The organism is Corallococcus sp. AB011P (assembly GCF_003611605.1).
In the GTDB taxonomy this organism is placed as follows: Bacteria; Myxococcota; Myxococcia; order Myxococcales; family Myxococcaceae; genus Corallococcus; species Corallococcus coralloides.
Genome location: NZ_RAVX01000001.1, coordinates 228,244 through 285,282, shown reverse-complemented (window position 1 = coordinate 285,282; position 57,039 = coordinate 228,244). Strand labels below are relative to the sequence as shown.

Here is a 57,039-nt window from a genome sequence, read left to right as displayed (position 1 = left end):
GTCACCTTCGGCCCCACCGCGCTCACGAAGCTCGGGCTCGTCATCGAACACCTCCAGTGACGGACTGAATCGCACCGGGAATTATTGCAACAAAGTTGCATTTACGACATGAGTGGGTCACCGGACGCACCGGCGGCTTCCTGGCCGCCTGGCACCCCGCCGCGCCCGGCATCCCGAAAGGAAACACCCATGTTGAAGATGAAGCGCATCGCGCTGGGCGCGTTGTTGTCGCTCGGCCTGACGGCCTGCGGACCGATGGAGGAGGCGAAGGAGGCCTCCTTCGAGGCGCAGGATTCGCAGGAGTTGGAGGCCGGTTGCACGTCGCTGGGCACGGGCATCACCACGCACGCGTGCGCCCACGCCGGCAACCCCACGGACCACGTGTCCGTCACGGCGAGCGCCACGCGCGTCACCAGCGCGCCCGCCATCAGCACGAAGCACAAGGCCTATGACCTGGCGCTGCCGTCCGGCGCCGAGGGCTCCGTGACGTACGTGCCGGCCACCACCGGCTCCTACGCATTCTACCGGACGCAGAACGTGGCCTTCACCGTCGTCAACGGCGCCACCAGCGCCACGGTGCCCTCCGCGCTGACGCACAGCGTGTCGTCCTCGGGGTGCTCGTTCACGCACGTGTCCGTCTATGACCTGACGGCGGGCACGACGTACATCCTCGCGGCGGGGCCGGCGTCCGGCAACGCGCTCACCGTGGTGCCGGAGTTCCTCAACGACACGCGCACGCGCTACTACCAGGACGCGGACGGTGACGGGTACGGCAACAACGCCACGTCCGTGCTCACCGCGTGCACGCCGCCCTCCGGCTACACGACGCAGCGCTTCGACTGCAACGACACGCCGGGCTCCGGCGCCAGCATCAACCCGGGCGCCGCTGAAATCTGTGGCAACGGCATCGATGACAACTGCGACGGGTCGCAGTGCTGACCGCCGTCCCCTGACGCGGGCCTGAAGCGGTCCGCTCCCGCGCTGGAGCACCTCGCTCGGAAGGGTGCTTCGGCGCGGGCCTTTCCCCGCATGCATGAAGGACTCCCGTCGATGCGTCTCTCCTCCGCCACCTTCCTGTTCACCACCTGTGCCGCCCTCGCGCTGACCGGCTGCGATGACGACGACCCCATCGTCACGCCAGACGCTGGCCTCCCGACGGACGCGGGCTCCGATGCGGGCACCAGCACCGACGCCGGCACGACCGCGTCCACCGCCACCGTCACCACCTCCCGCCCCTCCGAGGGCGAGACGGATGTCTACCCGCTGGAGATGTACCTGGACGCGTCCGGACAGACGCCGGTCATCGCCTTCCGCAAGGTGCTGACGCTCACCTTCAGCGAGCCCATGGATCCGTCCATTGCCCAGGTCACGCTGCACGACCGCACGGACACCACCGTGCCCGCCCGCGTCCTCACCGGCACCTGGTCCGAGGACGCGCGCACGCTCACCGTCACCGTGCCGCGCACCGAGGAGAGCACCCGGCCGCTGGAGGTCTCCACGCACCACGCCCTGGCGCTGGACGCGCTGAGGGACGCGGCCGGACTCGCGCTTTCAGCGGCCACCGTGGGACTGGGCGGTGACACCGCGCTGGACTTCACCACCGGCGAGCGCGACCCGGAGCTGGAGCACGCGTGCACGCACACGCTCGTCAACACGCCGGAGGCGGTCACCGCGGGCCGCACGCCCTTCGACTTCCCGCCCGACACACACACCGGCCACGCGCTCTACGACGTCACCCTGCGCTCGGGTGAGGCGGGCTTCGGTGGCTACACGGGCTTCATCTCCGACCCGGAGAACGCCGAGCACGTCACGCTCTACCTGAACCAGCAGGTCCCCACGAAGGTCACCAACGACACTGCGGGGACGGACGTGGCGTCGGTGCTCGCCCCCGCGCGGTTCATCTGCGCCGGCATCACGCACACGGTGACGTTCACGTCGGAGCCGGGGGATCAGCTCCACCTGTTCCAGTTCGGCCCCGTGGCCTCGGAGCACCTCCAGTTCGTACTGGAGCGCGAATAGCAATCCCCCACAGCCCTCGGGGAGGGCGTACGTCCACCAGGACAAGGTGGGCCGCCCCGCCGGTCAAATGCCGCGTGAAGGGCTGCCCGCTACGGTGACGGTATCTCTCGGACCCGGAGGCCTACCGCATGCGCCACGCCGCTCCCCGAAGGACGCTCGCCCCTTACGAGGAAGTGCAGACGTTGCCCCACTATCTGGTGGGCGAAGCACTGGATGGCGTCCTCTACGTCTCGTCGCCGCCCATCGCGCGCAAGCAGGGCATGACGCCGCTCCTGGGACGCGCGCCGGAGGGCTGGTGGTGGACCTCCGAGCCCCGGCTGCTGTTGGGCGAGGACGTGCTCGTCCCGGACCTGGCGGGCTGGATGAGCGGACGGCCGCCGACACTGCCGGATGGCTCGTTCATCGACCGCGTGCCGGATTGGGTCTGCGAGGTGCTGACGCCCGCCACCGCGAAGCTGGACCTGGCCATCAAGCTGCCGCGCTACGCCCGCGCGGGCATCCGCAACGCGTGGATCATCAACCCCGTGCACCGCGTGGTGGAGGTGTTCCGCCAGGACCACGAGCGCTGGGTGCTGCTGAACACCTTCGTGAGCGAGGACCGCGTGCGCGCCGAACCCTTCGGCAAGGCGGACCTGGTGCTGGCGCCGTTCTGGACGCAGGTGTGAATCACGCCGCGGGCTCCCACGCGCCCGTGAACGCGTCGAAGCGGCGCACGTTGACGCTCAGCGCGCGGTACACCTGAGCGTCCGTCCCCACGTCCACCGGTGTCCCATCCGAGGGCACCGTCAGCCGGTCGAAGCGCGCGCCGGTGAACCAGCGGTGTGGCTGCGGCTCCAGGACGAAGAGGCCCTCGTCGTCCAGGTCCGCATCGATGGGCACGAAGTCCACGCGCTGGAGCTCCACGGGCGGAGGGAAGTCCATCGCGACGCGGAAGGGCACGCGCGCCGAGTCCCGGGTCGCGACGCCCTCCAGGAACAGGGAGCGCCCCTCCATCACGTCCGCCTCCGCTCCCAGGGCGATCGACGGTGGCTGGAGCAGCAGCGACAGCGACCGCGCCATGCCCGCGATGCCAGGGGAGCGCCCCAACACGCGAGCCTGTCCCGCGTCCGCGAGCAGGTCGAAGAGCACCTCGCGGTCCCACTCGCCCAGCACGCGGCCCCCGGAGAAGAAGTCCCCTTCGTGCGCGTGCGCGGTGGGCAGCAGCACGTCTCCCAGGCGGCGCAGCAGGGCCTGGGGCTGGAGGGGCGAGGCCTTCTCGAACAGATAGATGGGCCCCAGCACCAGGCGCGCGGCGGTGAGCGTCACGCGCCAGCCGGTGTCGGTGGTGAATTCACCGACGGTGGTCTCACCGGACGCGAGCGCCGTGCGCAGGCCCATGCGGAAGGTGATGCTCCGGCCGCCGGTGCCGGACAGGCCGCAGCCCGCCGCGAGCGCTCCGCCCAACATCCACGTGAAGGCACGACGCGAGTAATGCTTCATGGCCGGTCCTCCTGGAGGTCCAGGTACACGGTGAGGGTGCCGCGCACGGTGCGAGGGGCACCGGCGGAGAAGTGGCGCGTGGCCAGCAGGGACGCGGGCGCGTCGGGGCCGCGGAAGTTGGACACGTAGTTGAACTCGGACTCGCGCCAGCGCGCGTCCAGCAGGTTCTCCACGGACAGGCCCAGCTCCACGGCGCGCCAGCGCGCGCGGGCCGCCACGTCGAAGAGGAAGATGGACTCGCTGTAGCGATCCAACGGCAGGGGCTTGGGCCCGATGGCGCTGTGCCCCAGCGCCACGCTCCACCCCACCGGCTGCCGGGCCACGGTGGCCGAGCCCCGCCACGACGCGTCCACGCGGCCCAGCACCTGCGGGATGTACGGCAGCACCGCTCCGCCCCACAGCTTCCATGGCGAGGCCCCGGGCAACGGCTGCGTCGCGCGGGCCCACGCGAGGCTCGCCTGCACGTCCAGGTGATGCTCCCACTGGAAGCGCGCGCTGCCGAACGCGCCCAGCCGCTGCGACGGACCAATGGGCTGGTTGCGCCCCGGCGTCTCGCTGAACACCAGGTCCTGCGACACGCGCGTGGCGAACACGGCGCTCCGCAGCTCCAGCGAGGACGGACCGTCGCCCCACCGCCAGCCCAGGCCCGTCTCCCCGGATGTCACTCGCGCGTAGGGCGCGAACTCCGCGTCGGACAGGCCGGCCGCGTCGCTGGAGCGCGCCCCCAGGCCCGCGCTGGTCAACCACGTGAGGCGCGGCGTCAGGCGCACCTCCGCGCTGGCACGAGGGCTGGCGAAGAAGCCGTAGGCCTCCACGGACTCCTCCGGGATGCGAGCCCCCTGCCGGTCCTCGGTCGGCCGGTTCAGGTCCTCCACGCCGAACAGGAACGTGTCCACGCGCACGCCGCCCCGCAGCGTGAGCCACTCCAGCGGCGCGCCGCGCAGGGACAGGTGCGCGCCCAGGTTCGTCACGCGCACCTGGTTGTCGAACACGGTGGCGTAGGGCGCGCCGCCCTTGTCGCGCAGGCGCCGCGCGCGGGTGTGCACGTTGTCGTAGCGGGCCACGTAACCCAGCTCCACCGGCTGCGGCTGGCCCCACCAGGTGAGGCCCGGCGTGTAGCGGCCGCGCAGGCCCACGGTGGTGCCCTGATAGGACTGCTCCGTGTTGTCGCCGCGCTGGGCCTCGCCGATGGGGGGCGTGTCCTGGAGGAAGCCGGTGAAGTTCTCGCGGCTGCGCATCTGCCGGGCGATGGCGAAGGCCTGCTGCACGAAGCGGCCTCCGCGCTCCAGCCGGGACGTCAGCTCCACGGAGGCGATGTGGCGCTGGCTCGCGCCGCCCTGGTTCGGGTCGTAGAGGCAGAAGAACTGCGAGTCCGCGTCCGGCTCGCACGGCAGCCGCGCGTCCACGACGTCCGTCTCCCGCACCACGCCCGCGGAGGCGTAGCGCGCGCCGTAGCTCGCGCCGAACAGACGCAGCTTCGTCTCCGGTCCCAGGCGCAGCTCCGTCTGGGCCATCAGCCCCGCGTTCGCGTACGCGCGGTTGGGGCCGAAGCCGTGCCCCTGGCGCAGCAGCACGCCGACGAAGGTGGCGGCGGTGGACTCGGGCGGGCCCCACACCAAGGACAGCCGGCGCGACGCGAAGCTGCCGTAGCTGGCGGACGCGGTGATGCCCCGCCGATCCAGCCCCAGCTGGTACTCCACGGTGCCCGCCACGCCGAAGTCGCCCTGGGATGGATCATAGGGACCCTCCGTCACACGCAGGGACTGCACCAGCTCCGGGATGATGAAGTACGTGTCCGCGTAGCCGTGACCGTGGGCGTTGGAGACCTCGTTGAGAGGCACCCCGTCCAGGCGCATCTCCACATCCTTGCCCTCGCCCGCGTCGAAGCCGCGCAGGTAGACGGTCTCCGCGTGCCCCTCCCCGCCGTGGTTGGCGAGCATCACGCCCGGCGCCAGCAACATCAGGTCCGTGGCCGAGTTGCGAGGCACATCCGCCAGCTGCCCCACCGTGATGTGGAAGTCCCCCACGGCGACCGGAGGCGGAGCGGCGGACTGCCCCCGCACCGTGGTGGAGAACGCGGGCGGCTCCGGCTTCGCGGGCGCCGCGGGCAGCTCCGTCTCCGCGAGCCCTGGCGGCTCCGAGCCCGTGGACGCCGGAGGCACGGACGGAGAGCGCTCCTCCGCGAGCGGCATGGCCTCCGCCACCGGCTCGAACGTCACCGGCACGTCCACGCGCACCTCCAGCGGCTCCGCTCCCTGGCGCGCGGGCTCGAAGCGCCAGCGCAGGGCCGCCGCCATCGCGGCCCGGTCGAACGCGGTGCCCCCGGACTCCTGGACCTCCACCTGGGACACCTCTCCCCCGCTGTCGATGGTCAGGCGCAGCAGCACCCGCACGGCCTCCGTCAACGGTGGGACGTCCGCCGGCATCACGGGCGGCGGTGCCTCCACGGGAACAGGCGGCGTCACGGGCGCTTCGGGCGACGCGCTCAACAGCCAGAGCACCAGCGTCGGGATGAACACGGGCAACGACCTCTGCCTTCGGGGCCCACCCGGCACGGGCAGCCTCTCCAACGGCCGTCCGTGGATATCGCAACCCAGACTTGACTTGCAACATAGCTACAAATACCAACCGAATGCATGAACCGACGAAGCAAGTGGACCCGGGGCCTGCTGCTGGCCTCGTTGGGCCTCGCGGCCTCCGGCTGCGGCGACGCAGTGGCTCGGGGTGACGTGCGGGTGTCGTTGAGCGGCGGGGACGGCACGCAGCGCGGCTACGCGGACCACCTCTTCCAGGACGGCTGGTCCGTGCAGTTCACCAAGTACCTGGTGGCCCTGGGGGACTTCACCCTCACCTCCGCGGCCGGCGACGTGCACGCCACGACGGAGCACCTGCTGGTGGACGTGCAGAAGGGGGACGTGCCCCTCACCGGCGTCACGGGCCTGGAGACGGGGCGCTACGGCGTGGCCTTCCGCGTGAGCCCTCCGGAGGCGCGCACCGTGGCGGGCACTTCCGTGTCAGCGGACGACCTGGCGATGATGCGCGAGCGCGGCTTCAGCTACTTCGTGGAGGGCCGCGCGCAGAACCGCGACCCCACGCTGGGCGTCTACACCTTCCGCATGGGCTTCCCCGTCGACGCGCGGATGGTGGACTGCATCAACGGCGTGGACGGCACCCAGGGCATCGTCGTGCCGGAGAGCTCCGTGGCGGAGGCGGAGGTCACCATCCACGCCGAGCACATGTTCTACGACCGGCTGGGCACCCACCGCGGCGTGCAGCTGCGCTTCGAGGCCATCTCCGCCACCGCGGACGCGAACCACGCCATCACGCCGGAGGGGCTGGCCTCCCAGGACCTGCTCGACCTGCGCGGGCTGGACGGCGGCGAGCTGCGAGACGCCCAGGGCCAGCCTGTCGTCTACCAGCCCGGCGCCTACGCCCTGCGCACGCTCCAGGAGTTCGTCACCCAGAGCATCGTGGATCAGGCGCACCTCAACGGCGGCGGCGTCTGCACCGTCGCCGCGCCGTAGGGCCTCCCCGTCACGCGGGAAGGCCCCGGCGGGACCTCAGGCCTTGGGTGCTTCCTTCGCGGCTCGCTGCGCTTCGACCTCGCGCCGCACGTCATCCATGTTCAGCGCGCGGACCTGCCGGAGCAGGTCCTCCAGCGCCGCCGCCGGCATCGCGCCCGGCTGCTCGAACAGGAGGATGCCATCCCGGAACACCATCAGCGTGGGGATGGAGCGGATCTCGAAAGCACCGGACAGCTCCGGCTGCGCGTCGGTGTCGATCTTCCCGAACACGATGTCCGCGTGCTTGGTGGAGGTGCTCTCGAAGATGGGCGCGAACGCGCGGCAGGGGCCACACCAGGTCGCCCACCAGTCCAGGATGACGATACCGCTCTTGCCCACCGTCTCCTTGAAGTTGTCCTTCGTGATTTCGAGCGTCGCCATGAAGTCCTCCTACCGAACGTCCAACAGCTCCACCTCGAACAAGAGGGTGGCGTTGGGGGGAATCACACCGGCCGCGCCGCGCGAGCCGTAGCCCAGCTCCGGCGGGATGGTGAGCTTGCGGACGCCGCCCACCTTCATGCCCGCGACGCCTTGGTCCCAGCCCTGGATGACCTGGCCCGCGCCCAGCCCGAAGGTGAAGCCCTGACCCCGGTCCCGGCTGCTGTCGAACTTCTTGCCGTCCGTGAGCGTGCCCACGTAGTGCACCGTCACCCGCTTGCCAGCGACCGCTTCCGCCCCGGTCCCGACCTTCACGTCTTCTACTCCCAAGCTCATGCCAGGCTCCTCAGGCGGGAATCCGCCATGGAAAAGTGCGCACTCTAATGCCGGGCGCAGCCTCCCGCCTCCCTGAATGCCCCTCCCCGTACCGGAATAAAAAGTGACGGCGGGGCTCCGGATGATTCCGGACACCCCGCCGTCAGTTCCTGTCAGGGACTTCAGGTCAGAACGTGCCACCCACGTTCAGCGTGGTCGTGTAGCTGCCACCGCCACCCAGGTCCTCGCCACCGGGGGAGATGTCCGGAGCGAACTGCTTGTCGAACAGGAAGTTGTAGTAACCACGCAGGTCCGCGGTGAAGTGGCCGAAGTGGCCGCGCACGCCCACGCCCGCCGGGATGTTGCCCACGGTGTCGTCGCTGTAGCCAAGCGACTCACCGCCGCGGAAGTGGTAGTTGCTGATGCCGATGCCGCCCAGCAGGTAGGGCTGGACCGCCGTCGGCGTCACGGCCACGGTCAGGGCCGCCTGGCCACCGTTGCGCACCAGGTCCGGACCGCTGTCCGCGCCCGCGGTGCCCGCGTCCTTGATGTTGTTCAAGGCGCCGGAGTAGCCGACCTCGACCCCCAGCACGGACGTCGGCTTGAGCGACGCCGTCACGGCCGCGGAGGGACCAGGGGAGAGCTGCGGAGCCAGGGCGCCGGTGTAGCCTTCCACACCGCCACCGATGAGGAGCGTCAGGCCCTTCTTGTCGTTCTTGCTCTTCTTCTCCGCCTCCAGCGGCTGGATGTTCTCATTGGCTGACGCCGTGGGCGTGTAGCTCGGGGCTGGAGGCGGCGTGGCGATGCCGCTGCCGCCCGTGGCCTCCTGACCGTACAGCCCGCTGTCACGCTGGCTCATGCCACCGCTGCTCGTGCCGGACGGAGGCGGAGGAGGAGCGGGAGGCTCCGCCGCGGGAGGCGGCGCGGGCTGTTCGCTCTGCGGCGTGATGCCGCTGGAGCCACTGCCGCCCGTCCCTGACGGTTTCATCGGCTCGCAGCGCATCGGCGTGTTCAGGTAGACCACGCCGCTGCCACCAGTGCCGCTGGAGCTGCTCAGGCCCTGGTCGCTGGTGCCCGGGTTCTTGCTCGTCTTCGAGGATTCATCGAGCGACCCGCTGCCGCCCGTGCCCTGAAGCGATTCATCCACCGGCGCCTCCTCGATGAGGAGGTCCTCCTCCTGGACTCCCCCCTGAGAGGATTGCGCCGTCGTGTCCTTGTGCTGCTGGTCCTTGGGGACCGCGGTCTGCCCTGGAGGGCAATCCTTCTCCGCCGCACCCGCGCCCGTCCCATACATGAGCGCCGCGATGGCGCCCGCCAGAATCTTCGCTTTCATCCAACCCTCCATCGTCGACTGACTGACATGAAGGTTGTCTTGCGAGGGACATCCGGCAAGCCTTGCGCGGGCGGTCAAAGACAGCTGACCTGCCCGCTTGCCCTCCAGGGGGGAAGGCGTGGCGTCAGAGCCACTTCACGGGGGCGGAGGGCTCGGACGCCTCCCCGTCCACCGTCAAAGACAGACGTCCATGGACATCCGTCACGCCTTGCGCAGCCAGGCCGAACCGGTGACGACAGGCAATTGCAATGCGCGCTCGCGGTCCAGGTCCAGGTTGCCGATATGCAGCGACAGCGGCGCCTGCACCCACTTGTAGATGGACTGATGGAACAGGCGCACGAAGCGGTCCACGTACCCGCCCAGCCGGTCCGCATCCACCTCCGGGAACATCGCGGTGAGCGCGGTGCGCATCTCCAACGGGGTGAGCTTCTCGCCCGCGTGCAGGTAGAAACACGCGTCCAGGATGGGGAAGGGCATGAGCTCCTCCTCACCCACCTGATCATGCGCCAGCTCCGGCCCCGCGGGCTTGGCCAGCACCTTGCGGATGCCCTCGTAGCCAGTGGTCTCCTGTAGGTAGTCCAAGAGGTACATCACCACCGTCTTGGGCACGTTGGCGATGACCGCGAGCGCGCCCATCAGGTCACCGCCGATGGTGGTGTAGCCCACGGACTTCTCGCTCATGTTGCCCGTCTGCAGGAACAGGCCACCGCAGGAGTTGCTCCAGTTCCACATGCGCTGGGCGCGGATGCGGGCCTGGATGTTCTGCTCGGTGATGGGGGTGAGCTTCTGGTCCCCCAGCATCGTCTGGGCGGCGGCCTTCTCCCGCTCGAAGGCCTCCTCGATGGAGACCACCTGGAAGGGCACGCCCAGCTCCCGCGCGATGGTCTCCGCCGCGTCGCGCGTCTGCTGGCTGGAGTACGGGCTGGGCATGTAGAACGCCTGGATGAGCGAGCCCGGGTTGTCCGGCCGCGCGCGCTTCGCGTACCGGTGCGCGATGAGCAGCGTGAGCAGCGAGTCCCGTCCGCCCGACAGCGCGATGCCGAACAGCTTGAAGGCGCGCGTCTTCTCGAAGTAGTCGCCCACGCCCAGGGACAGCGCGTCGAGGATGTCCTCGCACAGCGCCACGCGCGCGGTGCGGCGGGTGTCCGGCGCGGGCAGGAAGAAGCTGCGGTGCGCGGGCACGGGGAACGTCAGCTTCTGGCGCTGCGTCTTCACCGCCTGCGTGCAGTCCAGGGTGGGCACCTGCTTGCCACCGGCCGTCACCCAGTCCTCGCGGTCCACGCGCCAGGTGGTGTTCTCCGTGCGCAGGCGCAGCGTGCGGTCCAGGTCCACCACGGCGGAGGAGAAGCCCTGCTGGAAGCGCGGCGTCTCCAGCACGTGGCGGCCGTTCTGGTTGATGAAGCCGCCGCCGTCGAAGATGAGGCCGTCGTTGCTGCCCACCGCGTTCGCGTAGGCGATGGTGACCTGGTGGTCGGACGCGCGCGTGGCGATGAGCTCTCGGCGCGTCTCCCAGAAGCCCAGCCGGAAGGGGGAAGCGGACAGGTTCACCACCAGCTCGCCGCCGGAGTACGCGCGCCGGCGCATGGGGCCGTCCGCGCTCCAGATGTCCTCGCACACCTCCGGCGCCAGCGTGCCGAAGTCGAACTGGAAGAGGTAGTCACCCAGCGGCACGCCCCGGTGCGTCTCCGCCATGCCCGGCTGGCCGTGGCCGAAGGTGCGGCCTTCATAGAAGACGTTGTACGTGGGCAGCTTCTCCTTCGGCACCAGGCCCAGCACCTTGCCGCCCGCCACCACCGCCGCGCAGTTGAGGCGCACGCCCTGGTGGGCCACACCCACGCCCAGGATGCTCACCAGCGGCAGCGCCGCGGTCTCCCTCGCGAAGCGCTCCAGCTCCGGCCACTGGTGGTCGATGAAGCCCTGCCACTGGACCAGGTCCTCCGCTGGGTAGCCGGCGATGACCTGTTCGGGGAAGACGCCCAGCGTGACGTCCTCCGCAGCCATCTTCCTCGCCAGGTCCAGCACCCGGTCGGTGTTCGCCTGGAAGGCGCCCACGGTGGTGTTGACGCTGGCGATGCCAATCTTCACGAGCCGCATGGTGCGTCGCTCTCCCTCAAGAAGGCCTGAGGCCCCGAGCAATGCGCGCATGGGGGGGCCAGGGCAAGCGGATGATGCGACCGCGGGCCCCGGTGCGTTCAGTTCTCCCGCCCGGAGGGCCGGAAGCTAGTTCATCGGTCCGCTGGGGCGCACCGGCTGCAACTGGCTCAAGAGGTCGCTCACGTCCACCAGCACCTGCTCCAGGCGGCGGCGCACGTCCAGTTCGCCCAGCAGCTCCTGCCGCCGTCCGGGCTCCGGCACCAGCGCGGACGCCACCACGTCCGCCAGCATGCCCCCACCGGCGCGCGCGGCCACCGGCAGCAGGCTCTCCGCGAACGAGGGCGGTACCCGGCCGGCCAGCTCGAAGACGGCCTGGCGCAGCTGCTCCTCCTCCGGCCCGGTGTAGTGAGGATCCGCCAGCACCTGGGCGCGCACCTGGCGGTAGAGCGTGTCCGGCGACAGCTCCTTCACCATCCGTACGCGGCTGACGCCCTGCAGGAGGATGTTGTAGCGCCCGTCCTCCACCTGTTCGTCCCAGACGATGACGCCCGCGCACATCAGGGACTGCAGCGGCGGACGGCCCTCGTAGTTGCCCTCCCATCCCGGCTCTAGCTGGCCCAGGGCCAGCACCCGGTCCGTGGCGAGGGCGTCCTTCACCAGCGCCCGGTAGCGCGGCTCGAAGATGTGGAGGGGAATCACGGTGTGCGGGAACAGGACCGCCGACGGCAGGGGAAATACCCTCAGCGCACCGGCGGCGCGTTCCACGGTTTCTTGTGCGGTCATGGTCACCCTTCCCCGTGTGTAAGCCCCCGGGGCATGGGGCGCATTCCAATCAGGCAGGCATCCGGGCCCGGGGTCCCGGTGGCAAGGGCCCCGGGTTCCGCTAGGGTGCGCCCCCGAATGTCCTCTACCGAGCCTTCCCCCCAGTCCTCCCCGGCCGCCCCGGCCGCTGACGCCCCGAAGCTGTCCTGGTACCGCCGGATGTACCTGCGCGTGGAGGCCGCCGCGTCCACCCCGCACGCGCTCGCCACGATGATGGCGGTGTCGGTGGTGGATGGTTCCGTCTTCCCCATCCCGCCCTTCGCGGTGCTGGTCCCCATGGTGCTCGCCCAGCCGAAGAAGTGGGTGCGCTACTGCCTGCTGGGCACGCTGGCGAGCCTGGTGGGTGGCCTCATCGGCTACGGGCTGGGGGCGTTCGTGGGCGAGGGCATCACCCAGCTCCTGCACATCGACCTGGACGTGCGCGTGGACCGCTTCGGCGTGTCCGGCACGGTGGGCGAGCTGCTGGGGCGCAACTTCTGGGTGCTGGCGCTGCTGTGCTCCATCCTGCCCACGCCGTTCAAGATCGTCGCCATCGGCAGCGGCCTGGTGTCGGTGCCGCTGGAGCAGTTCCTGGTGGCGTCCGTCATCGGCCGCTCGGTGCGCTTCTTCCTGGTGGGCAGCGTGGTGCGCTTCTTCGGCCCCACCGCCCGCAAGTGGCTGCGCGTCTGACGCGCACCTAACCGCGGCGCGTGCCGCCCACCGCGCCGCGCGCCGCCACCTCCGGGGGGGCGCCCTCCAGCACCTCCTCCACCGTGGACATCAGCACGTCCGGGCGCACGGGCTTCTCCAGCACCCGGTGGGCCACCGTCTCCACGAACGCGCGAGCCTCCGGCGATGACGCTCCGCCGGAGATGAACACCATCCGCGACGCCAGCGCGGGCGCCTCCTGATGGAGCCGCCGGTACACCGCGATGCCGTCCATGCCCGGCATCTGAAGGTCGCACAGCACCACGTCGAAGGACTCGCCCGCGGCCACCCTCGCCAGCGCGTCCTCGCCGCGCGTGACGGTGACGACTTCGTGGGTGGGCTCCAGCAGCAGGCGCATGGACTGCGCCAGCCGGGGCTCGTCGTCCACGATGAGCACCCGCCCGCGCCGTCCGGAGGCCGCCGTCTCCGGCTCCTCCGCGACGTGCGCCACGGCGTGCAGCGGCACCGGGCTGCCCGCGCTCTGCACGGGCGCGGGCGGCAGGAGCAGCGTGAAGGTGGCGCCCTGGCCCGGCACGCTGTGCACGCGCAGGTCGCCCCCGTGCGCGCGGACAATCTGCTGACAGATGGCGAGCCCCAGGCCGGTGCCCTCGTCGCTGTTCTTGGTGGTGAAGAACGGGTCGAAGATGCGCGGCAGCACGTCCGGCGGGATGCCGCCGCCCGTGTCCTCCACCTCCACGCGCGCGTGGCCGGACGCGTCCGTGCCGGTGCGCACGCGCACCTCGTGGCGGCCGGGCGCCCCTTCCGGGATGGCCTGCAGGGCGTTCACCAGCAGGTTGAGCAGCACCTGCCCCAACCGCGCCTCGCTGCCCAGCACGCGCGGCACCGGCGCGAACTCCTCCACCAGCCGCGCGCGCGCGCGCAGGGCGTGCAGCACCACGCGCACCGCGGGCGGCACCAGCGCGTTCAGGTCCACCAGGGCGCGCTCCGGGGCGCCCTCGCGGCTGAACACCTGCAGGTCCCGGACGATGAGGCGGATGCGCTCCGCGCCCTCCTGGGCCCCGCGCACGCTGGAGAGCGCGTCGCGCACGCCTGACGGGGCCTGCGCCCCTTCCGCCGCGAGGCTCCTGCGTGCGGCCTCCAGGTTCAGCGCCAGGTAGGCCAGCGGGTTGTTGATTTCATGGCCCACGCCCGCGGCCAGCGTGCCCACGGCCGCCACGCGCTCGGCGGCCACCAGCCGTGCCTGCAGCTCCTTCGTCGCGGTGACGTCGCGGTGGGTCGCCACGAAGTGCGTCACGGCCTGGCCGTTGGCGCGCACCGGGGACAGCTGTATCTCGCTCCACACCCGCGTGCCGTCCGGCCGCGTCAGCGCCACCTCCGCGCGCAGCGAACGCTCCTCGCGCAGCGCCTCCAGCAGCCGCTGCCGGTCCCCACCGTCGGCGGACGCCAGCAGCTCCCCGGGCGCCGCGCCGACGAGCTCCTCGCGCCGCCGGCCCACCAGCGAGCACAGGGCCTCGTTGACGAAGACGGTGTGAAGGCCGCCCGACTCGCGCACCTCGCAGATGAGCACGCCTTCGTGCACCGCGCGCACGGTGGTGGCCAACAGCTCCAGCAGCTCCACCGCCTGGCGGCGCTCCGCGCGCGCCGCCGCGAGCAAGAGGCCCGTCAGCGCGGTGATGCCGATGAAGAGCTGCAGCACCACCAGCCCCCGGTGCGGCAGGTCCACCGTGAAGAACGGGCCCAGCTCCCGCGCCGTGCCGGCGATGGCCGCCAGCGCGATGGAGAGCGAGGACAGCGCCGCCCCCCGCAGCCCGAAGCCCAGGGCCCCCCAGGCCATCAGCGGAAAGAGCAGGAACGTCATCGCGTGCGCCGCGGCGGAGCCCGGCCGCGGGAAGGCGAAGACGCCCACGCACACCCCCACCGTCAGCGCAGTGAGCAGCAGCGCCTCCCACGAGCGCGCCATGCGCCGAGGCCTGCGCAGGAGCAGCACCGGCGTCACCAGCAGCATGCCCAGCAGGTCCGCCATCCACCACAGCCAGCCGGCAGGGCCCCACTGCGCGGCGGGCACCACCCCGCCCAGCACGAGCCCCAGCGTGCCCAGCCCCGCGCCCACGAGCGCCCCCAGCCCCGCGCCCGCGCCCAGCCACGCGACGTCGCGCACGCGGTGCAGCTCCCGCGCGCCCTCCATCCGCCGGAACAGCAGCGCCGGCAGCACCGCCTCCAGCGTGGAGCCCAGCACGACGGACAGCCCCACGCCCGGCGTGACGTCCATGGCGTACGCCACCGCGCCCGCGCCCAGCGCCACCGCGGGCCAGCGAGACACGCCCAGCAGCAGGAGCCCGCCCAGCGCGACACCCGACGGCAACCACACGGGACAGATGTGGCTCTTCTCCGCGGCCAGCGACAGCGCCACCCGCGCGGCCAGCAGGTACACCGCCGCCAACGCGAGGACCTCCACGAGGCCCCGGACCGGGAACGCCGCCACACGGGCCTGAGGACGACCTTGGATGATGACTCCCCCCGTCCCTTCCAGGCCGTGACACCAGGGCCGAAGGAACATGCGTCATGCTAGCGGGGACCGCAGTGCGTTGCACCCCATCCGCCAGCAGGCCCGCCCGGCAGGCAGGCGGTGTCCGTCAGGGGATGCAATGGACACACTTGGGGGCCGTAGGAAGGGGCAAGGAGGAACGAAATCCATGTCGCGTCCCGGTCTTGCTGCGCTGCTGTCGTTCTTCATCCCCGGCGTGGGGCAGATCTACAACGGTGACATCCTGCGCGGGGTCTTCTGGCTCATCATCACCCCCGGCTTCTGGTTGGGCACGGGCGGCATCCTCGGCTGGGTGTGCCACGTCATCGCCGCGGCCACCGCCTACAACCGCGCCGAGGACAAGGAGCGGATGAGATACGGCATGGGCTAGTCACGCGATTCCGGAGCTCGGGAGCCCGAACGAGCGCGGACATGAAAAAGGGGCCCACCGGCCCCTTGCCCACCGCCGCCCCGGTGCCCTCATGGGCCGGGGCGGTGTCGTTGCATCAGCCTCAGGTGTTGAACGCGTCGGGCAACGGCTGCGGGCCCGGGATGATACCGGCGATGTCGGGATCTTCTTCGCCCGGCCCGCGAGTCGGACGCTGGTCCTTCTCGGTCTTGCGCCCGGCCTTCTTGGCGTCCTTCTCGCGCTGCTTCTGCGCGCGCGCCATCTCCTTCTGCCGCTTCGTGGACCTTCCCTGCATGGAACCTCCTGGAAAACATTGGCCGAAAAAGAGGCCCGGCCCCGTCAAGGCCGGACCTCGTGGATGCGTGAAGAGCAGCCGAGCCGGTAGGCTCAGCCGACCGGGCGGACGTTCTCCGCCTGGAGCCCCTTGGGGCCCTTCTTCACTTCGAACTCCACCTTCTGGCCCTCGGCCAGGGTGCGGAAGCCGTCCGACTGGATGGCCGTGTGGTGGCAGAACACGTCCGGACCACCGCTGTCCTGCGTGATGAAACCAAAGCCCTTCGCATCATTGAACCACTTCACCGTACCACTTGCCATGATCTGCTTCCTTGTCCCACTGGCAACCCTGCGAAATCGCCGGACTGCCCGCCCCCATATTTTGGGGCGAAGACCGCGCCTTAACCCTGAACAGGCATGAAGTCGAGCCGGGAACCACTCCCGGTCTCCCTCACGCCGACGAAGGTAACAACCTCGATCTCGGGGTGAAACGCCTTCTCGGGGCGGTACATTTCCCGCTGGCTGACGCTCCAGGCAACCAGGGGTAACAGGTTTCGGGCCCGGCGGTGTTTTGGAATAGTTTCTACCCCCGAACACTTCCGCCTGGACGTGTCCTATCGTGGAGCCCGCCGTACCGCTCCACCCTGCCGTCCCCTCCCGTGAGGCGTCCCTCCCAGTGACAAACCCGACCCGTGTGACCTTTGGCCAGCGCGATGCCTCCTTCGCGGAAGACCTGAAGCGGCGCGTCTCCGAGTACTTCGAGACCCGGAACCTCTCGCAGCGAGCCAACAAGGCCATGTACGTGAAGGCCCTGTCCATCATGGGCTTCACGGCGGGCGTCTACGGCCTGCTGCTCAGCGGCCACTTCAACGCCTGGGGCATGCTGGGGCTGGCGGTGCTGATGGGCGTGGCCATCGCGGGCATCGGCTTCTGCATCGGCCATGACGGCGTGCACGGCTCCTACAGCGACGACGCGCGGGCGAACACGGTGGTGGGCCTCGCGTTCGACCTGATTGGCGCGAACAGCTACATGTGGCGCATCACCCACAACGTCCTCCACCACACCTACACCAACATCCAGGGCATGGACGAGGACCTGACGGTGAGCCCGCAGCTGCGGCTGTCGCCGCACAGCGAGTGGAAGGCGTACCACCGCTTCCAGCACCTGTACGCGTTCGCGGCCTACTCGCTGACCACCGTCTTCTGGGTGTTCGCCAAGGACTACAAGTACTTCTTCCAGAAGGACCTGGGCCCCTACAAGGACAAGAAGCACGCGCCGGCCGAGTGGGCCCGCCTGCTGTCGATGAAGGCCGTGTACTACGGCTGGACGCTGGTGATTCCGTGGCTGGTGCTGGACGTGACCTGGTGGCAGTTCGTGGTGGGGCAGCTGGCCATGCACATGACGGCGGGCTTCATCCTGGGCATCGTCTTCCAGCTGGCCCACGTGGTGGAGGACGCGGAGTTCCCCGTGCCGGACACGGACGGCAAGGTGGAGGACGCGTGGATGGTGCACCAGCTGCGCACCACCGCGAACTTCGCCCGCAAGAACCGCCTGCTGAGCTGGTACGTGGGCGGCCTCAACTTCCAGGTGGAGCACCACCTGTTCCCCAAGGTGTGCAGCATCCACTACCCGGCCCTGAGCGAAATCGTGAAGGCCACCGCCGAGGAGCACGGCCTGCCCTACATCGAGGCGAAGACCTTCCGCAGCGCCGTGGCGTCGCACTACCGGATGCTCAAGCTGCTGAGCCGTCCGCCCGCGGTGGGCTCCGTCGAGGACGCGGCCAAGCCGAAGCTCGCCGTGGCCGCCTGAGCCACGAAGCCACCTTGCGGTAGCCCAGGGGCCGTTCTCCTTACGCTCACGCGAAGGAGGCGGCCCCTTCCGCTTTTCAGGGGGCCGCGGTCCGCAGCGCGGCCAGCAGCTCACCGGCCGAGGAGACCACCGCGCGAGCCCCGTGCGCGTGCAGCTCCTCCGCCGTGCGGAAGCCCCAGGTGACGCCCACGCCGTACATGCCCGCGGCCTTCGCCGTGTCCATGTCCACGGAGGTGTCCCCCACGAAGCCACACGCGTCTGGCGCCACGCCCAGCTCCGCCGACAGGGCCAGCGCCGCGGTGGGGTCCGGCTTGCGTGGGATGCCCGGCCGCTCGCCGTACACGGCCGTGAAGCGCACCGCCGGCAGGAGCCGCGCCGCCAGCCGCTTCACGAAGTCGTCGGACTTGTTGCTGAGCACGCCCAGCCGCACGCCGTCCGCCGCCAGCTCCGCGAGCGCGGCCTCCACGCCCGGGTACGCATACGTCCGGTCGAACAGGTGGGCGTCGTAGTAGGCGTGGTAGGTGGCCAGCACCTGCCCCTGGAGCTCAGGGGGCGCGCTGGCCGTGGCCCGCTCCGCGAGCTTCGCCACGCCCTCCCCCACGAAGCGCAGGTAGGCGTCCTCCGGGTGCGGCGGCAGGCCGTGCTGCCCGAGCGCGTGGTTCATCGCCGTGGCGATGTCCCCCAGCGAGTCCACCAGCGTCCCATCCAGGTCGAAGAGCACGGCGCGCAGGCGCATGACGGCAAAGAGCCTTTCTTTCAAAAACGCGAACGCCCCGACCCATGCAGGGTCAGGGCGTCTTTTGTAAAGCGCGGATCCCGGAACCGGCCGGGATCCGCCGCGAAGCTAGTGGGTGGCGGCGGCGGTCTTCTCACCGGCCGCGGCGCCACCGGCCTGGATGACGGCGAAGTTGATGTTGTTGTAGCCGGCCGTGGCGCAGCTGAACATCACCCGCTTGATGACCTTGAACTGGACGTCCTTGTTGGCCTGGATGTTCACGTCACCCTTGAAGGTTTCGCCACCGCCGGCCATGGAGTGCAGGTCCTCGAACTGCTTCTTCATGTCCCGCAGCTTCTCTTCCAGCGCGGGGATGTTGAGGTACTCGTCCTTGGTGAGGTCCTCCACCCGGCCCACGATGGTGCCCGACACGCTGACCTGGTCGTTGGACACCATCACCACCGGGTGCATCTCCACTTCCTTCACGTTGACCGCTTCGGGAAGGACGATGTCCTTGGTCATCATCAGCACCTCGCCCGTCGCGGAGAAGTTCGCGATGAGGAAGAGCACGATGATGACGAACATGTCGACGAGCGGGGTGATGAGCAGGTCCGCGTTGCCGTTCTTCTTGCCGTGACCGCCGTGGCCGAAGACCTTGGAGTGCTCCAGCCGCTTGCCGTACCGCTTACCGGGAATCTTGATGCCCATGGCGTTCGGTGACTCCTGTTAGCCCATCGCCGCGGAGACCGACACCTGGGGCAGCCCGGAGCCGATGCACTCGTCGATGATGCGGACCAGGTCTTCGTAGCGGACCATGTCCTCGGTCTGAAGGGTGATGGCGGACTGGTCCGGCAGCTGCGCCTTCAACTCCTTGAAGCGCGCAATCAGCTTGGTCAGGTCCGGCCGGCCCTTGTCATCCCGGGTGAGGGGAATGGGGTCGAAGGCGCTCTGGTCGGCGGTGAGGCGCATCTCCGTGGGTGACACCAGGAGGGTGAGCTGGACCGTCTTGGTCTTCTCCTCCTCCTGCTGCTCGTCCGTGGAGGCCCCGCCGGCCTGCGACACCTGGAGACGGCCAATCTGGGTCCAGACCGCCGTCATGATGAGGAAGCTGATGGTCACTGCCATCAGGTCGATGAAGGGCACCATGTTGATGGCGGTATCGAGCGGCTTCTTGCCACCCTTTCCACCGGTGCCCAGGTCCATTCCGCCGGCCATGGCGACTACCTCCCAACCCTACCGCGCTCTTCGCGCACGAACGACGTTTCAAGAAGACTGCGAAGGCTGGCGCGCCTCCCGGTGCTCTCCATGCCTCGGAGCATCCAGACAGCGCGCCAGTACCGCCGGTTCCACGACCACCGCGCTTGGAGGAGGATTACTCCTCGGCGTGGGCGGAGGCCGGGATGTTCAGGTTCTTGAACTTGTCGCGGTTGGCCACGATGAGGTTCAGCACGGAGACGCTGGTCTCGTTGATGTCGTTGATGATGCCCTGGGTGCGGCCCATCAGCACGGAGAAGGCGACGAGCGCCGGGATGGCCGTGAGCAGACCGAAGCCCGTGCAGTTCATGGCTTCAGAGATGCCGTTCGCCAGAATGGTCGCCTTGTCGGCCGGGTTCACGTTCGCCACCGCCTCGAAGCAGGTGATGAGACCGTTCACCGTACCCAGGAGGCCCGCGAGCATCGCCGCGTTGCCGAGCATCGCCAGGTAGCCCGTGCGCGCCTCCAGCTTCGGCGTCTCACGCAGGCTGGCCTCGTCGAGCGCCGCCTGGACCTCTTCCTGGCCCTTCGGCACGTTCATCAGGCCGGCCTTGACGACGTTGGTCAGCGGCGTGTTCTTCTGGCCGGCCACGTAGTTGATGGCCTTGTCCAGGTCGCCCGCGTAGATGTGCTTCTTCAGCCCGCGCAGGAAGCCTTCCTTGTTGATGGAGGCCTTGCCGAACAGGACGATGCTGCGCTCGATGATGATGGAGAGCGCGATCACCAGACAGACCGCGATGGGGTACATGCCGGCCTGACCGGACTCCCAGCGGCGCCCCAGCTCCTGCAGGAAGGTCTCATTGCTTCCGCCGGCATTGGCGAGAACGGACAGATTGGCTACGAACCCCAGGTTCATCACGGAAAGCCTCCAGATGGACGGCGCGGCACGCGCTTGCGAACCACTCCGCACTGCTACCGGCCGGGTGGACATCCACCCAGGTCAGCGGCAGGAATTTTGGATCACGGTGGCGCCGAGTCTAGGAACCGCTCCCAGGCGTGTCAAGGCAGGCACCCTCAGCGTTAGTTACTGAAATCTCACAGGAATTTTGCGTTGGCGCGCGGCTTGCCAAGTCGCTCCACAGGGCACAAGACGGGCCCTTTTCCGTGGCTTGCGCAACAGGCGTGCCAGCGATTTGGGCACCTTCGGGTGACGTGTTAGGCGGGGAAACCATGGCCAGGAAGCGCATTGGTGAGCTGCTCGTGGAACGCGGCGCGATCACCCCCGAGCAGTTGGAGGCGGGGCTCGCGGCGCAGCGGCAGACGCGGCAGCGGTTGGGCGTGACGCTCATCGGGCAGGGCGCCATCACGGAAGCCACCCTTGCCCAGGCGCTCAGCGAGGCGCTGGGGATGCCGCAGGTGGACCTGGCGGCGATCACCCCGGACTGGGCGGCGGTGCACCTGCTGCGCGCGCGCTTCTGCGAACAGCACGACCTGTTCCCGTACGCGTTGGAGAACGTGGGCGGCAAGCGCCAGCTGGTGGTGGCGATGGCTGATCCGCTGAACATCACCGCCATTGAGGAGATTGAGTTCACCAGCGGACTGAAGGTCAGCGGCCGGGTGACGGCGCTGTCCGCGGTGCGCGGCGCCATCCTGCGCTACTACCACAAGGTCCCCGTGGCCACGGGCCCCCGCCCCGCTCCGGCGCGTCCGCCTGCAAGGGCCGCTCCGGCGCCCTCGCGGCCGGCCGTGGTGGAGGACGACGAGGAGGTCATCGTCGGCGAGGAGCTGCCCGCGTCGGAGAAGACGCAGCGCACGTCGCTGGCGGACCTCATCCGCGAGCGCGAGGAGCAGGCGAAGCGCAAGCGCGGCGGCGCGGTGGACAAGGCCAAGGCCAAGGCGCCGTCGTCCAGCGGAGGCGGCGTGCTGGACGACCTGGACTACCTCTTCGGCCAGGCGGCGCGCGAGGAGCCGGACCGGCTGGAGGAGCTGGAGCGCCGCTTCTGGGCGCTGATGCGCATCATGGCGCGCAAGGGCCTGCTCACGAACGAGGAGTTCCGGCGCGAGCTGGACGACGAGGGCGGCGAGGGCTGACTCAGTCCACGGCCAGGGGCAGCCGCACCGTGAAGGTGGTGCCCTGCCCCAGCGTGCTCTCCACGGTGAGACGTCCGCCGTGGTTCTCCACGATGCCCTGGCAGATGGACAGGCCCAGGCCGGTGCCGCGCCCTTCCGGCTTGGTGGTGAAGAAGGGCTCGAAGATGCGCGACAGGTTGCGCGACTCGATGCCGGTGCCGGTGTCGCGCACGCGCACCACCGCCTCCGTGCCCTCCTGAAGCGTGGACAGGGACACCTGTCCGCCGGGCGGCATGGCGTGGCAGGCGTTGGTGATGAGGTTGACGAACACCTGCACCAGGTTGGCGCGCACGGCGGCCAGGGGCGGCACGTCGCTCGCGTATTCGCGCTGCACGCTGACGCGGGCCTGGGACACGACGTGCTCGCAGAAGCCCACGGCCATGTCCACGACGGCGTTGAGCGACACGCGCTCCGGCCGGTCCTGCGCGGGCCGCGCGTAGCTCACCAGATCGCGGGTGAAGCGCAGGATGCGGTGGCTGCTCTCCAGAATCTTCTTCAGCTTCTCCTGGTCCGCGGGGTTCGCGCCCGGCGTCATCCGCGAGCGCTGCAGGAGCGCGTCCGCGTAGGTGGCCACCGCCGTCATCGGGTTGTTGATTTCATGCACCACGCTGGCCGCGAGCTGCCCGATGGAGGCCAGCTTCTCCGCGTGGATGATGCGCTTCTCCAGCTCCTTCACCACCGTGACGTCCTGGCCAATGGCGATGACGCCCTCGACCTCGCCCGGCTGGGTGAGCATGGAGGAGGTGGCGAAGGACACGCGCACCTCGCCGCCGTCGCGGGTGAGCAGGCGCGTCTCGAAGTTGTTCACGGACTCGCCGCGCATGGCCGCCGCCAGCACGGGCACCAGCCGCAGCTGTTCGCTGTCCGCCACCAGCGAGGACAAGTCCCGCCCCAGCACCTGCTCCTTGGTGAGGCCGGTGAGCGCGCTCAGCGCCTGGTTGAAGACCACCACCTGCTTGTCCCGGTTCACCACCAGGATGAGCGCGTTGGCCTTCTCCAGCAGCTCCTCCAGGTACTTGCGCACGAACGTCAGCTCGTCGATGAGCTTCGCGTTCTTCACCGCGACAGCGACCTGGCTGGCCAGCTGGAGCAGCACGCGCTCGTCGTGCGCGGGGTCCGCGTCCAGGCCCTCCGGGTACTCCATGTTGATGGCGCCGAAGAGCTGGCCGCTCGCGACCAGCGGGGCGCTCACCGCGCGGGTGCTGCCGTGGAAGAGCAGCGGCACCTCTTCGGAGATGGTCACCCGCCCCTGGGGCAGCGCGGTCTGCGTGAGGTTGGTCTTCTCCACCGAGCGCTGAAAGAGCACCAGCGGCTCATGCGCGCCTTCCTTGAGGCGGCCTTCCGCGTAGAGCGACGTGAGGCCACCGGTGCGCGCATCCACGATGCGGATGCAGAAGGCGCGGCTGGGGAAGAGCTCCTTCACGCCGCGCGCCACCGCGGCCACCAGCTCCTCTTCGCCGCCGGCCTCCGCCACGCTGCGGCCCAGGTCCAGGAGCACGCCCTCCGTGCGCGCCTGCTCCAGGAGGGCCCGCTCCGCCACCACCAGCCGGCCGCTGATGACCTCCGTGTCCACGCGGGCGCGCACCGCCACGGTGTCCGAGCGGCGCGACAGGGTGAGCACCAGCGAGGTGCCACTCTGGAGCACGAGGTCGATTTCGTGGAACTGCCCGTCCTCCGGGGCCACGGCGTTCGCCAGGGCTTCGGCCACCATGTCCACGCTGATGTCGTGCGTGGCGCAGAAGCGGCGCATGGCCGGGTTCACGGCCGCGATGCGCAGGGACACGTCGCAGACGGCGGCGGGCTCGTCCAGCGCGTCGAAGAAGGCCTGGAAGGCGTCGGGGGCCAGATTTCCGGACGGGCGCACGGCGCGGACCTCACTCTTCATGGGAGCTGGCCTTGTCGAGGTCGAGGATCTGCTGCGCCCCCACGTACGACTTCGTCTCGAAGCGGGTGATCTTCCCGATCTTGCGGACGATCTCCGCCATGCGCTCCGCCTCGCGGTAGATGATGTCCACCGGCCTGTAGGCGAAGTCCTCCTCCTTGAGCTTGCGCTTGAGCAGCTCCGCGTAGCCCATCACGGAGGTGAGGGGCTGGTTGAGCTCGTGGGCCGCGGTGCCGGCGAGCGCGACGATGACGGCGTTCTTCTCACTCTCCTCCAGCCGCGTCTCCACGTCGTACAGCTTGCGCTCCAGCTGCACCCGGTCCCGGAGGTCCGTGAAGATGCCCACGGAGAAGGACTCGCGGCCGCCCTCGTAGACGATGGAGGCCGTCATGTTCACGGGCACGCGCTCCCCGGAGCGGTGCATCAGCTCCTGGCGCGTGAGCGACAGCCGGCCCTTGCCGCCCATGTCCGGGCCGCGCAGCTGGGCCATGATGCGCTGGGCGATGCCGGGCGGGTAGAGCTGGAGCGCGTTGAGCTTCTCCTGGGCCTCCTGCGCGGTGTAGCCGCACATGGCCTCCGCGCCCTTGTTGAAGAGGATGATGCGCCCCTTCAGGTCGGCCGCGATGATGGCGTCCACCGACGAGTCGATGAGCCGCTCCAGGAAGTCCTTCGTGTTGCGCAGCTCGTCCTCCAGCTTGCGCGCGTGCGTCACGTCGCGGAAGGACAGGATGGTGGCCGCGTCCTCGTCACGCAGCGGCGCCGCGGACATGGACAGCGTGAGGCAGCGGCCCGCGGGCGTGCGCACCACCACGTCCACGCCCATGCGCGCCTCGCCGCGCGACGCGGACGTCACCAGCTCCATCAGCACGCCGTCGTCCACCGGCTGGGTGATTTGATTCAGGTGCTTGCCCCGGGCCTCGCCGGCGGTGGTGTCCAGCATCTGCGCGCCCGCGGGGTTGAGCGACAGCACGGCGGCCTCGTCATCGAGGATGGCCACGCCCTCGCTCACGTGGGCGAAGAAGAGCTGGTAGGGCTTGAAGGACGCGGCCTTCTCCTCCGCCGCCAGCCGCGCCGTCTGCACGGACTGGAGCACCGACGCGCTCCGGAGCGCCACCGCCGTCGCGTGGGCCACCGTGGTGAGGAAGTCGATTTCGCGCGAGCTGAAGGCCCGCCTCCGCCCGGCCGCGCGCAACAGCAGCACGCCGCGCACCTGGCCGCGGATGGGCAGGGGCAGCGCGGCGATGGCGTGGATGCCTCGCGCGGCCACGGCCCGGCGCTCCAGGTCGCCCAGCAGCGGGTGCGTGGCGGCCTCCTGCATCACCACGGGCTTGCCGGTGCGCACCACCTCGCGGATTTCCGGGTAGCGCGCCAGGTCGATGCGCAGGTCCTTCATGCCCGGGTCGTCGCTGGCGGCGACGATGACGCCCTCGTCCACACCGCCGCCCACCATCACCAGCGTGGCGCGTGCGATGTCCAGCTGTTCCGCCAGACGCCGCGTCACGCCGTGCAGGAGCGCTTCCACGTCGGAGCTCTCCGCGTAGTCAGCGGTGAGCTCCAGGAGCAGCGCCAGGTCCGTCTGGCTGCGGGCCTGCTCTTCACGCTCGCGGTGGCGCTCCGCGGCGCGCTGCAGGCGCCAGGTGAGCTCGTGCGACAGCCCCTGGTGGGTGACGATGTCCGCGGGGCGCAGCGTGTCCACGGCGGCGAAGCCGCGCGAATCCGGGGACACCACCGCGAGCAGCGTGAGGTGCGGCCCGTTGAGGGACGTGAGCAGCTCCACCACCGCGGGGCCGCAGCCGGGGGCGGTGAGGTCCACCAGCGCCAGGGCCGCGTCGTCCGGGTCGTCCACCACGCGCAGGCCCGCGCGCTCGGCGGCGTCGTTCAGGGGTTCTCGAGCCACCGACCCTGGGGGGACCAGGACGATGCCGAAGGCGGGTTCCGACGGGGCCGACACGGGGCGCAGGACTCCGGAGCGAGGGGCCCCGGAGTCTACACAACCCCCGGGGTCAGGGGCAGCCTGACTCGAAGGCGCCCTGGTCCGGCGCCGCTCCGCAGTAGGGCAGCCCCAGGGACAGGCCCGCCTCGCGCGCGGGGGACTGCGCGGACAACTGGTAGTCGTCCGCGCCCGTGTCCACGAAGGCGGGTGCGCGCTCCTGGGAGCGCTTGTCCAGGCCAGCCTTCGTGCGCCAGTCCGCCAGCCCCATGGTGGCACCCTCCAGGTTGAACACCGCCGCGCCGCTACTCCGGTAGTACAGGTTGCCGTCCACCACCGCGCCGCTCCGGCCCGAGCCGCCGCGCGCGGCGATGCCACAGCCGGCGAAGAGGTTGTTGCGCACGTCCAGGCCCTGGCTCGCGCCGTTGGAGCCCGTGCCGAAGATGAGGCACGCGCCGCTCAGGTTCCACACGGTGTTGTGCTGCACCTTCACGTCCACGGACGCGTCCACGCGGATGCCGGTGCCCTCCTCGCCGTCCGCTTCACCCAGGCCGTCATGGATGAGGTTGCGGCGCAGGATGACGCGCGTGGGGGGCGCGCCCTCGCGGTTGCCGCCAATCTGGATGGCGCGCGCGTTGGCGTAGAAGACGTTGTCCTCCAGCGTGACGTCGGACGGAGACATGTGGACGATGACGCCCTCGCCCGCGGAGGAGGACACGGCGCGGTGGTTGTAGATGGTGTTGCCGCGCAGCGTGACGTGGGTGCACGTCTTGATGTCCGCGCCGTTCTCCCGGTTGTCATGGAGCCGGTTGTCCTCCACGAGCAGGTTGTCGAACGGCGTGCCCGGGTTGGTGGCGCCGCCCTCCGGCCCCAGGCACTGCACGCCGTCGCCGGAGTTGTGGTGGATGTCATTGCCGCGCACGGTGACGTTGCTGGCGGAGGTCTGCACCGCGACGCCGTGGCTGTCCACGTCGCCCTGGTCGAAGTGGGAGATGTCGTTGTCCTCGATGAGGACGTCGTGCGCCTTCTCCGTCACGTAGACGCCCGCGCCCTCCGTGCCGTTCTTCACGATGCTGTCGCGGAGCACGCCGTGGTGCGCGCCCGCGCCGCGCCACATCACCGCGAAGGTGGACTCGCCGCCCACGTCCACCGTGAGCCCCTGGATGGTCCAGTACGCGCCGCTCACGTCCACCAGCGACGTCTCGCCAATGGAGCCGCCCTTGAGGATGGCCGTGGCGCCCGGCGCGGCCCTCAGCGTCAGCGGCTTGTCCGCCGTGCCCTGCCGCTCCTTCAACTCCACGTGCTCGCGCCACGTGCCGGATTTGAGGAACACCGCCTCACCGGGCTTCACCAGGGACAGGGCTCGCGCCACCGTGCGCAGGGGCAGTTCTTCCGTTCCGGACGCGGAGTCATTGCCGCTGGGGGACACCCAGAGCACGCGCGTGTACTGCGGCTCGGCGGGCGGCGGCGGTTCGGGCTCCTCCGTGGGCGGTGGATCCACCGGCTCCGTAGGCGGATCCGTGGGCGTGGTGCCGCCGTCCGTGGCGACGCCTCCGTCCTCGTCAGGGGACGTGCCCGCGTCAGCCGGTGTCTGGGGCCGTCCTGGCGGAGTGACGATGGGTGGACCGGACGTGCCCGGAGGTGTGGCTGTCGCGGGCGCGGGCTCGACCTTGCCGGTACAGCCGACGGTGCCAGCGAGCATCCCGGTGGCGCAAACGATGGTCGTCAGGGTCTGGCGGAAGCGCATGTGGACTCCTCGTGAGGGTTCACGGCGCGGGATGCGCTCGCGGGGTCGGCGGGCAACGGGAACATGCGTGCCGCGCATTCCGCGTCAGCCGTGGACTTCGCCGCCGCCCGGTCGCAGGGCAGCCGGGCAGGAGTGTGAATCCGCGCGGTTGGGCCTGGCGACAGCGGCCCGCGGATGTGCCGGAGGGTGGGCGCCGCGCGCAGGACGGGCATCAAGGCTCCCACCGGGAGGCCCGTGCCCTGGAAACACGTGGGCCGTGTCCTCCCGGCAGGAGGCACACGGCCCGAACGCGACGGTGGATGCGGCTTCAGGGAGCGGTGGAGTCCTGGTCCTTCCGGCCGAGGAGCGCATCCAGTTCCCCGCGCGCCTCCAGGTCGTACAGGTCATCGCAGCCACCGACGTGACGGCCCGCGATGAAGATCTGCGGCACCGTCTGACGACCGCAGCGCCGCATCATCTCCTCGTGCCGCCGCTCATCCGCGGCGACATCCACCTTCTGGAACTCGCAGCCCTTCTCGATGAGCAGGTCCATGGCCTGCCGCGAATAGGGGCAGGTGCGCTTCATGTAGACGACGACCTCGAGCATCACGACCTCCTGCGTCGAAGGGTGGGGACGCATCCGGCGGCCCGCAACCCGGCGCGAGTGCGCTCGCTCTCTTGCCCGGCCCCCTTGAGCAACACCCCCGTGCCTCGCATGGGATGGCATTCCTCCCCTCAAACGGGTGCCCGTTCAGTGTGGAGGTGGACAGGTCGCAGGAGGGGAGCGGCGGGAACGGGCGTGCTAGGTAGGAGTCATGTCTCCCCGACGCCCCGAAATCCTCGCCCCCGCTGGTGACCTGGAGTCGTTGCGTGCCGCCCTCGCCAGTGGCGCGGACGCCGTGTACTTCGGGCTCGATGAAGGCTTCAACGCGCGAGCCCGCGCGGAGAACTTCTCGCTCGAGCGGCTGCCTGAGACGGTGGGGCTCATCCACAGGGCCGGTGCGCGCGCCTACGTGACGCTGAACACGCTGGTGTTCGAGCCGGAGCTGCCGGTGGTGGAGCACCTGCTGCGCGGCGTGGCGAAGGCAGGCGTGGACGCGCTCATCGTGCAGGACCCGGCGGTGGCGCTGCTCGCGCGAGCCATCTGTCCCCAGCTGGAGCTGCACGCGTCCACGCAGATGACGCTGTCCAGCGCGGAAGGGGCGCGGTTCGCCACGGGCCTGGGCTTCACGCGCATGGTGGTGCCGCGCGAGCTGTCGGTGGCGGAGATCCGCCGGCTGGCGTCGCAGACGGACATCGAGCTGGAGGTCTTCATCCACGGCGCGCTCTGCATGTCGTGGAGCGGCCAGTGCCTCACGAGCGAAGCGTGGGGCGGCCGGTCCGCGAACCGGGGCCAGTGCGCGCAGTCGTGCCGGCTGCCGTACGACCTGGTGGTGGACGGCGAGACGCGCGACCTGGGCGAGGTGAAGTACCTGCTCAGCCCCAAGGACCTGGCGGGCGTGCGCGCGGTGCCGGAGCTGGCGGACATCGGCGTGCACAGCCTGAAGATTGAAGGCCGGCTCAAGGGGCCGGCATACGTCTCCAGCACGGTGCAGGGCTACCGCCGCTGGCTGGACGGCGTGATGGCGGGCAAGCCCGACGGCGCGCGGCTGGCGAAGGACCTGGCGGAGATGTCGCTGTCGTACAGCCGGGGTTTCTCCCACGGGTTCCTGGCGGGCTCCGACCACCAGACGCTGGTGGAGGGGCGCTTCCCGAAGCACCGCGGGCTGTACCTGGGCCGGGTGCATGCGGTGTCCGGCAAGGACGTGCTCGTGGTGCCGGACGACCGGCCATGGACGGGCGCGCTGGGCCTGGGCGACGAGCGGCCCGAGGCCCCTGCGGGCTCGGTGTCCGCGCCGCTCACGGGCGAGCCCGACCCCGCGGATGTGGATCCGCGTCCGGGCATGGGCGTGGTGTTCGACGCGGGCGCGCCGGAGGACAAGCACGAGCCGGGCGGCCCCATCTTCCGCGTGGAGCGCGAGGGCGACGCGTGGGTGCTGGGCTTCGGCCATCCGGGCCCGGACCTGGGCCGCGTGGCGCCGGGGCAGCACGTGTGGCTGAACAGCGATCCGGCGCTCGCGCGGCGCACGGGAGACCTGCTCGCGGAGGGTGAGCCCGAGGGCCGCATCCCGCTGTCACTGGTGGTGTCCGGCGCGGAGGGCACGCCGCTGCGCGTGCGGATGAGCACCGCGCTGTTCACGCGCGAGGCGACGGGCACGACGGTGCTCGCGCCGTCGCGGGGCGCGGGCGTGGACGCGGCGCTGCTGAAGGACAAGCTGGCCGCGCTGGGCGGGACGTCGTTCCATCTGGCGGAGCTGGATGCGTCTGGCCTGGCGCCGGGGCTGCACCTGCCGGTGTCGGAGCTGAAGGCGCTGCGGCGGCAGCTGGTGACGGAGCTGACGGCGGACGTGGAGCGTGGCCCCTCGCGGACCGTGAGCACGGAGGCGGTGGAGGCCCGCGTGCGTCAGGCCTTGCTGGCGAAGGTGGCGTCGCGGCCGGCGGAAGAGGCGCCCCGGTTGCTGCCGCTGTGCCGGAACGACGCGCAGCTGGAGGCGGTCATCGCCGCGGGCCTGCGTGAGGTGGAGCTGGACTGGATGGAGATGGTGGGGCTCCAGAAGGCGGTGGAGCGGGCGCGCGCGGCGGGGCTGCGCGTCACCATCGCCACGGTGCGCGTGCAGAAGCCGGGCGAGGAGGGCTACGACACGCGCCTGGACCGGCTGCGGCCGGACGCGGTGCTGGTGCGCCACTGGGGCGCGATGATGCACTTCCTGGAGCAGCCGGCGGGGGCGTCGCGGCCGGTGCTGCACGGGGACTTCTCGCTGAACGTCACGAACTCGCTGACGGCGGCGCACCTGCTGAGCCTGGGACTGGACACGCTGACGGTGTCGCACGACCTGGATTCGGAGCAGCTCTTCGCGCTGCTGGAGCAGGCGCCGGCGCACCGGTTCGCGGTGGCGCTGCACCACCACATCGCGACGTTCCACACGGAGCACTGCGTGTATTCACACACGCTGTCCAACGGGCGCGACTTCAAGGCCTGCGGGCGGCCGTGTGAGAAGCACGCCATCGCGCTGAAGGACCGGTTGGGGTTGGAGCATCCGGTCATCGTGGACGTGGGGTGCCGCAACACGGTGTTCAACGCGCAGGCGCAGAGCGCGGCGTCACTGGTGCCCCGGCTGCTGGAGCGCGGCGTGCGGCGCTTCCGCGTGGAGTTCGTGCGCGAGACTCGCGAGGAGGCCACGCGGGTGCTGGGCGCGTATCAGGAGCTGCTTGCGGGCCGGCTGTCGCCCACGGAGGCGGTGAAGCGCGCGGCGGTGCACGAGCAGTTTGGCGTCACTCGCGGCACGATGCAGGTGCTCAAGCACCCGGCCGCGAACGCGCGCTGAGACACGGTGTGCGCAGGGCTCCTGCTTCGAGCCCTGCCCCTCTGTTCGTTCAGGCCGCGGCCGCGGACGGGGGATCGGCCTTGGGCGACACGAGGTTCACCGGCTCACCGTCCTCGCCCAGCACCACCGGGGCGATGCCCAGCTTGCGCTCCACCAGCGCGTGCCCCAGGTAGACGAGCGGCGTCAGGCCAATGGCCACCAGCAGCTTCACCGCGTACGAGGTGAAGATGATCCGGAAGATGACCTCCCGAGGCAGCACGCCTGTCCAGGCGACGAACTGCACCACCACCGTGTCGATGAGCTGAGACACCACCGTGGAGCCCGTGGCGCGCAGCCACAGCATCCGGTTGTTCGTCACCCGCTTGAGCAGGTTGAACACCGAGATGTCCAGGAACTGGGCCACCAGGTACGCCACCATCGACGCCGCCAGGATGCGCTGCGAGCCGCCGAAGACGTTGTTGAACGACGCCGCCACCGTCCCGCTGTAGTCCTTCGCCTCCGTCATCGGCGCCCACGGAATCAGGCCCGCCAGCGCGACAATCACGAACGTGAAGATGGCCATCACGAAGCCCACCCACGTCACGAACCGCGCGACCTTCTTGCCGTAGAACTCGTTGAGGATGTCCGTCAGCAGGAACGTCACCGGGAACGGCAACATCCCCACCGACATCACCGCCACCACCGGGCCCAGGTGCACCTCGAACAGCTTCACCCCGATGATGTCGCCCACCACCAGCGAGGTGATGAACAGCCCCGCGAGCACCACGAAAAGCTGAATCCGCCGGTCCAGGGTCATCCGATGCGTCCTTCAAGAGCGAGGCGCCTCTACAGCTAGCATACCCTCCCGCCCCCGTCGCTTGGACGCCCGGACCCTACTCGGGCAGATAGTACTGCCTGCCCGGCCCCACAGGCGCCGTCTCCCCGGCACCACTTCCCTCGGACAACACCAGGCGCGGCCGGTACACACCCAGCACCGTCTGCTCGGTCGCCGTCGGGTTGTCGTAGCCGTGCCCGAAGACCTCCTGTCCGCTGAACGCCATCCCCCGCCCCACCGGCTGCCCCTGCAGCACCAGCCCCGCGCCCAGCACCAGCTCCATTCCTTCCGTGTGACCGTCCGCGCGCGGCGGGATGCTCCCTCCCGGATCCACCCGCAGCCGGTACACGCCGTAGGTCGCGCCTTCGTGGATGACGTCCACGTGGCCGAAGGGCCTCGCGTCCGTCCGGTACACCATCTCCTCCGCGGTCCGGTGCACCTGGAGCGACGGGATGGCCCACCCCGTCAGCGCCTCCGGCTTGGTGACCCGCACCGTGGCGGCGTGCAGCGGCGCGTGCGGCGCGGCGGACGTGGGCGGCGCCAGGAGATAGCGGCACACCGCCTCCGCCGCGGACTCCAACAACTCGAAGCGGCACGCATCCAGGAGGAAGCGCAGCTCTCCGGCCAGGCGCCCGTAGTGCACGGTGTTCGCCAGCCTCCCGCCCACCGCCGCCTGCCGCGCGTCCAGGAAGAGCGCCACGTCCAGGCGCAGCGGCTGCGGCGTCACGCGCTCGCGGTTGTAGAGGCCCACGATGACGTCCACCGTGAGCCCTCGCAGCTCCATCACGTCCAGCGGACGGCCCTGCGCGTCGGTGACCACGGGGTGGATCCACACGGGTTCCTGGCTCACAGCTGCGCGCTCCTTCCGCCATCCACGGCGATGACCTGCCCGGTGAGGTACGGCGCCTCGCGCGCGAGGAACACCACCGTGCGCGCCACGTCCTCCACGCTGCCCTCGCGGCCCATGGGCACGCGGTCGAGCACGTCCTTCCGCGCGGCTTCGTCGAAGTGCTCCGGGAAGGCCACCACGCCCGGCGAGATGGCGTTGACGCGCACGTGCGGCGCCAGCTCCACCGCCAACGCTCGCGTGAGCATCACGAGCCCCGCCTTGCTCACCGAGTAGTGCGAGTAGTGGCTCACCGCCCGCTCCCCGCCGATGTCGGTGAGGTGCACCACCAGCGGGTCCTTCCCCGCGCGCAGCGACGGCAGCAGCGCCTGCGTGAGGAAGAAGGGCGCGTCCACGTTCACGGCGAGCATGCGGCGGTACTGCTCGCGCGTCACGGCCGCGAAGTCCACCCGCTCATAGAGCCCCGCGTTGTGGACGACCACGTCCAGCGCGGGGTGCGCCTCCCGGACCCGCGCACCCAGCGCGTCCACGGCCTGCGCGTCGGAGAGGTCGCCGCTGTACAGCGTGACGGCGCGGCCCAGCGCTCGCAGCTCTTGCGCCAGCGCCTCCAGCGGTTCCATGGAGCGGTTCGCGTGAAGCGCCAGGTCGTAGCCGGCGCGGCCCAGCGCGCGCGCCACCGCGCTGCCGATGCGCACGCCCGCGCCCGTGATGAATGCGGTCCCCATATGCGGGCCCTGCCTAACAGGCCCGCCCGCGAAAGGCATCCGGCGCCTTCACGCGGAAAACACCGCGGGGCGACACCTGGAGACCCCTCTCCAGGCACCGCCCCGCGGCACTGCGTCGTCCCCTTTGCGTCGTTCGTCCCGTCTCGTCTCCTCGTGCTTGCTACGGGTAGTAGACCACCGTCTGCCAGCGGCGCCCGCCGTACGGCACCCAGACCCACTCCGTCACCGCCTGGTAGCCGCCCGGCACATATTGCTGGTCGTAGTAGCCCGGCGTGCAGCGCACGTGGCGGCCGCGGCGGCCACGGGACACGCACTGCTCGGGGACCCAGACCTGCTCGTAGCGCGCCGGCACCCAGCGCTCCACCGTCTGCAGCTCGTAGCGGCCGCGCGAGTCCACCGGGCGCGGCATGGGGCCCTGGTTGCAGTTCGGGCCGCGGCAGCCCATGAAGCGGCGCGTCTTCGCGTCGTCATTGTCGTAGCGGAACGCCTGGCCCTGCGGCGCGGAGTCCCAGCCGCCGTTGTACCGCTGCTGGCCGCCCCACTGCGCATCCGCCCGGGTCGGGCCGCGCCAGTCCGCCGCGAACGACGTGGAGGAACCGAGCAGCATTGCACCGAAGGCCAGGGTCGCGAGTCCGAGCTTGAAAGCCATGTCTTCCATCCTCCGTCCGAGTTGCTTGTCCTGACTGACGGGGCCCCCGCCGGAACATTCAAATCCCGTCGAGTCACTCTCCACCCCGGTGGCGGGACCGGGGGGATGTGGGTACACCTCGTCCCATGTTCCACCGCGACGGCCCCACCTTCCGCGAGCTTGCACGGCAGGCCCTCACCTCCGTCGAGCAGGGCTACGACCTGCTCGCGCCCAAGTTCGAGCACACGCCGTTCCGCACGCCGGATCCGGTGCTCAAGGCCGCGCTCGCGCACGTGGGGCCCGAAGGCAGCGTGGGCAGTGCCTTGGATGTGTGCTGCGGCACCGGCGCCGCGATGCGCGTGCTGCGCCCGCTGTGCCGCGAGCGCGTCGTCGGGTTCGACCTGAGCCAGGGCATGCTGGACGAAGCACGGCGCAGGCTCGTGGATGCACCGGGCAGCGCGGCGCTCGACTTCGTCCGGGGCGATGCGCTGGCGCTGCCCTTCGACGCGGCGTTCGACCTGATCACCAGCTTCGGCGCCTTCGGGCACATCCTGGAGGAGGACGAGCCGCGCCTCGTCGAGGGCATCGCGCGGGCGCTGAAACCCGGTGGCCGCTTCGTCTTCATCACCGCTCGGCCGCCGTCCGCGCTCAACCCCGGCTACTGGGTGGCGAAGGGCTTCAACGCCGCCATGCGCGTGCGCAACGCGCTCTGGAAGCCGCCGTTCGTCATGTACTATCTGACGTTCCTCGTGCCCCGCGCCCGCGCGCTGCTGGAGGCGGCGGGGTTCGACGTGGAGGTGCGCGAGGGCGACATGCCAGAGCCCTTTGGCCGGCTCGTCACCGTCATCGCCACGAAGCGCTGAAGGGGCCTCAAGGCGCGGCCGCGGCGGCTTCGGACTCCGCGTACTCCACCGCGAGGATTTCGTACTCCACCGTGCCGCGCGGACGCTCCACCTGCACGGCCTCGCCGGCCTCCTTGCCCAGGAGCGCGCGCGCCAGCGGGGACTCCACGCTCAGCCGCCCCGCCTTCACGTCCGCTTCATCCGGACCGACGATGCGATAGCGCATGCGCGCGCCGTCCTCGTCCTCCAGCACCACCCACGCGCCGAAGAAGACGCGGCCCGCCTGTGATGGATCCGGCGCCACCACCCGCACGTCCTCCAGGATGGCGGTCAGCTCGCGAGCCCGACGCTCCCGCTCGCGCTTGCGCACGCCCGCTTCCAGCTCCGGCCAGTCCCGGGGCGCGGGGCCCTGTAGCTCCAGCAGCTCCTCCTGGAGCGCGCGGTAGCCCTCCGGCGTGATGTAGCGCTGCTCCGCCGACGTCGACCGGGGACGCGCGGGGGTGAGCCCCTCGTCGCCGCCCCCGTCTTCCTTGGTGAATGCCTTCGACATGGCCCGCTCCCTCCTCCCAGGAAATTTCTCAACGTTTCCCGGGCTTTGCACGCCGGGTCCGCCTGCCCGCCCGCTTTCGATTGGCGCAATTTTACTACTAAGGCGGAATCCGCCAGGATTCGAGGGCATGCACCTCCCCCGAGCCGTGCCTCGCTTCGAGCATCGCCTGGCCGTCCGTCTGCGCGGCATGCTGCCGCTCTACACGCGGGATGTGTCGGAGAGCGGCTTCTGCGCGGAGATGCTCCAGCCGATGAAGGCGGGCGATCTCCTGGAAGGCGCGTTGCTGCTGGGGGACGAGGAGGTCCCCTTCCAGGCCCGGGTGATGTGGGCCCGCCGCTCCGCCGGGGAGCGCACGCGAGGACGCTGCGGCGTGCGCTTCGTCACCATCGGCGAGGACTTCCAGCGGCGGCTGGGTGCGTTCAGGCGCTTGCAGGGCAGGCGCCTGATTCGCTGGTTCACCTGACGAACCGGGCCTACTTCGCCGTTTCGGAGGCCGCCGGGGCCGCGGTCTCGGACGGAGCGCCGGGCGTCGCGGGCGTGGTGGACGGCTCCGCGGCGGACTCGGCCGGGGGGGCGATGGGGGCGCCTTCGGGCGCGGGGGCCTGACCGGAGGGCACCACCTGGAGCTTGTAGCGGCGCACGCCCTTGGGCAGCACGACCTCCACCAGCGGGTTCTCCTTCACCAGGCCCGGGTCGAGCTTGAGGGAGAACTCGCCGTTCTCGTCGGTGGTCGCGTTGATGTGGTTGCGGTACTCGCCGCCGAGCACCTTGGCGCCCTTCACCGGCTGGCCCGTCGCGGCGTCCGTCACGCGCAGCACCATGAGCTGGCCCTCCTGGAGCGCGGTGGCGCCGTTCGCCTGGATGACTTCGTTGTAACGCGGGCGCAGCGCGCAGGCGGACAGCAGCGCGGAGGAGAGGACGGCGATGGTCAGCAGGTTGCGGCGAAGGCTCATGGAATCCATCCAGGCTGGGAAGCGGTACGGCGGAGGCGCGGCAGCATAGCCGCCAGCCACCGGACGCCAAGTCTCCGGTGCGTTACGGCCCCCGTGTACGGCATCCGCCCCCACGCCGGGTCGCGAAATTCCCGGCGGGCAGGCAGGGCAGGCGCCTTCCTCCTCAAGGACCGGTGGAGCCGTCAGCCCTTCCACCCGCCCGCTTCCAGCACCATCTCCCAAGGTGTCCGGGCACGTCCTTCCCCCGCCCGCACGGAGGTCAATGCTCCATGGATGAGACCTATACGGAGGAATCCGAACGCGTCGTGCGTCCGGAGCAACGCTTTGTGATGGAGAACGGGCGGGCCGAGTACGCGACCATTCCGCCCGACACGCGCGTGGAGGAGAGCCGCGTCGTCTGGAAGCACAACCGGTTCGACGTGAGCGTGCTGACGATGGTGCTCATCAGCGCCATCACGTTCTTCATTCCGCTGTTCAACGGCCTGCTGGCCGGCACGTTCGGCGGCTTCCACGCGGGACGTCCCCGCCGGGCCCTGGCAGCCGCTGCCGTCGCCTCGGTGGTGGTGCCCGCCGCGTTCTACGTGGCCTTCAACGTCTTCAGCGTGGGCGGCGAGCGCATCTTCCTGGGCCTGGGCTGGGGGAACTGGACGCTGCTGCACGTCATCGGCCTGTTCATTGGCGCCCTCTGCGGCGCGTCCAGCCGTCCGGTGTTCACCGGTGAGGTCCCCATCTTCCGCACGCAGTACGTCAGCGGAGCTCCACTCCTAGCGCAAGGCGATGTCGCGCCAGCCCTTCCGGAAGGCTCGCGAGACTTCTCCCGGGACCTGCCCACGACGCAAGTGTCCCCTCCCAGTGGACCTGTGCGCGGGGAGTGAGCAGCACGCTCCAGCGGGCGACACGCCCCAGGTACCACTCCACCTGGAGCGTCGCGTCCGCCTCATGCGTGAAGCCCGGCGTGATGCCCGTGCGCCACGACGGCACGTACGTGGCCTCCAGGCGCAGGGCGCTGTTGCCTGGACCGGGCAGGCCCAGGCGATGGGCCAATGACAGACGGGGCCCCACCGTGGGGACCGTCTCCCTGGGGCTCCAGGCCATCGTGGCCTGGGCGCCCAACCCCACCGCGAGGAAGGTGTCGAAGCGCTCCGAGGCCGCCACCACGCCCAGCGCCTCCGCCTCCACCGTCGCGCGGTAGGGCAACGGGCGGTCGATGTCCGTGGACATCTTCGCCTCCGCGCCCCAGCCCAATGAGTCGGAGAACGACCGTTGCTGCTGGGGCAGTTCGGGCAGCAGCGTGCGGTAGCCCACCAGCGTCAGGCGCGAGCCGAGGATGCGCGGCACGCCCCAGCGCGGCTCCACCGACAGCTCTCCGTCCAGCACACGCAGCTCGCTGCTGGACTGGAAGCCGTGCAGGCGCGCGTCGCCCAGGGCCTCGTTCATCGCGGAGGTGCGCAGGCTCACCACCGGCCGCGCGGCGCCCACCTCCGGGAAGTCCACGCCGCCACTGACCACCGTGCGGGCCGCGCCGGATTCGCGCAGCGCGCCCCGGGCCCAGGTGGTCTCGAGCTCCACCTTCTGTTCATGGTCCTTCGCGAGGAAGGCCCGCGGATCCACGTCCGCGAGCGGTCCGTCGTTGAGCGCGCCCTGCGCCTCGGTGGCCGCGGCGAAGGCGGCTTCGGTGTGCTCGGCGCGGACCAGGGCCTTGAGCTCGTCCGGCGTGGGCAGCCGCTTGATGGCGGTGTCCAGGGCCTGCTGGAGCAGGGCCGTACGGTCGAGCACCGCGAGCTTGCGCTGCATGGCGTCCTCGCGCTCGAAGAGGGCTTGCCGGTCCTTGACGCCCTGGGCGGCGCCGCCCTGCCCCTTCAGGTCGAGGGTGACGAGGCGCTCACGCTCGATGGCGAGCTTCTCCCCTTCGGCCTGATCCACCGCCGCGCGCTCCACCCGCACCGCGTGCGCCACGTAGGCGTGCAGGGCCTCGCGGGCTTCGGCGCGCGCGGAGGGAGGAGCGGCGTCGAGCGCCGTCGTCACTGCGTGAGGCAGCTGTTCGTAGGCCTGCCTGCGCACGCCGGGTTCGGGGGACTGGAGGCGGCGGTGAACGTGGTGCAGCGGCGCGAGCGCGGTGGACGGAAGCAGGGAGGCCAGCTTCGTGAGCAGCCGCTCCTCTTCCACGAGCGCGCGCCGGGCGCGGTCTCCCGTGGATTCGAGGGCGTCCGGGACGTGCTCCAGGAGCGGCACCTTGTGCCCACTCGCGTCCACGACGTTCGTCTTCGCCAGCGTGTCCAGCGTGGCCGTGGGCAGGACCCACAGCATGCCGGGCGCGCTCACGTGACGGCCGTTCTCCAGCGAGCCATTGAGGAGGAAGAGCAGCGCGGCGGCGCAGTTGTCGGTGAAGAAGTAGTAGCCCAGGTAGCCGCGACGCTCGAGTTCCCAGATGCGCTCCAGCATGCGCTGGGACTCGCCGGGCGTGAGGTTCAGCCGGAAGCGGCGGATGGTGCGCTGCTCCAGCTCCAGCGACTCGTGGGTGACGTCGCCCAGGGTGCCCGTGAGGAAGACGGTGCTGTAGCCGCCCGTCATGCCCTTCATCAGGTAGCCCAGGCCCTTCTCCTCCATGCCGGTGAGGGCCACGAGCTGCACGACGCGCTCGAAGCCGGGGCCCTGCACCGTGGCGCCTTCGCGCCAGACCGGGCGCAGGAGCAGATGGCCGAAGAGGGACTGGGGCTGGCGGCCCGTGGCCGCGACGAGCAGGACCTCCAGGTGCGAGAGCGCATCCGCTTCCGCCCACGTGTCGAAGGCCGGACAGGCTCCTCGCGCGGGCAGCGTGCCCAGGCGCGCCTCCGAGATGAACTCCGACAGGGCGCGCGTCTTGGACAGCTCCTGACAGCGCACCTGATCATCCTCGGGCAAGGCTTCCGGACGCAGGGACTCCGCGGGGACGAACAGCTCCTCCGCGAACGTGACGAGGTCCAGCGAGGCGCTCGCCTGCCCCCGGGCGCGGCTGAAGGCCCCCGCGTAGGTGATGCTCGCGGACTCCTTCCACGTGAGGGGGCGCTCGAGCGGGAGCAGCCATCCGTCCAACCTTCGCCACTGGGGACGCTTGCTCCAGCCGCGCGCGTCGTCCCAGCGCTGCATCACGGCGTGCACCACGGCGCGGCGGCGCCACAGGTGTTCGGCCTCCGTGTCGGTGAGACGTGACAGGCGCAGCGTGGCCCGGCGCTCCTCGGAAGGGGCATAGCGGTAGAGGTGGAACTGCTCGCGCTGCTCCGACCAGTCCGGACGGGCCTTCGTGCCGTCACCCAGGCCCAGCGGCGCGGGCTCCGGATGCAGCACGAACTCCAACCGGCCTCCGGGCGGACGGCGCATCGCGGGAGGCAGGCCAGCGAGCCCCGCCTCCACGTCCGAGATCAGCGAGGCATCCCGCGCCGCGACACCGCGCAGGAGGATGCCCGACGTGGCCTCCAGGGCCGCGACCCGCTCGGCCAGGACGAGCTCCGGGGACAGCTCCTTCAAGAACGCCGGCACCGCGAGGTGGCCCAGGGGTTCCTGAGCCTGCGAGCTCACGGGCAACAGCAGCACCGTGAGCCATCCCCTCCAGGTTGGGCGAGGCCTCACTGAAGGGCCTCGGCCGCTTGGGGCGCACCCTCCTGTTCCTGGAGGAAGGCCTGACGGTCCTCTTCGAGCCGGGGTTCGGTGCGCGCCAGCTGGCCCACGCGCTCCAGCCAGGCGCGGGCGCGCTCGGGCGTCAGCGTCTTCGCATCCGCCATCATCAGCAGCTCCTTGCGGTGCGTGCGCAACAGCTTGCCGAAGACATCCAGGTTCTCACGGCGGATGCGCGCCGCCTGCGCCAGGTCCTCCACCGTCGGGCCCGCGCCCAGCGCCAGGTCCTCTCGCAGCTGGTGCGTGCGGGCCCGCAGGTACACCTGGGCCGCGTGCCCCACCTCCTTCGGCGAGGGCCGCTTGCCCTTGCGCCGCGCCGAACGCTCGTACGACTGCCAGATGACGATGCCCAGGCCCATCACCGTCAGCGCCACCGTGGCCGTCGACAGGAGCTGATTCTCGCGGCCGTTGCTGCTCTCGCTGCGCGTGCGCGAATCGTCGCCCTGATCCACCTGGTTCGACTCGCTGGTGCCCGCGTTGCTGTTCTCGCTGGAGCCGGAGTGGCTGGAGTCCCCTTCTCCCGTGCTGTGGTCGCTGGAGCCCGAGGAGTCGCCCGAGTCCGACTTGCTCGAATCCCCGTGGCTGGAGTTGCCCGAGTCGGAGTCGCTGGACTCGCCCGAGCCCGACTCGCTGGAGCCCTCGTCGCTGGAGCCGTTCGACCCCGACTTGCTGGACTCGCCCTGGCTGGAGTTGCCCGAGTCGGACTTGCTGGACTCGCCCTGGCTGGAGTCCCCCTGACTGGAGTTGCCCGAGTCCGACTGGCTGGAGTCACCCTGGCTCGAAGCGCCCGACTCCGAGGAGTTGCCCGAGTCCGACGCCCCCGCGGCCCTCAAGCCCGCGGCGGGCCCGCGACACCCCACGGCGAGCATCAACATCGACGCCGTCACCACGCGCTTCCACGAAGACTTCGTCCGCATCCATCCCCCTCGAAAGGGCGCCACCGGGCCTGGCGCCAGCCAGTGCCCTAGCCAACCGCATGCCGGGCGCTGGATTGTGCATTATCGAGAGGTTGCTGGATCGTCTGACGCGACACGGCGCGAAAAACAGGCCCCAGGGTGCGTCACGCGCTTCGCGCCCCTGTTTCACCGCGGGTATGACGGACGCCCTCCTCCAGGAAGAGACGTTTCAGATAGGGATTGAGGAAACGCCCCTCCGGGTCCAGTTGCTCGCGCACGCGCTGGAAGTCATCCCAGCGGGGATACAGGTGTTTCAGTGTCTCCGCCGTCTGTGTGTGCAGCTTGCCCCAGTGTGGCCGGCCGCCGTGGTTGCGGAAGATGGCCTCCGCGCCGGAGAAGTAGGGCTCCAGCGGCATGCCCCGGTATTGATGCACCGCGATGAACGCGCGGTCCCCGCCGTGCGCCGGACTGAGGAACACGTCGTCGCCGCGCACGAAGCGGTACTCCACCGGGAAGTGCACGGGCAGTTGCTCGCGCGTGATGTATTCAGACAGCTCGCGCAGGCAGTCCGGCCCTCGCTCCACCGGCACGGCGTATTCCATCTCCTGGAAGCGCACGAGCCGCGGCGTGGCGAACAGCGTGTGGCTCTGCCCCGCCAGCACGCCTTCCGACGCCAGCTTCGCCGACAGCCGGCTCACCGGCGCGCACCACGCCGGCCGCATCCGGCACGCACGGCTCACCGCGCCGAAGACCGCGTTCTCCATCACCATCTCGCTGAACCAGCGCCCCACGCCCACCCCGTGCGGGGTCTCGTCCGTGAGGTCCATCGCCTTCGTCATCACGCGGTCGGAGTGCGGGAACCAGAAGAACTCGTAGTGGCGGTGGCGCGCCCGCGCTTCATCCAATCCCGCGAGGCACTCCTCCAGCGCCAGGTTCCGCCGCGTCAGCCGCAGCCGGTACGCGGGCAGCAAGCGCAGCCGCACCCGCGTCACCACGCCCAGCGCGCCCAGGGACACCCGCGCGGCCTGGAGCAGCTCTGGCGACGTGTCCTCCGAGCACGTCACCTCGTCCCCGCTCGCCGTGACGAGCGTCATCTCCGCCGCCTGCGTGGAGAGGATGCCCAGTCCCACGCCCGTGCCGTGCGTGCCCGTGCCCAGCGCGCCGCCCAGCGACTGCTTGTTGATGTCGCCCAGGTTCTCCATCGCGAGCCCGTGCGACGCGAGCAGCGCTCCCAGTTCGCGCAGGCTCGTGCCCGCCCACACCACGGCCTCGCGCGTGCGGTCGTCCACGGACTCCAGGCCCCGCAGCGCTTCGAGCGACACCATCGTCTCGTCCGTCGCGCACAGGGGTGGGAACGAGTGGCCGCTGCCCACCACGCGCACGGTGCGCGACTGGGCGCTGGCGTCGCGGAGCGCGGCCTTCAGGGCGTCCACGGAGTCCGGCTGGAGGAAGCCGGAGGGATGGGCCACCACCCCGCCGGACCAGTTGCGCCACGTCTTCGTCTTCGCCGTCTCGGTCGTCATGCCGTCACCCCCATTCACCCCGGTAGGTCGGGACCTCTTCCACGACGCGGCCGCCGGAGATGAGCAGCAGCGTGCGGAAGTGCTCACACACCTCGCCTGCCTTCGCGTGCCGGAAGAACACCGGCGCGCCCAGGGGCAGCGGCACCGGCCCCGCGTACGCGATGGGCGTCTGCACCTCGCCCGCGCCTTCCAGCGGGAGGAGCTTCGCGCCCTCGGGCAGGTAGGGCACGGGCAGCTTGTCCACGCCCGCGGAGCCGGAGGCCACGAAGCCTCCCCCCTGCAGCGTGTAGAGGCCCGGGCCGGGGCGCCGCGTGACGGGGATGGCGAACGCCACCGCGGGCTGATGCTGGAAGCCGCGATAGCCGTCGAAGAGCGCGGGCGAGTACAGGCCGCTGCCCGCGGTGAGCTCGGTGACGCTCGCGTCCTGGCGCGTGGACTCCAGGCTGCCGGTGCCCCCGCCGTTCACGAAGCGCGGCGTGAACCCCGCGTCCTTCAGCGCGGCCACCACCGCCTGCCTGCGCGAGTGCACGCGGCCCACCGAGCCCCGCTTGAGCGCGCGGATGACCACGTTCTTCGGCCCCGCGTGCGGAGCGGCGTCCGGCACGCCCGCGAGCTGCGCCTCGTAACCCATGACGCCCGCGAGGAAGACGGCGTCCGCTTCCGCCGCGATGCTCCGGGCCACCGCCAGCGCGTCCTCCGGCGAGCGCACCGGCGAGCGGTGCACCCCAAAGCGCAGCCCCGGCAGGTCGACGGACAGGTCCACGTCCAGGCACAGCGGCGCTCGCGTCCCGTGCCGGCGGGCAGCGCGGGCGGCGAGCGCCACGTGCTCCACCGAGTCCACCATCAGCGTCACGGGCGCTGGCGGCCGGCACAGCTCCACCAGGGCCTCGGTATCCACCACGGGGTAGCCCATGAGCAGGTCGCTAAAGCCGCGCTCGCGCAGGTGCACGGCCTCGTCGGCGCTGAAGCACATGAGGCCCTGGAAGCCGGGATGCCCGTCGAGCACGCGCCGCAGCAACGCGACGCACCGCACCGACTTCGTGGCCACCCGCACCGGCAGCCCGCCCGCGCGCCGCACCAGCGCCGCCGCGTTCTCGTTCAGCAGGTCCAGGTCCGCGAAGGCCAGGGGCAGCCTCCGTCCCTCCAGCGCCTGGGCGTAGTAGGCGTAATCACGCGGCATGTCAGGGCCTCCGGGCGCGGGCACGACGGGAGCGGACATCATCGCCGCGCCCCGTCAACTCCGGAGCCTGATGGCACCGGGCGCGTGGGGTGGTGGACAGGCGGGGACAGGAGCCGGAAAAGGGGCAGCGCGCCGGACATCCCTGGGGGAACGCCCGGCGCGCGCACACACGGATACTTCGACTCCTAGGTCGGCCCACCCCCCCGGAAGGGCACGGAACGCCATGGTGCCGCCAGCCGAAAGTCATTTCTATTGAGGAAATCACGCGAGTCTCAAACGACTCGGGGGGCAGGAAATCAATTCCCACCTGGACAGGCGGAAGAAGCACTGATTCCACTCCCGACCTCACAAGTCTTCCAATTGGCCCCAACGGCTATAGTAAGTAAATCGTGATTGATTTGATTTCCGAGGACCAACGCCTCTTGCAGGAGCTGGAGGGCCTGCTGGAGGGGTTGGAGCCCGGCTCCGAGGCCCTGCCGACGGTCCTCGCCGCGCTCCGAAGCGCCCTGCGCGCGGAGCGGACGGCGGCCTACGGCGTGGACGTGGGCCCGGACCGCTATCACACGGCGTTCGTGCACGGCGTGGGCTTCCCGCAGCCGCCTTCGGTCCTCTCAGAGGCCTTCGACGCGGCGCTGCCGCCGGCGGGGAGCCGCTTTGGCTATTTCGATCCCGCGCGTCCGCCACTGGCCCAGCGCAACCGGGCGATGCGCTTCTCGCCGCTGGGAATCTCGGAGCCGCTGCGGGCCCTGCCCATCACCGGCGAGGGCGAGGGCCCTCTGTGGGAGCGGCTGGGACTGAGCGAAGCGGAGTGGGAGCACGCGCGGACGCAGCTGGCCGGGTATGCCTTCAATCTCTACCGGTAATTGGGATTGGAGCAGCTGGCGCAGCTGCGGGTGCTGGTGTGTGAAGGCGACATGATGCTGGGTTGGGTGGGCGCCTTCCGGGCCGAGCCCTTCACGGAGCGGGAGCAGCGGCTGTTGCAGGCGCTGACGCCCGCCATCCAGCGGCGGATGGCCATGGACCGGCGGCTGCGCGAGGCGGGCCTCCTGGGGCCGGCCCTGGGCGCGGCGCTGGAGGTGCTGGGGCGGCCCGCGTGGGTCGTCACGTTCAGCGGCCGGGTGATGCACGCGAACAAGGCGGGGCAGGCGCGGTGGGAGCAGGACTCGCAGGCGCTGGCGACGCAGGTGCGCGAGTGTCTGCGGAGCCCGCCGGGCGCGGGGCCGCTGTTCTCCTCCGGTCCGCTGCGCACGCAGGGGCTGCCGGACCACTACCTGGTGCTGGACCCCGGACCGCCGATGGAGCCGACCTCGCGCCTGCCGGTGCTGGCCCAGCGCTGGGGGCTCACCGCGCGCGAGGCGCAGGTGCTGGAGCACGTGGTGCAGGGAGAGACGAACAAGGCCATCGCCCTGCACCTGGGCTGCGCCGAGCGCACGGTGGAGGTGCACGTCACGCACCTCTTGAACAAGGCGCAGGTGGAGAGCCGCTCCGCGCTCATCTCGCGCTTCTTCCAGTCCTGATAGGCCGGTGGGCACCGCCCGGCGCATGACTAGGATGGAGGGATGGACGACGCGCTCTTGAGGAAGGCGCTGGCTCGCGCCGACGCGGCGGTGGCGAAGGGGCCACACGCGCTGGCGGCGGAGGGCCAGCGCCGCACGCTGCACGTGGCGATGGGGGACCCGCAGGCGGACTTCGACCGGGTGCTGTCCATCCTCTCGCTGCACGGGCTGCTGGACGAAGACGGAGGACTGCGGCCGGACGTGTGCCTGGTCTCCGTGGGCGACCACTTCGACTGGGGGCCCGCGGCGGACCGGGAGCGCGTGGCCTGGAGCGCGCTCCGGCTGGTGGCGTGGCTCGCGTCCCATCCGGCGGACCAGGCGGTGATGCTCCTGGGCAACCACGACCTGGGACGCGTGGGGGAGCTGGCGGACTTCACCGATGCGACGTTCCGCGCCGCGCAGGTGGAGGCGGACCGGGTCTACGCGGGGGACGACACCGACGCGGCGGCGGAGCGGGCCTTCCTCCAGCGCTGGCCTGGATTGCCGAGCGCGGAGCTGGCGGCGCGGGACTTCAGCACCTGGACCGAGGAGCAGCGCGCTTGGGTGGAGTATCTGCTGCGCGCACGACGCTTCCGCGTGGCACATGCGGCCGGGGACTCGCTGCTGGTGCTGCACGCGGGTGTCACGCGCGAGGACCTGGGGATCGTGGGGCTCGAGCCCGAGCGGTGGGCGGAGGCGCGCGCGGTGGCGGAGGCGCTCAACGGCGTGATGGACCGGGCGGTGGCCGAGTGGAAGGGCGGGCCGCTCGTGCTGCCGGGGCTGCACCATCCGGGCAATGCGAGGGATGGCGAGGGCGTGGGCATCTTCTACCAGCGGCCCAGCCTCGCCGCGGAGGACTCGGAGCGTGTGCGAGGAACTCCGCGGCGCAGGTTCGATCCCAGGAGGTTGCCACTCGGGTTGACCCAGGTGGTGGGCCACACGCGGGACAAGCGGGTGCGGGAGCTGGTGTCACCCGGTCCCGCGCGCGATGGAGTGCTGCGCCACCTGGTGACGGACGGGACGCGCGTGGACTACGCGCACGGCCCGCCGCCCGCGACGGGCCCGGGTGAGGCGGTGATGGTGTTCACCGATGGCGCCATGCGCGAGGGCCGCGCGGAGGACTTCGAGCTGCTCGACCTGGATGCCCGTCGCGCGGTGCCGCTGGCTCCGTGATGGGCACGCGCGAAGGCTCGTGTGCTGGCTACGGCGCCGCGCCAGGGACGGTGGCCGGCGTCTTGAGCCCGGCGAGCTTCTTCTCCAGCGACTCCACCTGACGCGGGGACACCTGCGCGGCGGGCAGCGTCTTCGCGAAGGCCAGCGCCTCCTCCAGCGTCTTCACCGCGCCAGCGGTGTCCTTGCGCGCGACCTGGATGTCCGCGCGGCCGGAGAGCACGGACAGCCGCCGCGCGCCCTGCACCCGCGCCAGCGCCCGGTCGTTCGCGGCGAGCGCGTCGTCCAGCCGGCCCGACAGGCGGTACAGCGTCGCGAGCCGCGCGGGCGGGTTGTAGTCCTGGGGCAGGTCCTTCTCGCTCTGCTCCAGCGCGGGGATGGCACGCCGCGGCTGCTCCAGCGTCATCGCCGCGAGCATGCGGTGCGAGTCGAACACGCTGCGCGCCTCGGGGTTCGGTGCCTTCGCGGCCTCGCCCTCCAGGAACGTCAGCCACTCCTGGGCCACCTGCTTCGCGCCCGCGGTGTCCTTGTCCTGCTTGCGCGCCTCCACCAGCACCTCGTACAGGCCGGAGCGGTCATCCGCCTCCATGTCGATGGCCGGCGGCGCGAGCACCTCGCGCGCCTTCGCCTCCAGCGCGTGCCGCAGGTCCGCTGCCTCGGGCGTGCCTTCCGGGATGGCCAGCGCGCAGCCGAGGCCATTGAGGACACCGTTGGCCAGGCTGAGCGAGCGAGGCACCTTCGGCAGCTCCACCACCGCCTTCTGCGCGCAGGGCACGTACTGCTTCGCTCCGTACTGCGCCATCAGCAGCGACTCCAGCGCGCGGCCCCGGCGGGACCAGTCGGCTGGGGCTTCCGCGAGCGCGAGCGACAGGGCCTCGGCGGCCTCCGCGGGTTTGCGCTCTCCGTAGAGGGCATCACCGCGGGCGAGCAGCGCCTCCGCGCCGGTGGCACCGCCCTGGTAGGCGCGCTCGCCGTCCTCGAAGAGGCGCTCCAGCTGCGGCACCGTCGCGCTGCCGGCGAAGCGCAGCAGGGCCTTCTCCTCGCGCGGGTCGATGATGAAGAAGGTGGGCCAGAACTCGACAGGGTACTTCTCCTGGAACGTCGCGTTCTGGGTCAGGTCGGTGTTGAGCTCCAGCCACACGAAGCGGTCCGCGTGCTTCGCCAGCGCCTTGTCCGTGAAGACGTACGCGCGCATGGAGCGGCAGGTGTGACACCACGGCGCCCAGGTGTCGACGAACAGGGGCACACCCTTCGCCTTCGCGTCCGCGAGCGCGCGGGCGTAGTCGTCCGGGATGAAGGGCAGCGGGCCTTCGGCATGGGACTCGGCGGACGCGGGCGCGGGCGCGTTGGCGTTCGTGGCCGTGCAGGCGATGGACCCCGACAGGAGCAGGCAGGCGAGGAGGGAGCGCATGCGGCGCACCCTATCGCGCCTCTCCAGGGGTGTCCCCGGTGGACAGAGTGCGCACACCAGGCTGGGCACCACGCGGCGTGCGTGCTGTCTTACGCGTGGCCCCTTATGCCCATGAAGGACCCTCGCGCCCTGCGCACCGCCCTCGCGTCCGCCCTGGACGCCCTGCCCGCCTCCGAACGCTTCCCCGACAGCGGTGACGCCGACGTGGCCCGCCGCCTGGCTGAACGCCTGCGCCGCGACCTGCTGCCCCGCCTGGGCGCCGGGGACGCGCCGCTGCTCCTCGTGGCCATCGCCGGCCCCAACAACGTCGGGAAATCCACGCTCTTCAACTCGCTGGCGAAGGCGTCCCTGTCCCCCGCGCGTCCCGAGGGCGGACTCACCAAGCAGTGCCTGGCCGCGGCGAACCCGGAGACGTGGACGGGCGCGCTGAAGGACGTGCTCACCCAGCGCTACGACATCATCCCGGTGGCCGACGGCACCGTGGCGCCCGTGGACGAGCCCGGGCCTCCGGGCCGGCTGTACCTGGTGCTGTCGGATGCGATGCCGCGCGGACTGCTGGTGATGGACACGCCGGACTTCGACAGCGTGTACCGCGACAACCGCGAGCGGGCCGAGGCGCTGCTCGTCACGGTGGACGTGCTGGTGTTCGTGGTGAGCCGGCAGACGTACCAGAACGCGGCGCTGGTGGACTTCCTGCGCGCGGCGGTGGGCCACGGCAAGCCGTACCTGCTCGTCTACAACGAAGCCACGCGCGAGGACGTGGCGCGCGGCCACCTGGACAAGCTGGCCCAGGACGTGGGCCATCCGCCGCTCGCGCGCTACCTGGCGCCGCACCAGCCGGACGTGGAGGCGGGGCTGAAGCCGCTGGCCACGGAGGCGCTGGATGGACGGCCGCCGCTCGCAGCGCTGCTGGGACAGGCGGAACATGCGCGCGAGCTGAAGGCGCGGGCGTTGGAGGCGTCGCTGTCGGATGCGCGCTCGGAGCTGGACGCGGTGGCGCGGGCGGCGACCCGTGCGGCCCGTGAGCCAGAGCGACTGCGGCAGCGGCTGCGGCACGACCTGCAAGGCATTGGCGCGCAGGCGGCGCTGAAGGCCGTGCCCGCGGACGTGCTGGTGGATGCGTTCCGCGACGAACTGGATGCGCGCAGCACCTTCCACCGGTTCGTGCGACTGCCGTTTCGCGGGCTGGCCACGGCGCTCACGTTCGTGAGCCGCAAGGTGCGCGAGTCCTTCACCGGCCCCCAGCCGAATGAGGCGCTGCCCACGCAGGCGGTGGATGACTCGATGAAGGACGGGCTGCGCAGGCTGGTGGACGCCTTCGCGCCGGAGGTGGCCGCGTGGCGCGGAGACGCGGAGACACGCGAGAAGCTGGAGCAGTCCTTCGGGCCCGCGATGCTCGGCCGGCTGGATGCGCCGCTGGACCTGGGTGCGCTGCACGCGCACGCGGCGGACCGGGCCACGCTGTATGACTTCTGCCGCCAGCTGGTGGGCAGCGAGCTGCAGGGCGGCATGCGCGAGGAGCTGCTCCAGGCGCTCACCACGCTGGTGTACTCGGTGCCGTCCGGCGCGGCGGCGGTGGTGACGGTGGCCACCGGCGGCCTGGGCCATGACGCGGTGGTGTGGGCGGGGACGCTCCTGTCCACGCCACTGCTGGAGCGCTTCGTGGACCTGCTGGGCGCCCAGGTGCGCGCGACGGTGACGCGCAAGTGGGCGGACGCGCACGGGGCCACGCTGGCGCAGGCCATGGAGACGCGCTTCTTCTCGGAGCTGTTGTCCCACCTGGACGCCCAGGCGGAGGGCTGGCTGCGCACCGCCTCCACCCTGGAGACGGCACGGCGGGCGGCGGAGTAGGCGGCCGGTTCCTGACGGGGTCCCGCCTTCGGAATGGAGGCGAGACTTCGTGCCTCATCGCCACCGATGCGTCATGCTGGGTCCGCCATGACCGGTCCGGGCCCGGAGGCGGGTTCTCCTCTCATCCTGTCGTTCCGTCACCTGCTGACCGAGTCCGTCAGTACGTTCCTCGACGAGGCGGACATGACGTGTCCCCAGACGGCGGACGCGCTCAGCGAGCTGCTGGTGACGCTGTCGCGCTACCGCGAGGAGGGCGCGCTGTTGTTCCCCACCGCGTTCCTGGGTGACGACCTGGGCGCGATGATGGAGCTGCTGGGCGGGCACGACCCGATTCCCCTGGGTTCGGGGCCGCGCACCCGCGCCACCATCCAGAGGGCGCTCAAGCAGTGCGCGCCGCTGGGGCAGGGGCGCTGGTGGGCGCTGTACCTGGTGCGTGAGCCCGCGGGTCTCACCTACGGCATCTTCCGGACGGATCCGTTCCCTCTGGCGGAGACGCCGCTGGAGCGCCTGCGGCACGCGCCGGACCGGGGCGCACGGGTGGTGGGCGTGTTGCAGTTGGCGGACAACATCATCGAGCTGCGCGGAGGCGGAGGGCTGTGCCGGCACGTGTACCTGTCCGGCGCGCGCATCGACCTGGAGCCGCCCTCCGTGGTGCTGGACGCGCTGGCGAGCGCGGTGACCGAGCAGGTCCTGCCCTCCAGCCGCGAGTACGCACGGGGCTTCTTCCGGCGGGTGCTGTTCGAGGTGATGCAGTCCTCGCACGGCACGCTGGTGGCGGTGCTGCCCCGCGAGCGCGCGGGTTCGGCGCTGTTCGTGGACGGCATCCTGTTGCCCCGGCCCATGGACGTGGTGGCGCTGCTGGACCGGCACCACGCGACCCAGGACGACAGCGCGGCGTCAGCGGTGCGGGCGGCCGCGCAGCTCTTGCGCGGCATGATGGCCACCGACGGCATCACCGTGCTGCGCGCGGACGGGTGCATCCTCGGGTACAACGTCTTCGTGCGTCACCCGGAGACCCTGGCGCGACAGCCGGGCTTCTTCGGTGGAGCCCGGCGTCGGACGTTCGAGGTGCTGTGCGCGGCCCTGGGCAACGAACTCGCCGCGGCGTTCATCCGCTCGCAGGACGGGGATGTCGCCTGTCGTCGTGTGTGACGGTTTCTGGTTTTGCACGCTGTCCGGATTGATTGCGACGTGGAGGGACAGAGGACCCTGGAGGTCGCATTCGGGCACTGGGACTCGGGACGTGGGCGGAAGGTTGAGAACATCAACTTAATCTGTAAGGCTGCGCCCGTTTTGCGCACTGCTCCCCTGCCCCTCCGCGCGGTTGCCGCGCTGTCCCTGCTCGCCGTGTGCCTCGCGAGCGCGCCTGCCGTGGCGCAGAAGCTGCCGGCTGTGTTGGTGACGGGAGCGCCCGCAGCGCCTTCGCCCACTGACGCAGGTACAGGGCTTTGCATGGCGTCCAACGTCTGGACGAGACCAGCGGAGGATTTCCCCACAAGTCAAACGGGCTACCTCGAAGGTATGAACGCATACATGGAGGCGAACCGCGCAACGCGCATGACCTCCGTATTGCGCTCCACGTTCGACCTGTCGAACAACCTGAACGACGGTCGCATCCTGAGCTTCGGCGACTTCATCAACGTGGTTTCGGGCTGCGCTCAGGGTGGTTGCCCCTTCCACTACAACGATTCGACGACGAATTTCGTTTCGCGTTTTCGCGGCTACCTGAACGTCACCCAGGACATGGTCGGACGAGTCCTGCACTTCGGCTTCTACGCCGACGACGCCATCAGCTTCGTCCTGTTCGACAAAGCCAATCACCGCTACGACGTTGTCATCAGGCCACCACAAATCGGAGCGCCAACGCGGCGCACTACCAACTCCGTCACCTTCACTCAATCCGGGCTCTATCCGCTGGAGTTGGTCTACGTGCAGATCGTGGAGCATGCGGCCCTGGAGTTCGCAGTGCTGGATGGCACATTCACGGACTTTGACCGTCCCGCGAACCAGGTTCCAGTCGTCCCGCTCAACTCCGCTGGCTTCTCCCTGCTCCAGCCCGCGCAGCTCTATCAAACGGAAACTGGCCGGCCGTCGTTCCCGGCCAACCTGGATCAATGCGTTCAGTGTGACCGGCAGTTCGCGAACCAGCCCGGCAACGGCACTTGCGGTTCGTCCTACTACTGCAACTCCGCTGCGCTCTGCGCACCCTGTGACACGAACCTCCTTTGCGGCGACACGTGCTCGCCGTGCGGACCTACCGCGCCCATCTGCGCCCAGGTCAACGGACAGTTCACCTGCGTCGCGTGCACCCAGAACAGCGACTGTCAGACCGGCCGCTGCGACACCACCACCAACGTGTGCACCGGCTGTGTCCGCGACTCCGACTGCGGCTCCGGCCAGGTCTGCGACGAGCCGAACTTCACCTGCGTCCAGTGCACCGCCGACTCCGAGTGCCCCGGCAGCCAGGTCTGCGACCTCACCGCGAACACCTGCGTCGAGTGCAACGAAGACACCCAGTGCGACCGCGGTGAGAGCTGCTCCAACCACGTCTGCACGCCCTGCAACACCAACGACGCCTGCGCCGGCAACTCCTGCAACTGCTGCCCCAATGGCACCCAGTGCGCCGCGCCCACTCCCGGCGCCCCGCCCTCCTGCGTCGAGTGCACCACCGACAGCCAGTGCTCCAACGGCCAGCGCTGCGACACCCTGAACGGCGCCTGCGTCGACAGCATCGCCGAGTGCAACACCTCCGACCGCTGCGGCCCCGGCTGCTCCAAGTGCCCCGGCGAGCGCCCCTTCTGTCTCGACGGCGAGGTCTGCGTCCAGTGCCGCAACGACCTGGAATGCGGCGACGGCCAGACCTGCGTCAGCGGTGAATGCAGCTCCTGCACCACCGACAATCGCTGCGGCCCCCGCTGCGACTCATGCGGCGAGGACACCCCGTTCTGCCTCTCCGACGGCACCGTGCAGAACAGCGTGTGCGTGGGCTGCGTCAACGACTCCGACTGCGGCAGCGGCAAATGCGACCCCACCACCCGCACCTGCTCCAACACCGGCGCCTGCGCCGTGACGTGCGAGCAAGGGCGCGTGTGTGACGGCTCCACGTGCGTCGAGTGCTTCGCCGATGCCCACTGCCCCTGCGGCGGCACCTGCGACCTCACTTCCAACACCTGCCTCGAAACCTGCGCCGACAGCGGCGACTGCCTGGGCGTCGAGTTCTGCTCCGCCGAAACCCAGCAGTGCGAGCGCGGCCGCCGCAAACCCGGCACCGAACCCCAGGGCGGCGCCTTCTGCTGCGGCACCACCGCCGAGGACACCCCCACCGGCAGCACCGCCATGCTGGTCACCCTCGCCCTGGGCTTCCTCTTCCTGCGCTCCACCCGCCGCGTCCGATGAAGCCTTCCCGCACGCCGCTCCTCCCGCTGCTGCTGGCCCTCGCGCTGTCCACCGCCGCCCACGCCGCGCCGGATCCGCGCTTCAACATCCAGGTCTTCCGCCCGTCCGGCGCGCCGCAGGACCTGGTGATGGTCACCCAGTCCCGGCCCCTGTCCCACCTGTCCGTCTCCGCCGGGCCCTACTTCAGCTACTCCCTCAACCCGCTCTCGCTCGTCCCCAAGGACGGAGACCTGGGCTCCATCAGCCTCGTGGGCAACCGGCTCCAGCTGGATGTCATGGCCACGGTGGGCCTCTTCGACTGGTTCGAGGTCGGCGTGGACATGCCGCTCGTGCTCCTACAGGGCGGCCAGAACCTGGAGGTCATCGGCACCGAAGGGCCCGTGGAGAGCTTCGCCCTGGGCGACCTGCGCCTCATGGGCAAGGTGGCCATCCCCGGCTTCCGCCGCTCCGCGGAGGGCCACGGCTGGGGCGCCGCGCTCACGCTCAACGTCAGCTTCCCCACCGGCGTGCAGGAGGCCTTCGCGGGCGACGGCGAGCTCACCTGGGCGCCGGGCCTGGTGCTCGACTACCGCTTCGAGTCCGGCATCCTCCTCGCCTTCAACGGCGGCTTCTGGAAGCGGCCGGACGTCATCTTCAGCGGCGTGCAGCTGGGCGACATGGCCCCGTTCGGCCTGGGCACGGAGGTGCCCCTGCTGCGCGGCAGCGGCATCACCGCGCTCGGCATGGTGAACGGCGCGTTCGGCCTCAAGAAGGCTCCGGGCCAGGAGCGGCAGATTCCCGCGGAGCTGCTCATCGGCCTGCGCTGGTACAGCTCGCTGGGCGTCACCTTCACCTTTGGCGGCGGCCTGGGCTGCGGCTGCTCGCTGGCGTCGCCGAACCTGAGCTTCTTCACGTCCATCCTCTGGGTGCCCGCCAAGACGCGCGAGTGGGAGGCCATCGAGCGCTTCAAGGAGCCGCCCGAGCCGCCCCCTCCGCCCGTGGACCCCGACAACGATGGCGTCATCGGTGAGCGCGACCGCTGCCCCAACCTCGCGGGCCCGGTGGAGAACAGCGGCTGCCCGGACACCGACGCGGACTCCGACGGCGTGGTGGACCGCATCGACAAGTGCCCGGACGTCCCGCAGGGCAAGCGCGGCCGCGACGGCTGTCCGCTCGCGCGCACGTCGGGGAACAAGATCGTCATCCTGGAGCAGGTGAACTTCGCCACCGACCAGGACGTCATCCTCTCCGAGTCCTACCCGGTGCTCGAGGAGGTCGCGCGGGTGATGGAGGAGAACCCGAAGATGGATCGCATCCTCATCGAGGGGCACACCGACTCGCGCGCCAGCGACCAGTACAACCTGGAGCTGTCCAAGCGCCGCGCCGCCAGCGTGAAGCGCTTCCTCATCGAGACCGGCGTCGCCGCGGAGCGCGTGTGCTCGCAGGGCTTCGGGCGCAGCATGCCCCTGGCCGACAACGCCACGGAGGAGGGCATGGCCCTCAACCGCCGCGTCGAGTTCACCATCCAGCCGCCGAGCGACGGTCCCCGCCCGCCCTGCCCGGATGACGTGGAGGCCGCGTCCAAGAAGAAGGGCGGCAAGCGCCCCGCGCCGAAGTCCCCGGCGCCGCCCAAGAAGAAGCCGTAGAGGCCCATCGCCTCGGGGTCCGCCGCTCCAAGTGCGGCGGGCCCGGCGTCGAACCGGCGGGGCTACTCGACGATGAAGTCCGCGGCCGTGCGGCGGCGGCCGGCCACCACCGACACCACCGCGCGGCCCTTGCCCACGGCCGTCACGCGGCCCTCGGACGACACCGTCACCACGGCGGCGTTCGAGCTGAACCACTCCAGCGGCACCTTCTCCAGCGCCACGCCGTTGCGGTTGTACGCGCGCGCCTGGACCATCACCGACTGGCCCTTCTTCTTGAAGGTGTACGAGGTGAGGTTCAGCCCCAGGCGCGCGAAGTCCGGCGGCACCACCTGCACGGCGATGGCGCGGTGCAGGTGCCCCAGCGTCGCGGTGACGGTGGCCACGCCGGCGGACGCGGCGATGAGCTCGCCGTTCTCCACGCGCGCCACGGCCTCGTTGTTGGAGCGGAAGTCGGGCGTCGCGTCGGGGATGACGTGGCCCGCTTCATTGCGCGCCACCACGCGCATCTTGATGGTGCGCCCCACCTCCACGAAGTCCGCGCCCGGCGCGCGCACGTCCAGCGACGCGAGGATGGTGAGGTCCAGCGGCAGCGCCGCCTTCGCGCGTCCGCCCTGCACGCCGATGATGGTCTTCCCGGACTTGCGCGCCACCACCGTACCGTCCTCCAGCACGGAGGCCACCTCCGGCGCGGAGCTGGTCCAGCGCAAGCGCGTGTCCATCATCTTGCGCCCGTCCGCGTCCAACACCGTGTAGCTGAGCGGCAGGTTCTGCCCCTGCGTGCGCAGGTAGCGCAGCTCGGGCGGATCCAGGGTGATGGTCGTGGGCGACGGTCCACACGCACCGAGGGCACCCAGCGCGAGGAAACCCAACAAGGAAAAGGAGATGGGGCGTGAGGTCTTCACGAAGGCAGGCACGGGGGCAGGCGGGGAATGGCCGAGTCTACCGGTGGACCACTCAAAGGGCGTGAAAACCGCGAGCGCTCGCGCCGAAGTCCGCGCGCCTGCACGCCTGCTGACGACTACTGCCCACTTCCACGGCGCGGGGTCCGGGCCTCCATCGCCCCCAGCACCTGCGCGGCCAGGGCCTCTCCCTCCCGCCAGCCGGCCACCCGGGCGCGCTCCCTCGCCTGCTCCAGCCGCTCACGCGCCTCCGGCGCCCGGCCTCCCGCCACCAGCAGGCGCCCGGCGTTGTAGTGGATGCGCGCCACCTCCTGGGCATCCCCGCCCTGCTCGGCCAGGGCGAGAGCGCGCTCCAGGTCCGACAGCGCCTGGGCCGGCTCGCCCGCGAGGACCCGCAGGCCCGCGAGCTGCGACAGCGCTCGCGCCTGGCCCACCGCGCTGCCCACCGACCGCGCCTGCTCCGCCGCGCGCGTGAAGCCCACCCGCGCCCGGTCCAGCTGCCCCAGCCGCTGCTGCAGCCGGCCCAGGAGCAGGTAGTGCTCCCAGAAGAAGTCCGCCACGTGCGGGGTCCGGTTCCCCATGCGCTGGAAGGCCCGCGCCAGCAGCTCCACCGCGGCCGTCGTCTCGCCCTTGGCCTCGCGCACGCGCGCGAGCTCGCCCAGCACCAGGGCCTCGACCTCCGGGTCCGAGCCCGCCGGACCCTGCGCCATGCTGAGGCGCACCTCCGCGTCATCCACGCGCCCCAGCTTCAGCTCCGCGACGGCCAGGCGCCGCGCGGCCTCCGCCCACCGGCCGGGCGTCTGCATCACCGGCACCTGGTCCAGCCACGGCGTCACCAGCCCGTCCACGGCGGCGGGGTCCGCCTGCGTGAGGCATCCCGCCGCGCGCGCGAGCACGTCCAGCTGCCAGCGCACCACCGCCGCCGTCGCGCCAGGCGCCCGGCCCAGGGACCAGCGGTAGAACTCCACCGCCGCGCGCCACTCGCCTCGCGCCGCGAACCAGTCTCCCGCCCGCTCGCACGCGGCCGGCGCACCGGAGGCATCCGCGCCCAGCAGGTGGTCCGCCACCCGCACCTCGCGGGCCGGCTCCTGCGCGAACACCAGCATCTCCAGCGCCTCCGCCAGCTCCTGGTGCGCGCTCCGCAGCTGCGAGGGCGACAGGCGCTCGCGCAGCACCTGCCGCGCCTCCTCGCTCATGAAGCGGAAGATGCCGGGCTGCCCGGGCACGGGCACCACCCACTCCGCGTCCTCCAGCACCCCTGCGCCGTCCGTGGCCGTCAGCGACGCGCGCACCAGCTCCGCGGAGAAGAGCGAGCCCTCCACCGCGGCCCGCTGGAGGAAGCGCAGCGACGCGGCGGGCAGCAGCTCCAGCCGCGCGCCCAGGGCCTGCCCCAGGCCTTGCGGCAGCGCCGCGGGGGACAGCGGGCCATTGGACTGGAAGCCGCTCTCCGTGCGCTGCAACACCCCCACCGACACCAGCAGCCGCACCAGCGCCAGCGCATGCGCGGGATTCCCGCGCACCCGGTCCGCCACCGCCCGCTCCAACGACGGCGACAGGGCCATGCCCAGGCTCGCGGTGAGCAGCGCGTTCAGCTCCGACGGCGACAGTCCCTCCAGCACCGTCACGGGCAGCGAGGCCAGGGCCGTGGGCACCGCGTCCACGTCACCCGTGGCCACCAGCGACACGCCCAGCTCCTTCGCCGCGAGCAGCCCCGCGAGCATGTCCAGCGAAGGGCCGTCCACGCGGTGCACGTCGTCCACCAGCAGCAACAGGCCGGACGGCTTCGCCACGCGCTGGATGGCGTCCACCACCGCTCCGTCTCCCGCCGGCAGGAGCCCGCCGCCCACGGGCACGCCCCGCGCGAGCCTCCGCCA

General features: G+C 70.9%; 50 protein-coding genes (2 of these 50 cut by a window edge). 19 read left to right on the top strand and 31 right to left on the bottom strand.

The annotated features are described in order from the left end of the window. The 4 genes from D7X30_RS01230 to D7X30_RS01215 form a co-directional block, all read left to right on the top strand. Positions 1–60, top strand: the final stretch of a protein-coding gene (locus D7X30_RS01230) for a hypothetical protein (RefSeq protein ID WP_120560989.1). 576 nt of this gene lie to the left of the window's left edge; the window shows 60 of its 636 coding nt (coding positions 577–636); its start codon lies beyond the left edge, outside the window; its stop codon occupies positions 58–60. 129 nt (positions 61–189) lie between these two features. Continuing rightward, positions 190–939, top strand: coding sequence for a putative metal-binding motif-containing protein (locus D7X30_RS01225; RefSeq protein ID WP_120560988.1), 750 nt, complete (start codon positions 190–192; stop codon positions 937–939). A 111-nt stretch (positions 940–1,050) separates the two neighbouring features. Next, positions 1,051–2,019 carry an Ig-like domain-containing protein gene (locus D7X30_RS01220; RefSeq protein ID WP_120560987.1) on the top strand — a complete coding sequence of 323 codons (969 nt, stop codon included), beginning with the start codon at positions 1,051–1,053 and terminating at the stop codon, positions 2,017–2,019. Positions 2,020–2,147: 128 nt separating this feature from the next. Then, a complete protein-coding gene (locus D7X30_RS01215) occupies positions 2,148–2,684 on the top strand; it encodes a Uma2 family endonuclease (RefSeq protein WP_120560986.1) in 537 nt (178 codons plus the stop codon). A 1-nt stretch (position 2,685) separates the two neighbouring features. Here D7X30_RS01215 and D7X30_RS01210 read toward each other — a convergent pair whose 3' ends face one another. Next, on the bottom strand, positions 2,686–3,498 hold the full coding sequence (locus D7X30_RS01210; RefSeq protein ID WP_120560985.1) for a hypothetical protein: 813 nt from the start codon (positions 3,496–3,498) through the stop codon (positions 2,686–2,688). Next, entirely contained in the window at positions 3,495–6,017 is a 2,523-nt protein-coding gene (locus D7X30_RS01205) for a TonB family protein (protein WP_199724141.1), read from the bottom strand. Before D7X30_RS01205 ends, D7X30_RS01210 begins: the two co-directional genes overlap by 4 nt. Positions 6,018–6,134: 117 nt before the next feature. Between D7X30_RS01205 and D7X30_RS01200 the strand changes: the two genes are divergently transcribed. After that, positions 6,135–7,022, top strand: a complete 888-nt coding sequence (locus D7X30_RS01200) for a hypothetical protein (protein WP_120560983.1) — start codon at positions 6,135–6,137, stop codon at positions 7,020–7,022. Positions 7,023–7,058: 36 nt separating this feature from the next. On the opposite strand, the gene trxA is transcribed toward D7X30_RS01200, so the two are convergent. The 5 genes from trxA to D7X30_RS01175 all read right to left on the bottom strand — a co-directional run bounded on the left by trxA (position 7,059) and on the right by D7X30_RS01175 (position 11,964). Beyond that, entirely contained in the window at positions 7,059–7,442 is a 384-nt protein-coding gene (gene trxA, locus D7X30_RS01195; protein WP_120560982.1) for a thioredoxin, read from the bottom strand. Between the two features lie 9 nt (positions 7,443–7,451). Next, entirely contained in the window at positions 7,452–7,775 is a 324-nt protein-coding gene (locus tag D7X30_RS01190) for an FKBP-type peptidyl-prolyl cis-trans isomerase (protein ID WP_120560981.1), read from the bottom strand. A 166-nt stretch (positions 7,776–7,941) separates the two neighbouring features. Beyond that, complete coding sequence (locus D7X30_RS01185) at positions 7,942–9,087, bottom strand: hypothetical protein (RefSeq protein ID WP_199724140.1); 1,146 nt, start codon at positions 9,085–9,087, stop codon at positions 7,942–7,944. A gap of 201 nt (positions 9,088–9,288) precedes the next feature. After that, a complete protein-coding gene (nadE, locus tag D7X30_RS01180; protein ID WP_120560979.1) occupies positions 9,289–11,181 on the bottom strand; it encodes an NAD(+) synthase in 1,893 nt (630 codons plus the stop codon). A gap of 126 nt (positions 11,182–11,307) precedes the next feature. After that, entirely contained in the window at positions 11,308–11,964 is a 657-nt protein-coding gene (locus D7X30_RS01175) for an LON peptidase substrate-binding domain-containing protein (protein WP_120560978.1), read from the bottom strand. A gap of 117 nt (positions 11,965–12,081) precedes the next feature. On the opposite strand from D7X30_RS01175, the gene D7X30_RS01170 reads away from it, so the two are divergent. After that, positions 12,082–12,672, top strand: coding sequence for a YqaA family protein (locus D7X30_RS01170; RefSeq protein ID WP_120560977.1), 591 nt, complete (start codon positions 12,082–12,084; stop codon positions 12,670–12,672). 7 nt (positions 12,673–12,679) lie between these two features. On the opposite strand, the gene D7X30_RS01165 is transcribed toward D7X30_RS01170, so the two are convergent. After that, positions 12,680–15,133, bottom strand: coding sequence for an ATP-binding protein (locus tag D7X30_RS01165; RefSeq protein WP_370051366.1), 2,454 nt, complete (start codon positions 15,131–15,133; stop codon positions 12,680–12,682). A gap of 211 nt (positions 15,134–15,344) precedes the next feature. Between D7X30_RS01165 and D7X30_RS01160 the strand changes: the two genes are divergently transcribed. Continuing rightward, positions 15,345–15,566, top strand: a complete 222-nt coding sequence (locus D7X30_RS01160; protein WP_120560975.1) for a hypothetical protein — start codon at positions 15,345–15,347, stop codon at positions 15,564–15,566. 121 nt (positions 15,567–15,687) lie between these two features. On the opposite strand, the gene D7X30_RS01155 is transcribed toward D7X30_RS01160, so the two are convergent. Together D7X30_RS01155 and D7X30_RS01150 are read right to left on the bottom strand one after the other, a co-directional pair. Continuing rightward, positions 15,688–15,879 (bottom strand): hypothetical protein, encoded by a 192-nt coding sequence (locus D7X30_RS01155; protein ID WP_120560974.1) that lies wholly within the window; start codon positions 15,877–15,879, stop codon positions 15,688–15,690. 92 nt (positions 15,880–15,971) lie between these two features. Then, positions 15,972–16,178 carry a cold-shock protein gene (locus tag D7X30_RS01150; RefSeq protein ID WP_120547587.1) on the bottom strand — a complete coding sequence of 69 codons (207 nt, stop codon included), beginning with the start codon at positions 16,176–16,178 and terminating at the stop codon, positions 15,972–15,974. 355 nt (positions 16,179–16,533) lie between these two features. On the opposite strand from D7X30_RS01150, the gene D7X30_RS01145 reads away from it, so the two are divergent. Further along, positions 16,534–17,667 carry an acyl-CoA desaturase gene (locus D7X30_RS01145; RefSeq protein ID WP_120560973.1) on the top strand — a complete coding sequence of 378 codons (1,134 nt, stop codon included), beginning with the start codon at positions 16,534–16,536 and terminating at the stop codon, positions 17,665–17,667. 76 nt (positions 17,668–17,743) lie between these two features. Here the strand turns inward: D7X30_RS01145 and D7X30_RS01140 are convergent, their stop codons facing one another. The 4 genes from D7X30_RS01140 to D7X30_RS01125 form a co-directional block, all read right to left on the bottom strand. Further along, positions 17,744–18,403 (bottom strand): HAD family hydrolase, encoded by a 660-nt coding sequence (locus tag D7X30_RS01140; protein WP_120560972.1) that lies wholly within the window; start codon positions 18,401–18,403, stop codon positions 17,744–17,746. A 108-nt stretch (positions 18,404–18,511) separates the two neighbouring features. Next, on the bottom strand, positions 18,512–19,090 hold the full coding sequence (locus tag D7X30_RS01135) for a biopolymer transporter ExbD (protein WP_120560971.1): 579 nt from the start codon (positions 19,088–19,090) through the stop codon (positions 18,512–18,514). 18 nt (positions 19,091–19,108) lie between these two features. Next, positions 19,109–19,597, bottom strand: coding sequence for a biopolymer transporter ExbD (locus D7X30_RS01130; protein ID WP_120560970.1), 489 nt, complete (start codon positions 19,595–19,597; stop codon positions 19,109–19,111). A 157-nt stretch (positions 19,598–19,754) separates the two neighbouring features. After that, positions 19,755–20,492, bottom strand: a complete 738-nt coding sequence (locus D7X30_RS01125; RefSeq protein ID WP_120560969.1) for a MotA/TolQ/ExbB proton channel family protein — start codon at positions 20,490–20,492, stop codon at positions 19,755–19,757. Positions 20,493–20,806: 314 nt separating this feature from the next. On the opposite strand from D7X30_RS01125, the gene D7X30_RS01120 reads away from it, so the two are divergent. Further along, positions 20,807–21,667, top strand: coding sequence for a general secretion pathway protein GspE (locus tag D7X30_RS01120; protein ID WP_120560968.1), 861 nt, complete (start codon positions 20,807–20,809; stop codon positions 21,665–21,667). A gap of 1 nt (position 21,668) precedes the next feature. On the opposite strand, the gene D7X30_RS01115 is transcribed toward D7X30_RS01120, so the two are convergent. The 4 genes from D7X30_RS01115 to grxC all read right to left on the bottom strand — a co-directional run bounded on the left by D7X30_RS01115 (position 21,669) and on the right by grxC (position 27,851). Beyond that, positions 21,669–23,591 carry a GAF domain-containing sensor histidine kinase gene (locus tag D7X30_RS01115; RefSeq protein ID WP_120560967.1) on the bottom strand — a complete coding sequence of 641 codons (1,923 nt, stop codon included), beginning with the start codon at positions 23,589–23,591 and terminating at the stop codon, positions 21,669–21,671. After that, on the bottom strand, positions 23,581–25,539 hold the full coding sequence (locus D7X30_RS01110; RefSeq protein WP_199724139.1) for a PAS domain S-box protein: 1,959 nt from the start codon (positions 25,537–25,539) through the stop codon (positions 23,581–23,583). Before D7X30_RS01110 ends, D7X30_RS01115 begins: the two co-directional genes overlap by 11 nt. A 52-nt stretch (positions 25,540–25,591) precedes the next feature. Further along, entirely contained in the window at positions 25,592–27,265 is a 1,674-nt protein-coding gene (locus tag D7X30_RS01105) for a nitrous oxide reductase family maturation protein NosD (protein WP_120560966.1), read from the bottom strand. Positions 27,266–27,572: 307 nt separating this feature from the next. Beyond that, positions 27,573–27,851: a glutaredoxin 3 gene (gene grxC, locus D7X30_RS01100; RefSeq protein ID WP_120560965.1), complete on the bottom strand. Its 279-nt coding sequence runs from the start codon at positions 27,849–27,851 to the stop codon at positions 27,573–27,575. A gap of 208 nt (positions 27,852–28,059) precedes the next feature. On the opposite strand from grxC, the gene D7X30_RS01095 reads away from it, so the two are divergent. Next, positions 28,060–30,669 (top strand): U32 family peptidase, encoded by a 2,610-nt coding sequence (locus tag D7X30_RS01095; RefSeq protein WP_120560964.1) that lies wholly within the window; start codon positions 28,060–28,062, stop codon positions 30,667–30,669. Between the two features lie 49 nt (positions 30,670–30,718). Here the strand turns inward: D7X30_RS01095 and D7X30_RS01090 are convergent, their stop codons facing one another. The 4 genes from D7X30_RS01090 to D7X30_RS01075 form a co-directional block, all read right to left on the bottom strand. Next, positions 30,719–31,465: a queuosine precursor transporter gene (locus D7X30_RS01090; RefSeq protein ID WP_120560963.1), complete on the bottom strand. Its 747-nt coding sequence runs from the start codon at positions 31,463–31,465 to the stop codon at positions 30,719–30,721. A gap of 76 nt (positions 31,466–31,541) precedes the next feature. Next, a complete protein-coding gene (locus D7X30_RS01085; RefSeq protein WP_120560962.1) occupies positions 31,542–32,333 on the bottom strand; it encodes a dihydroneopterin aldolase in 792 nt (263 codons plus the stop codon). After that, positions 32,330–33,055, bottom strand: a complete 726-nt coding sequence (locus D7X30_RS01080; RefSeq protein WP_120560961.1) for an SDR family oxidoreductase — start codon at positions 33,053–33,055, stop codon at positions 32,330–32,332. The genes D7X30_RS01085 and D7X30_RS01080 overlap by 4 nt, the downstream gene beginning before the upstream one ends. Positions 33,056–33,215: 160 nt before the next feature. Then, entirely contained in the window at positions 33,216–33,704 is a 489-nt protein-coding gene (locus tag D7X30_RS01075; protein ID WP_199724138.1) for a hypothetical protein, read from the bottom strand. A 125-nt stretch (positions 33,705–33,829) separates the two neighbouring features. Here D7X30_RS01075 and D7X30_RS01070 point away from each other — a divergent pair, with 125 nt between their 5' ends. Beyond that, positions 33,830–34,546: a class I SAM-dependent methyltransferase gene (locus tag D7X30_RS01070; RefSeq protein WP_120560960.1), complete on the top strand. Its 717-nt coding sequence runs from the start codon at positions 33,830–33,832 to the stop codon at positions 34,544–34,546. A gap of 7 nt (positions 34,547–34,553) precedes the next feature. Here the strand turns inward: D7X30_RS01070 and D7X30_RS01065 are convergent, their stop codons facing one another. After that, positions 34,554–35,075: a GreA/GreB family elongation factor gene (locus D7X30_RS01065; protein ID WP_120560959.1), complete on the bottom strand. Its 522-nt coding sequence runs from the start codon at positions 35,073–35,075 to the stop codon at positions 34,554–34,556. A 127-nt stretch (positions 35,076–35,202) separates the two neighbouring features. Here D7X30_RS01065 and D7X30_RS01060 point away from each other — a divergent pair, with 127 nt between their 5' ends. Then, the gene (locus D7X30_RS01060; protein WP_158619177.1) at positions 35,203–35,538 is read left to right on the top strand and encodes a PilZ domain-containing protein; all 336 of its coding nucleotides are present in this window, start codon (positions 35,203–35,205) and stop codon (positions 35,536–35,538) included. Between the two features lie 10 nt (positions 35,539–35,548). Here D7X30_RS01060 and D7X30_RS41850 read toward each other — a convergent pair whose 3' ends face one another. The 5 genes from D7X30_RS41850 to D7X30_RS01030 form a co-directional block, all read right to left on the bottom strand. Further along, complete coding sequence (locus D7X30_RS41850; protein WP_158619176.1) at positions 35,549–36,028, bottom strand: hypothetical protein; 480 nt, start codon at positions 36,026–36,028, stop codon at positions 35,549–35,551. Positions 36,029–36,775: 747 nt separating this feature from the next. Next, complete coding sequence (locus D7X30_RS01050; protein ID WP_233591305.1) at positions 36,776–39,598, bottom strand: DUF4105 domain-containing protein; 2,823 nt, start codon at positions 39,596–39,598, stop codon at positions 36,776–36,778. 32 nt (positions 39,599–39,630) lie between these two features. Beyond that, positions 39,631–40,596: a hypothetical protein gene (locus D7X30_RS42550; protein WP_233591304.1), complete on the bottom strand. Its 966-nt coding sequence runs from the start codon at positions 40,594–40,596 to the stop codon at positions 39,631–39,633. 143 nt (positions 40,597–40,739) lie between these two features. Next, a complete protein-coding gene (locus D7X30_RS01035) occupies positions 40,740–42,098 on the bottom strand; it encodes a D-arabinono-1,4-lactone oxidase (RefSeq protein ID WP_120560956.1) in 1,359 nt (452 codons plus the stop codon). A gap of 4 nt (positions 42,099–42,102) precedes the next feature. After that, positions 42,103–43,278 (bottom strand): amino acid deaminase/aldolase, encoded by a 1,176-nt coding sequence (locus D7X30_RS01030; protein ID WP_120560955.1) that lies wholly within the window; start codon positions 43,276–43,278, stop codon positions 42,103–42,105. Between the two features lie 389 nt (positions 43,279–43,667). Here D7X30_RS01030 and D7X30_RS42545 point away from each other — a divergent pair, with 389 nt between their 5' ends. From D7X30_RS42545 to D7X30_RS01020, 3 genes are read left to right on the top strand one after another with little or no spacing between them, the layout of a single operon-like run. Next, complete coding sequence (locus D7X30_RS42545; RefSeq protein ID WP_233591303.1) at positions 43,668–44,141, top strand: hypothetical protein; 474 nt, start codon at positions 43,668–43,670, stop codon at positions 44,139–44,141. Positions 44,142–44,147: 6 nt separating this feature from the next. Continuing rightward, a complete protein-coding gene (locus D7X30_RS42540; protein WP_233591302.1) occupies positions 44,148–44,795 on the top strand; it encodes a LuxR family transcriptional regulator in 648 nt (215 codons plus the stop codon). A 42-nt stretch (positions 44,796–44,837) separates the two neighbouring features. After that, a complete protein-coding gene (locus D7X30_RS01020) occupies positions 44,838–45,986 on the top strand; it encodes a metallophosphoesterase (protein WP_120560954.1) in 1,149 nt (382 codons plus the stop codon). A gap of 28 nt (positions 45,987–46,014) precedes the next feature. On the opposite strand, the gene D7X30_RS01015 is transcribed toward D7X30_RS01020, so the two are convergent. Next, the gene (locus D7X30_RS01015) at positions 46,015–47,394 is read right to left on the bottom strand and encodes a thioredoxin family protein (RefSeq protein WP_120560953.1); all 1,380 of its coding nucleotides are present in this window, start codon (positions 47,392–47,394) and stop codon (positions 46,015–46,017) included. Between the two features lie 111 nt (positions 47,395–47,505). Between D7X30_RS01015 and D7X30_RS01010 the strand changes: the two genes are divergently transcribed. The 4 genes from D7X30_RS01010 (at position 47,506) to traB (ending at position 54,266) form a co-directional block, all read left to right on the top strand. Continuing rightward, a complete protein-coding gene (locus D7X30_RS01010; protein WP_120561688.1) occupies positions 47,506–49,245 on the top strand; it encodes a GTPase in 1,740 nt (579 codons plus the stop codon). Between the two features lie 87 nt (positions 49,246–49,332). Beyond that, the gene (locus tag D7X30_RS01005; protein WP_120560952.1) at positions 49,333–50,397 is read left to right on the top strand and encodes a hypothetical protein; all 1,065 of its coding nucleotides are present in this window, start codon (positions 49,333–49,335) and stop codon (positions 50,395–50,397) included. Between the two features lie 186 nt (positions 50,398–50,583). Then, positions 50,584–52,641: an outer membrane exchange protein TraA gene (gene traA / locus D7X30_RS01000; protein WP_120561687.1), complete on the top strand. Its 2,058-nt coding sequence runs from the start codon at positions 50,584–50,586 to the stop codon at positions 52,639–52,641. Next, the gene (gene traB, locus D7X30_RS00995) at positions 52,638–54,266 is read left to right on the top strand and encodes an outer membrane exchange protein TraB (RefSeq protein WP_120560951.1); all 1,629 of its coding nucleotides are present in this window, start codon (positions 52,638–52,640) and stop codon (positions 54,264–54,266) included. The genes traA and traB overlap by 4 nt, the downstream gene beginning before the upstream one ends. Before the next feature lie 62 nt (positions 54,267–54,328). Here the strand turns inward: traB and D7X30_RS00990 are convergent, their stop codons facing one another. Together D7X30_RS00990 and D7X30_RS00985 are read right to left on the bottom strand one after the other, a co-directional pair. Then, the gene (locus tag D7X30_RS00990) at positions 54,329–55,168 is read right to left on the bottom strand and encodes an Ig-like domain-containing protein (RefSeq protein WP_120561686.1); all 840 of its coding nucleotides are present in this window, start codon (positions 55,166–55,168) and stop codon (positions 54,329–54,331) included. Positions 55,169–55,284: 116 nt separating this feature from the next. Continuing rightward, positions 55,285–57,039, bottom strand: partial view of a protein kinase gene (locus D7X30_RS00985; RefSeq protein WP_233591300.1) — the final stretch only. 2,244 nt of this gene lie beyond the right edge of the window; 1,755 of the gene's 3,999 nt are visible here — the last part of the coding sequence; its start codon lies beyond the right edge, outside the window; the stop codon is at positions 55,285–55,287.

Bases quoted from the DNA above. Each gene is read 5' to 3' on its own strand.
- D7X30_RS01225 (WP_120560988.1), top strand. From the start codon at position 190: ATGTTGAAGATGAAGCGCATCGCGCTGGGCGCGTTGTTGTCGCTCGGC.
- D7X30_RS01220 (WP_120560987.1), top strand. From the start codon at position 1,051: ATGCGTCTCTCCTCCGCCACCTTCCTGTTCACCACCTGTGCCGCCCTC.
- D7X30_RS01215 (WP_120560986.1), top strand. From the start codon at position 2,148: ATGCGCCACGCCGCTCCCCGAAGGACGCTCGCCCCTTACGAGGAAGTG.
- D7X30_RS01210 (WP_120560985.1), bottom strand. From the start codon at position 3,498: ATGAAGCATTACTCGCGTCGTGCCTTCACGTGGATGTTGGGCGGAGCG.
- D7X30_RS01200 (WP_120560983.1), top strand. From the start codon at position 6,135: ATGAACCGACGAAGCAAGTGGACCCGGGGCCTGCTGCTGGCCTCGTTG.
- trxA (WP_120560982.1), bottom strand. From the start codon at position 7,442: ATGGCGACGCTCGAAATCACGAAGGACAACTTCAAGGAGACGGTGGGC.
- D7X30_RS01190 (WP_120560981.1), bottom strand. From the start codon at position 7,775: ATGAGCTTGGGAGTAGAAGACGTGAAGGTCGGGACCGGGGCGGAAGCG.
- D7X30_RS01185 (WP_199724140.1), bottom strand. From the start codon at position 9,087: ATGAAAGCGAAGATTCTGGCGGGCGCCATCGCGGCGCTCATGTATGGG.
- nadE (WP_120560979.1), bottom strand. From the start codon at position 11,181: ATGCGGCTCGTGAAGATTGGCATCGCCAGCGTCAACACCACCGTGGGC.
- D7X30_RS01175 (WP_120560978.1), bottom strand. From the start codon at position 11,964: ATGACCGCACAAGAAACCGTGGAACGCGCCGCCGGTGCGCTGAGGGTA.
- D7X30_RS01170 (WP_120560977.1), top strand. From the start codon at position 12,082: ATGTCCTCTACCGAGCCTTCCCCCCAGTCCTCCCCGGCCGCCCCGGCC.
- D7X30_RS01160 (WP_120560975.1), top strand. From the start codon at position 15,345: ATGTCGCGTCCCGGTCTTGCTGCGCTGCTGTCGTTCTTCATCCCCGGC.
- D7X30_RS01155 (WP_120560974.1), bottom strand. From the start codon at position 15,879: ATGCAGGGAAGGTCCACGAAGCGGCAGAAGGAGATGGCGCGCGCGCAG.
- D7X30_RS01150 (WP_120547587.1), bottom strand. From the start codon at position 16,178: ATGGCAAGTGGTACGGTGAAGTGGTTCAATGATGCGAAGGGCTTTGGT.
- D7X30_RS01140 (WP_120560972.1), bottom strand. From the start codon at position 18,403: ATGCGCCTGCGCGCCGTGCTCTTCGACCTGGATGGGACGCTGGTGGAC.
- D7X30_RS01135 (WP_120560971.1), bottom strand. From the start codon at position 19,090: ATGGGCATCAAGATTCCCGGTAAGCGGTACGGCAAGCGGCTGGAGCAC.
- D7X30_RS01130 (WP_120560970.1), bottom strand. From the start codon at position 19,597: ATGGCCGGCGGAATGGACCTGGGCACCGGTGGAAAGGGTGGCAAGAAG.
- D7X30_RS01125 (WP_120560969.1), bottom strand. From the start codon at position 20,492: ATGAACCTGGGGTTCGTAGCCAATCTGTCCGTTCTCGCCAATGCCGGC.
- D7X30_RS01120 (WP_120560968.1), top strand. From the start codon at position 20,807: ATGGCCAGGAAGCGCATTGGTGAGCTGCTCGTGGAACGCGGCGCGATC.
- D7X30_RS01115 (WP_120560967.1), bottom strand. From the start codon at position 23,591: ATGAAGAGTGAGGTCCGCGCCGTGCGCCCGTCCGGAAATCTGGCCCCC.
- D7X30_RS01105 (WP_120560966.1), bottom strand. From the start codon at position 27,265: ATGCGCTTCCGCCAGACCCTGACGACCATCGTTTGCGCCACCGGGATG.
- grxC (WP_120560965.1), bottom strand. From the start codon at position 27,851: ATGCTCGAGGTCGTCGTCTACATGAAGCGCACCTGCCCCTATTCGCGG.
- D7X30_RS01095 (WP_120560964.1), top strand. From the start codon at position 28,060: ATGTCTCCCCGACGCCCCGAAATCCTCGCCCCCGCTGGTGACCTGGAG.
- D7X30_RS01090 (WP_120560963.1), bottom strand. From the start codon at position 31,465: ATGACCCTGGACCGGCGGATTCAGCTTTTCGTGGTGCTCGCGGGGCTG.
- D7X30_RS01080 (WP_120560961.1), bottom strand. From the start codon at position 33,055: ATGGGGACCGCATTCATCACGGGCGCGGGCGTGCGCATCGGCAGCGCG.
- D7X30_RS01075 (WP_199724138.1), bottom strand. From the start codon at position 33,704: ATGGCTTTCAAGCTCGGACTCGCGACCCTGGCCTTCGGTGCAATGCTG.
- D7X30_RS01070 (WP_120560960.1), top strand. From the start codon at position 33,830: ATGTTCCACCGCGACGGCCCCACCTTCCGCGAGCTTGCACGGCAGGCC.
- D7X30_RS01065 (WP_120560959.1), bottom strand. From the start codon at position 35,075: ATGTCGAAGGCATTCACCAAGGAAGACGGGGGCGGCGACGAGGGGCTC.
- D7X30_RS01060 (WP_158619177.1), top strand. From the start codon at position 35,203: ATGCACCTCCCCCGAGCCGTGCCTCGCTTCGAGCATCGCCTGGCCGTC.
- D7X30_RS41850 (WP_158619176.1), bottom strand. From the start codon at position 36,028: ATGAGCCTTCGCCGCAACCTGCTGACCATCGCCGTCCTCTCCTCCGCG.
- D7X30_RS42550 (WP_233591304.1), bottom strand. From the start codon at position 40,596: ATGCGGACGAAGTCTTCGTGGAAGCGCGTGGTGACGGCGTCGATGTTG.
- D7X30_RS01035 (WP_120560956.1), bottom strand. From the start codon at position 42,098: ATGACGACCGAGACGGCGAAGACGAAGACGTGGCGCAACTGGTCCGGC.
- D7X30_RS01030 (WP_120560955.1), bottom strand. From the start codon at position 43,278: ATGCCGCGTGATTACGCCTACTACGCCCAGGCGCTGGAGGGACGGAGG.
- D7X30_RS01020 (WP_120560954.1), top strand. From the start codon at position 44,838: ATGGACGACGCGCTCTTGAGGAAGGCGCTGGCTCGCGCCGACGCGGCG.
- D7X30_RS01015 (WP_120560953.1), bottom strand. From the start codon at position 47,394: ATGCGCTCCCTCCTCGCCTGCCTGCTCCTGTCGGGGTCCATCGCCTGC.
- D7X30_RS01010 (WP_120561688.1), top strand. From the start codon at position 47,506: ATGAAGGACCCTCGCGCCCTGCGCACCGCCCTCGCGTCCGCCCTGGAC.
- D7X30_RS01005 (WP_120560952.1), top strand. From the start codon at position 49,333: ATGACCGGTCCGGGCCCGGAGGCGGGTTCTCCTCTCATCCTGTCGTTC.
- traB (WP_120560951.1), top strand. From the start codon at position 52,638: ATGAAGCCTTCCCGCACGCCGCTCCTCCCGCTGCTGCTGGCCCTCGCG.